This is a genomic window from Arthrobacter pascens (assembly GCF_030815585.1).
Lineage (GTDB): Bacteria > Actinomycetota > Actinomycetes > Actinomycetales > Micrococcaceae > Arthrobacter > Arthrobacter pascens_A.
The window spans coordinates 2,915,906-2,973,576 of record NZ_JAUSWY010000001.1 but is presented as its reverse complement, the minus strand read 5'-3'; the positions used below and the strand labels follow the sequence as shown (position 1 = coordinate 2,973,576).

42 protein-coding genes and 1 riboswitch (2 of these 43 running past the window's edge) are annotated in these 57,671 nt (G+C 66.4%); of the genes, 33 read left to right on the top strand and 9 right to left on the bottom strand.

Going from position 1 to position 57,671, the window contains the following annotated elements:
- From QFZ30_RS13760 to QFZ30_RS13705, 12 genes are all read left to right on the top strand, one after another.
- On the top strand, positions 1 to 5,353 hold the 3' portion of the coding sequence (locus tag QFZ30_RS13760) for an Ig-like domain-containing protein (protein WP_307077084.1). Its footprint begins 818 nt before the window's first position; only the last 5,353 of its 6,171 coding nucleotides appear in the window; its start codon lies beyond the left edge, outside the window; its stop codon occupies positions 5,351 to 5,353.
- 151 nt (positions 5,354 to 5,504) lie between these two features.
- Positions 5,505 to 11,585 (top strand): Ig-like domain-containing protein, encoded by a 6,081-nt coding sequence (locus tag QFZ30_RS13755; RefSeq protein ID WP_307080263.1) that lies wholly within the window; start codon positions 5,505 to 5,507, stop codon positions 11,583 to 11,585.
- Between the two features lie 77 nt (positions 11,586 to 11,662).
- Positions 11,663 to 12,634, top strand: a complete 972-nt coding sequence (locus tag QFZ30_RS13750; RefSeq protein WP_307077082.1) for an AAA family ATPase — start codon at positions 11,663 to 11,665, stop codon at positions 12,632 to 12,634.
- Positions 12,635 to 12,686: 52 nt separating this feature from the next.
- Positions 12,687 to 14,018 (top strand): DUF58 domain-containing protein, encoded by a 1,332-nt coding sequence (locus QFZ30_RS13745; RefSeq protein ID WP_307077080.1) that lies wholly within the window; start codon positions 12,687 to 12,689, stop codon positions 14,016 to 14,018.
- The gene (locus tag QFZ30_RS13740) at positions 14,015 to 16,633 is read left to right on the top strand and encodes a transglutaminase-like domain-containing protein (protein ID WP_307077078.1); all 2,619 of its coding nucleotides are present in this window, start codon (positions 14,015 to 14,017) and stop codon (positions 16,631 to 16,633) included. The genes QFZ30_RS13745 and QFZ30_RS13740 overlap by 4 nt, the downstream gene beginning before the upstream one ends.
- A gap of 299 nt (positions 16,634 to 16,932) precedes the next feature.
- Positions 16,933 to 18,198, top strand: a complete 1,266-nt coding sequence (locus QFZ30_RS13735; RefSeq protein WP_307077077.1) for an RDD family protein — start codon at positions 16,933 to 16,935, stop codon at positions 18,196 to 18,198.
- On the top strand, positions 18,195 to 19,112 hold the full coding sequence (locus QFZ30_RS13730; protein WP_307077076.1) for a PP2C family protein-serine/threonine phosphatase: 918 nt from the start codon (positions 18,195 to 18,197) through the stop codon (positions 19,110 to 19,112). Before QFZ30_RS13735 ends, QFZ30_RS13730 begins: the two co-directional genes overlap by 4 nt.
- The gene (locus tag QFZ30_RS13725) at positions 19,099 to 21,078 is read left to right on the top strand and encodes an FHA domain-containing protein (protein WP_307077074.1); all 1,980 of its coding nucleotides are present in this window, start codon (positions 19,099 to 19,101) and stop codon (positions 21,076 to 21,078) included. Before QFZ30_RS13730 ends, QFZ30_RS13725 begins: the two co-directional genes overlap by 14 nt.
- A complete protein-coding gene (locus QFZ30_RS13720) occupies positions 21,075 to 22,850 on the top strand; it encodes a serine/threonine-protein kinase (protein WP_307077072.1) in 1,776 nt (591 codons plus the stop codon). Before QFZ30_RS13725 ends, QFZ30_RS13720 begins: the two co-directional genes overlap by 4 nt.
- 65 nt (positions 22,851 to 22,915) lie before the next feature.
- The gene (locus QFZ30_RS13715) at positions 22,916 to 23,620 is read left to right on the top strand and encodes a hypothetical protein (protein WP_307077070.1); all 705 of its coding nucleotides are present in this window, start codon (positions 22,916 to 22,918) and stop codon (positions 23,618 to 23,620) included.
- The gene (locus tag QFZ30_RS13710; RefSeq protein ID WP_307077069.1) at positions 23,617 to 28,062 is read left to right on the top strand and encodes an FtsK/SpoIIIE domain-containing protein; all 4,446 of its coding nucleotides are present in this window, start codon (positions 23,617 to 23,619) and stop codon (positions 28,060 to 28,062) included. The genes QFZ30_RS13715 and QFZ30_RS13710 overlap by 4 nt, the downstream gene beginning before the upstream one ends.
- 144 nt (positions 28,063 to 28,206) lie before the next feature.
- Positions 28,207 to 28,776 carry a hypothetical protein gene (locus tag QFZ30_RS13705; protein WP_307077067.1) on the top strand — a complete coding sequence of 190 codons (570 nt, stop codon included), beginning with the start codon at positions 28,207 to 28,209 and terminating at the stop codon, positions 28,774 to 28,776.
- Positions 28,777 to 29,319: 543 nt separating this feature from the next.
- Here the strand turns inward: QFZ30_RS13705 and QFZ30_RS13700 are convergent.
- Positions 29,320 to 29,499, bottom strand: coding sequence for a hypothetical protein (locus tag QFZ30_RS13700; protein WP_307077065.1), 180 nt, complete (start codon positions 29,497 to 29,499; stop codon positions 29,320 to 29,322).
- A gap of 253 nt (positions 29,500 to 29,752) precedes the next feature.
- Here QFZ30_RS13700 and ligA point away from each other — a divergent pair, with 253 nt between their 5' ends.
- The 4 genes from ligA (at position 29,753) to QFZ30_RS13680 (ending at position 33,863) form a co-directional block, all read left to right on the top strand.
- The gene (gene ligA, locus QFZ30_RS13695) at positions 29,753 to 32,002 is read left to right on the top strand and encodes an NAD-dependent DNA ligase LigA (RefSeq protein ID WP_307080261.1); all 2,250 of its coding nucleotides are present in this window, start codon (positions 29,753 to 29,755) and stop codon (positions 32,000 to 32,002) included.
- Positions 32,002 to 32,814, top strand: a complete 813-nt coding sequence (locus tag QFZ30_RS13690) for an inositol monophosphatase family protein (RefSeq protein WP_307080259.1) — start codon at positions 32,002 to 32,004, stop codon at positions 32,812 to 32,814. Before ligA ends, QFZ30_RS13690 begins: the two co-directional genes overlap by 1 nt.
- Positions 32,815 to 32,929: 115 nt before the next feature.
- On the top strand, positions 32,930 to 33,433 hold the full coding sequence (locus QFZ30_RS13685) for a GNAT family N-acetyltransferase (protein ID WP_307077063.1): 504 nt from the start codon (positions 32,930 to 32,932) through the stop codon (positions 33,431 to 33,433).
- Positions 33,434 to 33,479: 46 nt separating this feature from the next.
- Entirely contained in the window at positions 33,480 to 33,863 is a 384-nt protein-coding gene (locus tag QFZ30_RS13680) for a RidA family protein (protein WP_307077061.1), read from the top strand.
- Positions 33,864 to 33,955: 92 nt separating this feature from the next.
- Here QFZ30_RS13680 and QFZ30_RS13675 read toward each other — a convergent pair whose 3' ends face one another.
- Entirely contained in the window at positions 33,956 to 34,618 is a 663-nt protein-coding gene (locus QFZ30_RS13675; protein WP_307077059.1) for a response regulator, read from the bottom strand.
- Complete coding sequence (locus QFZ30_RS13670; RefSeq protein WP_307077058.1) at positions 34,611 to 36,347, bottom strand: sensor histidine kinase; 1,737 nt, start codon at positions 36,345 to 36,347, stop codon at positions 34,611 to 34,613. Before QFZ30_RS13670 ends, QFZ30_RS13675 begins: the two co-directional genes overlap by 8 nt.
- 171 nt (positions 36,348 to 36,518) lie before the next feature.
- Between QFZ30_RS13670 and QFZ30_RS13665 the strand changes: the two genes are divergently transcribed.
- The 5 genes from QFZ30_RS13665 (at position 36,519) to QFZ30_RS13645 (ending at position 42,359) form a co-directional block, all read left to right on the top strand.
- On the top strand, positions 36,519 to 37,988 hold the full coding sequence (locus tag QFZ30_RS13665; RefSeq protein WP_307077056.1) for a CitMHS family transporter: 1,470 nt from the start codon (positions 36,519 to 36,521) through the stop codon (positions 37,986 to 37,988).
- Positions 37,989 to 38,133: 145 nt separating this feature from the next.
- Entirely contained in the window at positions 38,134 to 38,430 is a 297-nt protein-coding gene (gatC, locus tag QFZ30_RS13660; protein ID WP_307077054.1) for an Asp-tRNA(Asn)/Glu-tRNA(Gln) amidotransferase subunit GatC, read from the top strand.
- A 2-nt stretch (positions 38,431 to 38,432) separates the two neighbouring features.
- Complete coding sequence (gene gatA, locus QFZ30_RS13655) at positions 38,433 to 40,043, top strand: Asp-tRNA(Asn)/Glu-tRNA(Gln) amidotransferase subunit GatA (protein WP_307077051.1); 1,611 nt, start codon at positions 38,433 to 38,435, stop codon at positions 40,041 to 40,043.
- A 2-nt stretch (positions 40,044 to 40,045) separates the two neighbouring features.
- Positions 40,046 to 41,554 carry an Asp-tRNA(Asn)/Glu-tRNA(Gln) amidotransferase subunit GatB gene (gene gatB, locus QFZ30_RS13650; RefSeq protein ID WP_307080257.1) on the top strand — a complete coding sequence of 503 codons (1,509 nt, stop codon included), beginning with the start codon at positions 40,046 to 40,048 and terminating at the stop codon, positions 41,552 to 41,554.
- Between the two features lie 193 nt (positions 41,555 to 41,747).
- Entirely contained in the window at positions 41,748 to 42,359 is a 612-nt protein-coding gene (locus QFZ30_RS13645) for a hypothetical protein (protein WP_307077049.1), read from the top strand.
- 57 nt (positions 42,360 to 42,416) lie between these two features.
- Here QFZ30_RS13645 and QFZ30_RS13640 read toward each other — a convergent pair whose 3' ends face one another.
- Positions 42,417 to 43,328 carry a LysR family transcriptional regulator gene (locus QFZ30_RS13640; RefSeq protein ID WP_307077047.1) on the bottom strand — a complete coding sequence of 304 codons (912 nt, stop codon included), beginning with the start codon at positions 43,326 to 43,328 and terminating at the stop codon, positions 42,417 to 42,419.
- Between the two features lie 129 nt (positions 43,329 to 43,457).
- Here QFZ30_RS13640 and tdh point away from each other — a divergent pair, with 129 nt between their 5' ends.
- From tdh to QFZ30_RS13615, 5 genes are all read left to right on the top strand, one after another.
- A complete protein-coding gene (gene tdh, locus QFZ30_RS13635; RefSeq protein ID WP_307077046.1) occupies positions 43,458 to 44,504 on the top strand; it encodes an L-threonine 3-dehydrogenase in 1,047 nt (348 codons plus the stop codon).
- 8 nt (positions 44,505 to 44,512) lie between these two features.
- Positions 44,513 to 45,709 carry a glycine C-acetyltransferase gene (locus QFZ30_RS13630; protein WP_307077044.1) on the top strand — a complete coding sequence of 399 codons (1,197 nt, stop codon included), beginning with the start codon at positions 44,513 to 44,515 and terminating at the stop codon, positions 45,707 to 45,709.
- A gap of 43 nt (positions 45,710 to 45,752) precedes the next feature.
- Positions 45,753 to 46,859 carry an NAD(P)/FAD-dependent oxidoreductase gene (locus QFZ30_RS13625; RefSeq protein WP_307077042.1) on the top strand — a complete coding sequence of 369 codons (1,107 nt, stop codon included), beginning with the start codon at positions 45,753 to 45,755 and terminating at the stop codon, positions 46,857 to 46,859.
- A gap of 11 nt (positions 46,860 to 46,870) precedes the next feature.
- Positions 46,871 to 48,076, top strand: coding sequence for an imidazolonepropionase (hutI, locus tag QFZ30_RS13620; protein ID WP_307077040.1), 1,206 nt, complete (start codon positions 46,871 to 46,873; stop codon positions 48,074 to 48,076).
- 95 nt (positions 48,077 to 48,171) lie between these two features.
- A complete protein-coding gene (locus QFZ30_RS13615; RefSeq protein WP_307077038.1) occupies positions 48,172 to 48,966 on the top strand; it encodes a DeoR/GlpR family DNA-binding transcription regulator in 795 nt (264 codons plus the stop codon).
- 3 nt (positions 48,967 to 48,969) lie between these two features.
- Here the strand turns inward: QFZ30_RS13615 and QFZ30_RS13610 are convergent, their stop codons facing one another.
- On the bottom strand, positions 48,970 to 49,650 hold the full coding sequence (locus QFZ30_RS13610) for a histidine phosphatase family protein (RefSeq protein ID WP_307077037.1): 681 nt from the start codon (positions 49,648 to 49,650) through the stop codon (positions 48,970 to 48,972).
- Here QFZ30_RS13610 and QFZ30_RS22050 point away from each other — a divergent pair.
- Complete coding sequence (locus QFZ30_RS22050; protein WP_373462843.1) at positions 49,583 to 50,026, top strand: GNAT family N-acetyltransferase; 444 nt, start codon at positions 49,583 to 49,585, stop codon at positions 50,024 to 50,026. The two genes, QFZ30_RS13610 and QFZ30_RS22050, sit on opposite strands and share 68 nt — an antisense overlap.
- Before the next feature lie 121 nt (positions 50,027 to 50,147).
- Here QFZ30_RS22050 and QFZ30_RS13605 read toward each other — a convergent pair whose 3' ends face one another.
- Together QFZ30_RS13605 and QFZ30_RS13600 are read right to left on the bottom strand one after the other, a co-directional pair.
- Positions 50,148 to 50,372: a hypothetical protein gene (locus QFZ30_RS13605; protein WP_307077035.1), complete on the bottom strand. Its 225-nt coding sequence runs from the start codon at positions 50,370 to 50,372 to the stop codon at positions 50,148 to 50,150.
- Entirely contained in the window at positions 50,369 to 50,821 is a 453-nt protein-coding gene (locus tag QFZ30_RS13600; RefSeq protein ID WP_307077033.1) for a MarR family winged helix-turn-helix transcriptional regulator, read from the bottom strand. Before QFZ30_RS13600 ends, QFZ30_RS13605 begins: the two co-directional genes overlap by 4 nt.
- Positions 50,822 to 50,932: 111 nt before the next feature.
- Between QFZ30_RS13600 and QFZ30_RS13595 the strand changes: the two genes are divergently transcribed.
- The 4 genes from QFZ30_RS13595 to QFZ30_RS13580 are packed head-to-tail and all read left to right on the top strand — an operon-like array spanning position 50,933 to position 55,030.
- Positions 50,933 to 51,220, top strand: a complete 288-nt coding sequence (locus QFZ30_RS13595; RefSeq protein WP_307077031.1) for a hypothetical protein — start codon at positions 50,933 to 50,935, stop codon at positions 51,218 to 51,220.
- Positions 51,217 to 52,221, top strand: a complete 1,005-nt coding sequence (locus QFZ30_RS13590; RefSeq protein WP_307077029.1) for an NAD-dependent epimerase/dehydratase family protein — start codon at positions 51,217 to 51,219, stop codon at positions 52,219 to 52,221. The genes QFZ30_RS13595 and QFZ30_RS13590 overlap by 4 nt, the downstream gene beginning before the upstream one ends.
- Positions 52,218 to 52,817, top strand: coding sequence for a hypothetical protein (locus tag QFZ30_RS13585; protein ID WP_307077027.1), 600 nt, complete (start codon positions 52,218 to 52,220; stop codon positions 52,815 to 52,817). Before QFZ30_RS13590 ends, QFZ30_RS13585 begins: the two co-directional genes overlap by 4 nt.
- Positions 52,817 to 55,030 (top strand): MMPL family transporter, encoded by a 2,214-nt coding sequence (locus QFZ30_RS13580; RefSeq protein WP_307077025.1) that lies wholly within the window; start codon positions 52,817 to 52,819, stop codon positions 55,028 to 55,030. Before QFZ30_RS13585 ends, QFZ30_RS13580 begins: the two co-directional genes overlap by 1 nt.
- A 73-nt stretch (positions 55,031 to 55,103) precedes the next feature.
- Here the strand turns inward: QFZ30_RS13580 and QFZ30_RS13575 are convergent, their stop codons facing one another.
- Complete coding sequence (locus QFZ30_RS13575) at positions 55,104 to 55,313, bottom strand: hypothetical protein (protein ID WP_307077024.1); 210 nt, start codon at positions 55,311 to 55,313, stop codon at positions 55,104 to 55,106.
- Positions 55,314 to 55,322: 9 nt separating this feature from the next.
- Here QFZ30_RS13575 and QFZ30_RS13570 point away from each other — a divergent pair, with 9 nt between their 5' ends.
- Complete coding sequence (locus QFZ30_RS13570) at positions 55,323 to 56,102, top strand: CPBP family intramembrane glutamic endopeptidase (protein ID WP_307077022.1); 780 nt, start codon at positions 55,323 to 55,325, stop codon at positions 56,100 to 56,102.
- A gap of 142 nt (positions 56,103 to 56,244) precedes the next feature.
- Here QFZ30_RS13570 and QFZ30_RS13565 read toward each other — a convergent pair whose 3' ends face one another.
- On the bottom strand, positions 56,245 to 56,883 hold the full coding sequence (locus tag QFZ30_RS13565) for a VOC family protein (RefSeq protein WP_307077021.1): 639 nt from the start codon (positions 56,881 to 56,883) through the stop codon (positions 56,245 to 56,247).
- 162 nt (positions 56,884 to 57,045) lie between these two features.
- Positions 57,046 to 57,161: riboswitch (SAM riboswitch) on the top strand.
- 12 nt (positions 57,162 to 57,173) lie between these two features.
- Between QFZ30_RS13565 and metX the strand changes: the two genes are divergently transcribed.
- A protein-coding gene (gene metX / locus QFZ30_RS13560) for a homoserine O-acetyltransferase MetX (protein WP_307077019.1) crosses the window boundary here: on the top strand, positions 57,174 to 57,671 show its start. It continues 618 nt past the right edge of the window; the window shows 498 of its 1,116 coding nt (coding positions 1–498); its start codon is at positions 57,174 to 57,176; its stop codon lies beyond the right edge, outside the window.

Sequence of the window (57,671 nt, the reverse complement as noted above, 5' to 3'; positions counted from 1 at the left end):
GGTCGCGACGCCGAAGGCCCTGTTGAAGCAGCCGCTGGACGGCTCCACCGCAAAGACGGTGACGTTCGGCGGCGAGGGCGTGCCGGCGGCGCCTGTGCAGCTCGGCGGCTGCGTGCATGCGGCCTGGTCGGGTGCCAACAAGTACGTGCGTGACTGCACCAATGATGCCAATGACAAGAACGTGGACGTTCCCAAGGCGAGTGCGTCGCCGTCGTACGTTTTCCGGGTCAACCGTGACCTGGTGGTCCTCAATGACGTGAATTCCGGGAACGTGTGGCTGGTGAACCAGAACATGCAGCTCGTGAACAACTGGGACGACGTCATCCCGCCGCAACAGACCTCCGACGACGCGGACAAGGACTCGGCCGACGAGGTCCAGCAGACCGTGCTCCCGGACCGCACCAAGCCCAACAGCCCGCCAGCCGCAAAACCCGACACCTTCGGTGTGCGTGCCGGCAAGACCACCATCCTGCCCGTTTTGGATAACGACACCGACCCCGACGGCGACATCCTCACCGTCCGCGCGCCGGACCCGCTCAAATCCGGGCTGCTCGCGCCCATCTACGGCGCCACCGGCTTCCAGGTCAGCGTGGGCGCGGACAAGACCGGCTCGGAAACGTTCAAATACACGGCCGACGACGGCCGCGGGCTCTCCGCCGCTGCCGATGTCTCGCTGAGCATCGTCCCGCCGGGGGAGAACTCGGCCCCGCGGCAGAAGCCCAACCGCAACACCACGCTGGTGGTCCAGTCCGGCAAAATCGTCAGCCAGAACATCCTCACCGACTGGATCGACCCCGACGGCGACGACCTGTTCGTTGTTGGTGCGGCCAGCAGCGATCCCCGCGACCAGGTCAAGGTCCGGCCGGACGGCCTGCTCAGCTTCCAGGACGCCGGCTCGGAACCCGGACGCAAGACCGTCACGGTTACCGTTTCGGACGGACGATCCTCCGCCGAGGGCAAGGTCACCGTCGACGTCCGGGCACCAGGGGCCCTACCGCCGATCGCCAACGCGGATCACGTGGTCGCCGTCGCCGGGGTGGACACCGTGATCACCCCGCTTAAGAACGACTCAGACCCGCAAGGCGGTGCGCTCAGGCTCGCCCAGGTCACTCCTGACGGCACGTCGACCGCCACGATGGGCGCGGACCAGCAGACCTTCACCTTTAACTCGACCGCCCAGGGCGCACACTACGTGACCTACCTCGTCACCAACGGTCCGGCCAGTGCCCAGCAGCTGGTCCGCGTCGACGTCGTCCCGGGAGGCGGTGACGGCGCCCCCGTGGCGGTCCGCGACACCGCGCTGCTGCCCAGCGGCGGCAGCGTGCTGGTGGACGTCCTCGGCAACGACTCCGATCCCTCCGGCGGAGTGCTCGTGGTGCAGTCCGTGACTGCAGCCGACGGACTGCCGGTGAGCGTCTCCGTGCTGGACCACTCTGTCGTCCGGATCACCGACATCCGCGCCGAAGGCCAGCTCAGCGTGAAGTACACCATTTCCAACGGCAAGTCCTCCGCGAGCGGGGAGATCGCCGTCCTTGTGGTCCCGGCGCCCTCCAAGCTCCAGGCGCCGCAAGCCAAACCGGACGAGGCAACAGTGCGCGCCGGAGACGTCGTCACCATCCCCGTCCTGGAGAACGACACCGACCCCAACGGCGGCAAGCTGACCCTGGAACCCGTCCTGGCCCAGCAGCCGGACCCCGCCGACGGCCGCATCTTCACCTCCGGCGACATGCTGCGCTTCATCGCCGGCGAGATCCCGAAGACCGTATACGCGATCTACAAGGTCACCAATGCGTCCGGCCAGTCGGACTCCCAACAGGTGGCCATCCGCATCCGGGCCCGCGACGACGAGCGCAACACCCGCCCCGAACCCAAAAACCTGACCGCCCGCGTGGTGGCCGGCATGACGGTGCGGATCCCTGTTCCGCTCGACGGCGTGGATACCGACGGCGACTCGGTCCAGCTGACCGGCGTAGACAAGGCCCCGTCGATGGGAACGGCAGTGGTCAAGGACGGTTACCTCGAATACACCGCCGGCGGAAAGGCAGCCGGAACGGACACCTTCAGCTACGGCGTTCAGGACCGCATCGGCGCCGAAAACACCGGCACAGTGATCGTGGGCGTCGCACCCCAGGAAGCCAACAACCAGAAGCCCATCGCCATCGATGACGCCGTGGACGTCCGGCCCGGCCGCAAGATCGCCGTCGACGCCCTGACCAACGACTCGGACCCCGACGGAGACCCGATCAGCCTCGTGTCCAACGGCTTCGAATCCCGGCCGGAACTCGCCGTCGAGGCAGCCGACGGCGGCAAGGTGCTCCTCACCGCCCCGGGAACCGCCGGCAACGAGAGCGTCGCCTACAAGATCCAGGACGACAAAAAGGCCCAGGGCGGCGCCGTGATCCGTGTCCGGGTCAGCCCGGACGCCGCCCTCAAGCTGCCCCTTGCGAAGGACGACGTTGTCACCCCCGCCGAAACCCTGGGCAAGTCCGCCGTGGATGTCCCGGTCCTGAAGAACGATGCCGATCCCGACGGCGTGGCCGCTGAGCTCAAGATCGGCCTGCCGGACGGAAATCCGAACGCCCGTGCCGGCGGCGAGGGAAACGTCGTTGTGACCCTCGCTCCGAAGGACCAGCTGGTCCCGTACACAGTTACCGACGTCGACGGACAAAGAGCGACGGCGGTTATCTGGGTTCCGGGCCAGGGCGAACAGCACCCCACGCTGGCCCGTAACGACGTCGTCGAAGTGATGGCGGGCAAAGAGAGCAACCTGGACCTGAACGAATACGTCCGCGTACGGGAGGGCCGCACCCCACGGATCACCCAGGTGGACAAGGTTCGGGTGCAGGGCGCCGACTCGCAGAACGTCGTGGCCGGCAACGGCAGCGCCCTGCGCTACGCGGCGCTCGAGGATTACGTGGGCCCCGGATCAGTCACCTTCGAAGTGACCGACGGTACCGGCCCCGAGGATCCGGAGGGCCTCAAATCCACCCTCAGCATCATCACCAAGGTCATCCCGGATCCAAACGCCAACCACCCGCCAAGCTTCAGCGGGACCTCCCTCGACGTGCCCAAGGCCGAGTCCGCCAGCCTGGAGCTGGGCAACCTGGCCAAGGACGTGGATCCAGACGACCAGGAGAAACTCAAGTTTGAGCTGGACGGCACGCTGCCGGAAGGCTTCAAGGCCACGCTGGACGGTGCCACCCTCAAAGTCACCGCAGACTCCGGCAGGGGTGCGGGCTGGAAGGGCAGCATTCCGCTCAAGGTCACAGACGGCCGCTCCGAGCCGGCAAGGGCCACCGTCACGGCAACGGTGGTGGCGTCCAACCGGCCACTGCCCGTCGCGAACGAGGACGTGATCGAGAAGGCCAACGCCGGCAAGACCGAGTCCATCAACGTCCTCGCCAACGACTTCAACCCCTTCAGCGAGACCCCGCTGCGGATCGTGGCCGCCACGGTGGAAACCGGCTCCGCGGCCGGACAGCCCATGGTGGCCGGCGACTCCATCACCGTCACCCCGGCCAACGGCTTCAAGGGCGTCATGGTGCTCCGCTACACCGTGATGGACAAGACCGAGGACGTCTCCCGGCAGACCGATGGCCGCGTGCGCATCACGGTCCGGGACGAGCCGGACGCACCCTCGGCGCCCACCGCAACGGACGTGCGCAGCCGCACTGCCGTGCTCAAGTGGACTCCGCCTTCGGACAACGGTGCCACCATCAGCAAGTACACGGTGCGCTCCAGCGGGTTCAGCCAGGAATGTGCCACCACCACCTGCACGCTGAGCGGACTGACCAATGATGTGAAGTACGTCTTCACGGTCACCGCCACCAACGAGGTAGGGGAGTCCGCGCCGTCGCAGGCCTCCAACGAGATCCGGCCGGACGAGAAGCCTTCTCCGCCGGAGGCTCCCGCCGTCAAGGCCGGGGATAAGAACATGGTGATCACCTGGCCCGCGGCGAAGACCGAGGGCTCCGCCGTGAAGAACTACAACCTGGAGATCTCCCCGCCGCCGGCCAGCGGGATTGCGGTGAAGAACGGCGTGGCCGGACTGACCTACACCTGGCCGGGCCTCACCAACGGCGTGCGGTACAAGGTGCGCGCCCAGGCCGTCAACGAGCTGGGGCCCTCCGAATGGGGCATGTACTCGGCCGAGGACAACCCCGCCGGAGTTCCGACTGCCCCGGCAGCTCCGACGACGTCGGTTGCGTCCGCCGTCGGGACGTCCAACCAGCTGAAGGTCAATTGGACCGAACCGAACACCAACGGCGATGCGATCAGCAACTACTACGTGACCATGAGCGGCGGCGGCGGGGCGCCGCAGACCCAGATGGTTGCCGGGACGGTACGGACAGCGAACTTCACCGCCAACAACTCGGAGGCCTCGTATACCTTCACTGTCCAGGCCGAAAACAAGGCAGGCAAGGGTGCGGTCAGCGCGCCCTCCGCTCCGCGCCGCGCCACCGGCAAGCTAAGCCAGGTGTCCGGGGTCAGCGTCACGGAGGCCAACACCGGCGGCGCCGGCCAGCAGGTGACCATCAACTTCAGGGAACTGACCGCGGCGGAACGCAACGGCTCGGCCTATGGCGAGGTCAGCTACACCTACTACGCCACCACCGGCCAGTCCGGGCCCGTCAGGCCCGGCGATACCAAGGGAGGCTTCACAAACGGTGCCGCCACCACTATCACCGTGACCGCCAACTCAAGTGTGGCGCCAAGTTCCGACGCCAGTGCCGGAGCGAGCGCGAGTCCGTACGGCGCGCCCGGAACGCCGTCGGCCGCCGGGCAGAACGGGGCAGAGAACCAAAAGAACCTCAGCTTCAGCTGGAACTCGCCGTCCACCTCGACCAACGATGTCGCCTACACCCAGATCAACATCGACGGCGGGGGCTGGGAGAGAGTGGCCGCCTCGGGAAGCCGGACAGTCAACACCGGCGGCTTCAGCGAGCCGCACTCGATCCAGGTCCAGACCGTCAACTCCCGGGGCACCGGCGGTCCGATCGCCTCGGCGTCCGCCCAGTCCGGAGCCGCGAAGACCCGCTGGACCACAAAGCTTAACAACGGGATGGACCGCAGCTGCACCGATCTGCCCGGACCCACGTCCTATGATCCGAATGCTCGTACCTGTGACGGAAAGTCGGGCTACACCAGACCCTGGATGTCACGGTTCGACGCGTTTGACATCATGTGCTGGAAGCCGCACGGCACCCCGTACAGCGGGGACGGCCAGTGGTACTACATCATGCGTGGTTCGCCGAACGCGACGCGCTGGGTCGATTCCACACACACCTTGATTGGCCCGCCCGGGCAGAGCGGCGTCCCGCGCTGCACCTTCCCGGTAGGGGATACACCATAGCCGGCGTCGCCCGGAAGGCGGGTAGAACTCCCCATCGCCTGCCACGGGAACAATCGGTAGGCTGTCGCGGGAAGTCGGGGCCTCGTCTAAGGCCCGCCGGGGGAAATCGAAATCTTGAAGGAAATCTGAAACTGTGACACGTCTTTTCGCCATGCTGGGGTCCAGGAAGCCGGGTTCAAAAAAACGCCGCGCGCTCTTCAGGGGTACCGCCTTTGGTGCTGCTGTTGTGGTGCTGGTCACCGGTGCGGTCCTGTATCCCGGGTTCAAAACCACCGAAGTGGAACTGAACGACGGCGGCGTGTGGGTTGTCAGCAAGTCCAAGAACGCTGTCGGTAGGCTTAACTATCCGTCGCGTGTCCTTGACGGGGCCGTGACGCCGGCGAGCACAACGTTCGACATCCTCCAAAACGCGGGGGAGGTGTTTGTGGATGATGAGACCGGTTCCACCCTGAACCAGGTTTCTCCTGCGAACATGCGCCTGGGCGGGGACAAGCAGCTGCCGGGTTCCGCCGATGTGAGCTTTGGGTCCGAGGTCATCTCGGTGACCGATCCCGCGTCCGGGAAGGTCTGGGCGGTGTCACCTTCCACCGTCAACGGCTTTGACGAGGAAGCAAGCGAACCGGTGATGGTGGGCTCGGAGGGCCTGGTCTCCGCCGTGGGTGCCGATGACCGGATCTATTCGGCGGATCCGAAGTCCGGCGTGGTTACAGTGACGGCGGTGGATGCCAACGGTGAGGTGACGTCGTCTGAGTCCAGCACCTGGGGTGAGCTGAAAGGCTCAGGGGACCTGCAGCTCGCCGTCGTCGGGGACAAGCCGGTGGTCCTTGACGCCGCCAGCGGAAAGCTGTTCCTGCCCGGCGGAAAGCGCCTGCAGCTCGACAATGCCCGCGATGCGAAGCTGCAGCAGGGCGGACCGGCCAGTGACTTTGTGGCGATATCGACCCAGAAGGCCCTGCTGAAGCAGCCCTTGGACGGCTCAACGGCCAAGACGGTGACCTTCGACGGAGAAGGCATACCGGCAGCGCCGGTGCAGCTGGGCGGGTGTGTCCATGCGGCATGGTCCGGTGCGAACAAGTACGTGCGTGACTGCACTAATGATGCGGACGACAAGAACGTGGCTGTCCCCAAGGCGAGTGCGTCGCCGTCGTACGTTTTCCGGGTCAACCGCGGTCTGGTGGTCCTCAACGACGTGAATTCCGGGAACGTGTGGCTGGTGAACCAGAACATGCAGCTCGTGAACAACTGGGACGACGTCATCCCGCCCAAAAACGAGTCCGATGAGCAGGACCAGGAGTCCGCGGACAACAACACCATCAACGTGCTCCCTGACCGCACCAAACCCAACCGGCCGCCCGAGACCAAACCGGACGCTGTGGGCGTCCGCCCGGGACGCACCACCGTCCTCAGCGTGCTGGACAACGACTCCGATCCCGACGGCGACGTCCTGACGGCCGCCGTCGGAAACTCCGGCCCCAAATCCGGCAGCCTGGAGAACATATATGGTGGCACGGCCTTCCAGGTCTCCGTCCCGGCGGACGCGAAGCCGGGCACGGAAACCTTCGATTACAACGCCGCTGACGGCCGCGGCCTGTCCGCCGGCGGCCAGGTCACGCTCAGTGTGGTGGGCCCGGAGGAAAACCGGCCGCCGCAGTTCAAGCGCGGCGGCGACGCCACCACCATCTTGGTGGAACAGGGCAAGACCGTCAGCCAGAACATCCTCACGGACTGGATGGACCCCGACGGCGACGATCTCGTCCTGATGGACGCCAAAGCGGACAACGACCAGGACCAGGTGAAAGTCCGCCGCGACGGGCTGCTGACCTTCCAGGATTCCGGGGCCACCGCAGGCAAGAAGAACGTCACCGTGACAATCTGGGACGGCCGCGCAACGGTCACGGGAAAAGTGGTGGTGAACGTGCAGCCGCCGGGAGCGTTGGCACCGGTAGTGAATGCAGACCACGTGACTGCGGTGGTGGGCCAGGACCTGGTGATCGCGCCTTTGAAGAACGACGTCGACCCCAACGGCGGCGCCTTGCGCCTGGCACAGGTGGAAGCGAACGGCCCGGCCGAACTGGGGCCCGTTACCGACGGCGGGACCTTCACCTTCCGGAGTACAACTCCGGGGCCCGTCTACCTGACCTACATTGCGAGCAACGGGCCGCAGAGCAGCCAGGGACTGATCCGCGTAGACGTGGAGTCCGGCAAAGACGGCGGCGACCCTGTGGCTGTCCACGATGTCGCCCTGATGCCTGTTGGCGGCAGCGTCCTCCTGGATCCGCTGGCCAACGACTCCGATCCTTCCGGCGGAGTGCTGGTCCTGCAGTCCGTCAAGCTTCCGGACAACATCACCGCGTCCGTCAGCGTGATCGACCACAGCGTCCTGCGCATCACTGACGTGCTGGGCACCAAGGACCCCTTCGTTTTTGAATACACCATGTCCAACGGCAGGAAGTCAGCCACCGGCAGTGTCTCGGTAGTCCCCGTGCCGGCTCCCGCAATTATCGAAGCACCCCAGCCCAAACCGGATGAAGTGAACGTCCGGGTCAACGACGTGGTCACCATTCCGGTGCTGGAGAACGACACGCACCCACAGGGCGAGAAACTCACCGTTGATCCGGTTCTGCCTCAGGGCGTGGACGAGGCCGATGGCAAGAGCTTTGTTTCAGAGAACACGCTGCGTTTCATCGCCGGGGCGCAGCCCAAGACCGTGAGGGCCATCTACAACGCGGTGGACCCGCAGGGGCAGAAGAGCGCCGCTGCCGTTACCATCCACATACTTCCGCTCGAAGGAGCCGAGAACTCCCGTCCGCAGCCGCAGAACCTGACGGCCAGGGTGGTTGCTGCCGGAACAGTCCGGATCCCGGTTCCGCTGGACGGCATTGATCCAGACGGCGACTCCGTGCAGCTTACGGGCATCGACAGCACCCCAGCCATGGGAACGGCCACCGTGGGCAGCAATTTCATCGACTTCACGGCAGCAGGAGACGGCGCCGGAACCGACACCTTCCGCTACAAGGTGGTGGACCGCCAGGGCGCTGTCAACACCGGAACGGTGACTGTGGGCATCGCACCGCGAGGCGAAACCAACCAGAATCCCACTCCCGTGGATGACGAGGTCAAGGTCCGTCCCGGGCGCCAGATCGCCGTTGACTCCACCGGCAACGACACCGATCCCGACGGCGACCTCATCCGCATCCTCACGGACGGCATCGAGGCGGACTCCGCGCTCCAGGCCACCGTCAGCAAAGCCAGCGGCCGCATCATCCTGCTGGCCCCCGGCGCTGTCGGGACGGTCAACGTCCGGTACACCATCGCTGATGACCGCGACGCTTCCGCGCAGGCCGCCATCCGCATGGTGGTGGACAATGAGGTTCCGTTGCAGGCCCCTATTGCCCGTGACGACAGGGTGACCTCGGCCCAAACCCTCGGCAAGACCGCCGTGGATGTTCCTGTCCTGAAGAACGATGAGGATCCTGACGGTGTGGGCGAAAACCTCAAGATCAGGGCCGAGGCCACCACGGCCCGCCCCGGTGCCGACGGGAACATGATCGTGGACCTGACTGAGCAGCCGCAGCTGATCCCGTACACGGTGGAGGACGTGGACGGCCAGAAGTCTACGGCCGTCATCTGGGTACCGGGCATCGGGCAGCAGGTGCCAACCCTGGCCAAGAACGAGGTTGTTGAGGTCATCGCCGGGCAGTCCCTGACTGTGAACCTGAACGAGTGGGTGAAGGTCCGTGAAGGGCGCTCACCACGCCTGACCCAGACGGACCGGATCAAGCTCATCGGCGCTGACGGCGGCGACCCAGTTTCCGGGAATGGCACCGCCCTCAAATACACCGCTGGCACTGACTATGTTGGTCCGGGCTCACTGAGTTTCGAAGTGACCGACGGCACCGGTCCGGATGATCCGGCCGGGCTCAAATCAACGCTGTCCATCCGGACCAAGGTCCTGCCCGATCCCAACCGCAACAACCCGCCGGAACTGCTCGGCGCCAACGTCGACGTGCCCAAGGGGGATTCCGTCAGCACCGACCTGGGCAAGCTGACGGCCGATCCGGACCGCGACGACCTTGAGAAGATGAAGTACGAGCTGGAGGGAGGCGCGCCCGCCGGATTCAGCGCCAACATCGAGGGCAAGTCGTTGAAAGTATCCGCCGCTGATGGCACAGCCTCAGGAACGACGGGGGCGGTCCAGGTTAAGGCGAAGGACTCCCGCGGCCTGGAATCGACGGCGACGTACCAGCTGGCGGTCACGGCCTCCAACCGGCCGAAGCCGGTGGCCAACGATGACCTCGAACCCAACGCGGCCGCAGGCAAGCCCGTCACCGTGAACGTCCTGGCCAACGATGCCAACCCGTTCCCCGAGTCCGCACTGAAAATCATCTCGGCGACCACTGAAACTGGACAGGGGAGTGCAGTAGTGTCCGGTGATTCCGTGACCGTAACGCCTGCAGCCGGGTTCACGGGGACTATGATCGTGGCGTATTCCGTGGCGGACAAGACCGGCGACGACTCCCGTAACGCCACGGCCCGCATCCGGCTGACGGTCAAGGACGAGCCACTGGCGCCCACCACGCCACAGGCTCAGAGCGTGGGGGACCGCACTGCGCTGCTCACCTGGTCCGCCCCGGCAGACCGCGGCTCACCCATCACCAAGTACACGGTGTACGGGGAGGGCGGCTTCCAGCAGGATTGCCCGGCCAACACCTGCACGCTGAACGGGCTGACCAATAACACCAAGTACCACTTCCAGGTGACGGCCACCAACGAATTCGGCGACTCCGAAAAGTCACCGGCCTCCGCGGAAGTCCGGCCGGACGCCAAGCCTGATACCCCACTTCCACCCACCCTGAAGTTCGGCGACAAGGAGCTCGCCGTCAACTGGGCAACACCTGCCACCAGGGGGTCACCGGTCAAGTCCTACGACCTTGAGATCTCTCCCGCTCCCGCCGGTCAGAACGCCCAGATCCAGAACCTGACCGCGGTCAGCTACGTCTGGAAAGGCCTTCAGAACGGTGTGGCCTACAAGGTCCGCGTCCTGGCCCGGAGCGATGCCAAGGACCCGTCGGAATGGAGCGCGTACTCGGCGGCCGAAGTGCCGGCAGGTGCCCCCGCGACACCCGCTGCACCGACGGCCTCACAGGCGGGTTCCGTGGGGGCCCAAAGCCAGCTCAACGTCAGCTGGTCGGCGCCGAACAACAACGGTGACGCCGTTTCCTCGTACACGTTGACTACCCTTCGGGGCGGGGCCCCGGTGACCAGCCAGCAGGTGTCGGGCACCTCCCAGAACGTTACGGTGGATAACTCCGAGTCCAATTACACGTTCACGGTGTCCGCCACCAACAAGGCAGGCACCAGCGGCACCAGCAGCCCGTCCGCCCAGATCCGGGCGGCCGGCAAGCCAGGCCAGGTGAGTAGCGGTACCGTGGCGGATACTGGCAACAGCGGCCAGCTCAAAGTGACATTCACGCCGCTTACCCAGGCCCAGCGCAACGGGTCCACCGAAGGTGAAATCCGGTACACCTACAACGCGGACGGCAAATCGGGAGCTATCCCGGCTGGCGGCGGAAACATCAACGGGCTGACGGACGGCAAGGACATTACCGTCACCATCGTTGCCACCTCCACCAAGAACAACGTCTCCGGTGACGCCAGCAACATCGGCTCCGGCAACCCCTACGGGCCGCCGAATGCTCCAAACGTGGACGGCCGAACGTCAGCCACCGGTGATGGTCAGGTCCATTGGACCTGGAACAACCCGAACACCAACGGACGCCCGCTGGACCACTACGAGGTGAGGGTGGACGATGGCGGGTGGCAGAACGTGGGCAAGGCCAACAGTTTTGACGCACCCGGCGGGGGCTGGGGCAACACCCGTAGGTTGTATGTCAAAGCAGTGACTGTTGTGGACGGTCCTGCAGGATCCGCAACCTCAACCGCTGGCGCCGACCCAACGCCTCCGCCCCCGGCATCCCAGATCCAGGTGGACGCCTCGAGCGTCCGGACCTGCCCAGGCATGCCAAACCGAAGTGATACATATAGCGAGGGTCCACCCAAGACTTGTGGTGCCGGTTGGGTGGAGCGCTCCTGGGGCAAGCTGTCAATTGACTGCACCAAGGACATCTATGGCAACGGAACACCCTGGTACCGGCTGACCGAAGGTAAGGCCGGATGGTACGTAAAGTCCACGACGGTGGACCTGTACGGATCCAGACCCGGCGGGTGCTGACCAAATCAACTAATTAGACTAATCGCCGGGCCCCTGACCGCTCCACTCACCAGCACCAGAAGAAAAGGATCTATCCCATGACCATGACAACTGAGCAGGCCGTATGGTTTGCAGGCACCTTCGACAAGCTCGTTGCTAACGTAGGCCAGGCGGTGCTCGGCAAGGAACACGTCATCCGGCTGACATTCACCGCCATGCTCGCCGAGGGCCACGTGCTGTTCGAGGACGCCCCCGGCACCGGCAAGACCATGTTGGCCCGGGCTATGGCAGCTACCGTGCAGGGCTCCAACAACCGCATCCAGTTCACCCCCGACCTGCTGCCTTCGGACGTCACCGGTGTGACCATCTACGACCAGAAGACGCAGAAGTTCGAGTTCCACAAGGGACCCATCTTCAACAACATCGTCCTCGCCGACGAAATCAACCGCGCTTCGCCCAAGACCCAGTCAGCCCTGCTGGAGGTCATGGAGGAATCCCGCGTGACGGTGGACGGCGTCACCTATGAGGCCGGCAGGCCCTTTATGGTGATGGCCACCCAGAACCCGATTGAGCAGGCCGGCACCTACCGGCTCCCGGAGGCGCAGCTGGACCGGTTCCTGATCAAGACCTCCATCGGCTATCCGGACCATGCCTCAACGGTCAGGCTGCTGGGCGGGGCCAATCTGAAGGACCGTTCCAAGGAAATCTCAGCGGTCATCACCACCCAGGCCGTCGCGGACATGGCTGACCTTGCCGCCACCGCGCACGTTGACACCGCGGTGCTTGAGTACATCTCCCGGCTTTGCGAGGAGACCCGCAACGCACCCGAGACCAGGCTGGGCGTCTCCGTGCGCGGTGCAATCGCCATGGTCCGCGCCGCCAAGGTCTGGGCTGCAGGGCAGGGACGGAACTTCGTCCTGCCGGACGACGTCAAGGAACTCGCCCCCGTGGTGTGGACGCACCGCTTTGTGATGGATCCGGAAGCGGAATTCTCCGGCGCCACGCCGGAGGCCGTCCTGGCACGGGTTCTGTCCGACGTCGCCGCCCCCCAGCAGCGCACCAGCGCCTGACGTTTTCCGTACCACAGGCAGACCACCACCCAGCACAAATGAAGGCACACTTATGTCCAGCGGCACCCCGTTGACCCGGCTTGCAGAACGTCTCCGGCAACGCTTGCGCCGGCCCGGCCGACCCACCAGCTTCCATGTCCCGGCTGTCTGGACCGAAGCCGCCAGCACGGCCGGCCTCGCCCTCGCCCCGGCCTGGCACAGAACCCGCGGCCTCTGGCGGCGTTATGCCTGGCCGGTCCTGTCCGTGGTGAGTATCCTGGGCTGGTCGGTGCTGGCTGCCTCCATCCTGCTGTGGACGGCCGGGCAGGCCTTCGGCTGGCAGGAAGCCCATGCTGCGGCGATTGCCGCCTTTGTGCTCTTTGTCATCGCCATCGGCTTTATCCTGGGCCGATCCTCGTACGGCGTGGTCCTGGACCTCGCCCGGACCCGGGTGGCGGTGGGGGACAGTGCCGTAGGAAGCATCGCGGTCTCCAACACCAGCGCCCGCCCGCTGCTGCCGGCTGCCCTTGAATTGCCGGTTGGCGCGGCCGCCGCCGTCTTCCACCTGCCCAGGATGAAGCCGGGGCAGGTCCATGAGGACCTCTTCACCATTCCCACCGCGCGCCGCGCCGTCATAGTTGTGGGACCCGTCCGTTCCGTGCGGGCCGACCCTTTGCACCTGCTGCGCCGCCAGGTCCTGTGGACCGAGCCCGAGGATCTGTACGTCCATCCGCGCACCGTCGCTCTGGCCGGTTCGGCTGCCGGCTTCATCCGCGACCTTGAAGGCATGCCCACCACGGATCTTTCCAGCGCAGACGTTTCCTTCCACGCCTTGCGCGATTACGTGCCGGGCGATGACCGGCGGCACATCCACTGGAAGACCACGGCCCGGACCAACAAGCTGATGGTCCGCCAGTTCGAGGAGACCCGCCGGGCCCACCTGGCGATCTCGCTGTCCATCAACACAGATGAATACGCCTCAGAGCAGGAATTCGAGATGGCCATCTCGGCGGCCGCCTCGATCGGACGCCAGGCCATCCGGGATCAGCGTGAGCTGGACGTCCTCACCCAAAAGGGTCCCCTGCGCTGTGAAACCGGCCGCAACATGCTCGATGACATGACCCGGATTGTGGGCGCACCCATGCGCCGGACCGCCGTCGACCTGGCCCGGACGCTCACCGACACCGTCCCGAACGCCTCGGTGGTCTTTATTGTGGTGGGCAGCAACGTTACCCCCTCCCAGCTTCGCTCGGCCGCGGCGTCCGTGCCGCTGGGCGTCCGCTGCCTTGCCGTCCGGCTCCAGGCCGGAGCCGCACCGGCCCGGGCGAACATCGCAGACCTGACCGTGCTGACGCTGGGCGATCTTTCCGATCTTGCCATCATCCTGAGAAAGGCGGCCGCATGAGCTCCGCATCCGACTTCCGCCCGCGGAGGCAGCATCGCCCACAGGAAGAATCCGCGTTCGCGGACGGCCAGCCGGTCTGGCATTTTGTGCTCGACGCCGGTGCGCTCACCGTCCTGCTGGGGCTGGGGGTCCTCGGCTTCAGCCTCAGCTTCGGCGGAGATCCCTACTACCTCATCTCCGGTTTCGGCGGCATCTTCCTGGGCCTGGCCATCGCCGCCTGCAATGCCCATTTGCGGCTGGGGCTGCTGATCACCTCGGCCGTCGCCCTGGCGGCCTACCTTGCGTTCGGGACAGCCCTGGCTGTGCCTGATTCCGCCATTGCCGGCTTCGTTCCCAGCCTGGACTCCTTGCAGACGCTGCTCCTGGGCGTGATGTTCGCTTGGAAAGACATGCTCACCGTCGGCGTGCCGGTGGGCACCGCCGGCGGGGTCCTGATTGTCCCGTTCCTGAGTTCACTGCTCACCTCGCTGGCGGCCGGGATCCTGATCTGGCGGCTGAAGGGACCTTACTGGCCGCTGCTTCCGGTGCTGGCGCTTTTTGTCACTGGCATTGCGTTCAGCACGAACGCCGCATTCCTCACGGTTGAGCGCGGCATCGCCCTTACTGTGGTCGCCATCGCCTGGGCCACGTTCCGCCGGGATGCCCTGCGGCGCAGCGACACGCGGAAGGTGTCGGTCAATAGTCCCCAGGGTGACAGCACCTCCGCCCGGCGCGCCAAAATCCGCCGGCTCGGCACTGCAGCGGCCGTCATCGCGGCAAGCGTGGCCATCACCGCGGTGGCAGCGCCCCTGGTCACCGCGAGCGATGACCGCAAAGTCCTTCGTAACGTGGTGGTTCCGCCGTTCGATCCGAAGGACTACATCACGCCACTGGCAAGCTTCCGGACTTTCGTCAAGGACAAAAAGGACGACACCCTCTTTGTGGTCAAGGGCCTGCCCAGGGACGGCCGCGTCCGCCTGGGCGCCCTCGACGCCTTCAACGGCACGAACTACAACATGGACCCGAACGGCTCCGGCAACTTCAGCAAGGTGGGAGACACCAAGTCCATCAACACACTGGCTGATACTTCAAGCGTTGTGCCCACCAACGACTACTCGATGGCCATCACCTTGGAGGACTACCAGGGCTTTTTCGTCCCCGGCGGCCGCAAGACAACAGGCCTCAGTTTTGACCAGAGCGCCTCCGCGGCTGCTTCCGGCCTCTACTTCAATTCGGGCACGGACACTGCGGTCACCACCAAGGGCCTGTCCAAGGGTGATTCCTACGGCGTCCAGGTTTCCGATCCCGTCAAGCTCGAGCACGGCCAGCTGACGCAGTACGACTTCGCGAAGGTCACCCTTCCGGACGCCATTGAAGTTCCCCCGGTAGTGGGCTCCCAGGCGAATGACCTCTCGGCCGATGCGCCGACTGCCATCGACCGGGTCCGCCAGATCGAGGCACACTTCCAGAAAACCGGCGCCTTCAGCAACGGCCTGGTCGCCGAAGGCCAGCTGCCCAGCGTGTCCGGCCATGGTGCGGCCCGGATCAAGAGCCTGCTGACAGCAAAGCAGATGCTCGGCGACGACGAGCAATATGCCGTAGCCATGTCGCTGATGCTCCGCCACCTGGGCATCCCGTCGAGGGTGGTGATGGGGTTCTACCCCGAGCCCACGAGCCCTGAAAACGGTGCAGGCGAAGTAAAGATCACGGGCAAGGACGTTCACGCCTGGGTGGAAGTGGCGTTCGACAGGGTGGGCTGGGTCAGCTTTGATCCCACTCCGCCCAAGGACAACATCCCCATCCCGCCGGACCCGGAAAACAGGTCCAAGCCCAAGCCCCAGGTGCTACAGCCGCCGCCCCCGCCACAGGAACCGGCGGACCTGCCGCCGGATTCATCCCCGGACGCGCTGGACGCCGACCAGAAGAAGAACAATCCCTGGCTTTTCTGGGGCGCGCTCCTTGGTGCCCTGGGGGTTGCCCTCATTCCGCTGTCGATCCTGGCCTTGCCGCTGCTGCTCATCGCCTTCCTCAAAACACGACGCCGGAAGGCGCGCTTCTCCGAAGGGCATCCTGCCCAGCGCGTGGGAGGCGGCTGGAACGAAGTGGTGAGCCTGGCCACCGACATGGGTGCCGGAATCGACACCCGGTCAACCAGGCGCGAAAGCGCAGCGGTGGTTGCTGAAACTTTCCCCACAACAGGAGCCACCACCACCATGCTTGCCCACCGGGCGGATGCCTCGATCTTCGGCGCCGGCCAGCCGAGCGAGGAAGAGGTTCGGGAGTACTGGGCCATCGTGGACGGTTCGCTGAAGGAAATGACTGGGACCGTAGGGTTTTGGCGCAGGCAGCAGGCAAGGTTCTCGCCCCGTTCCCTGCTGGCTGACGGCCGCAACGCCCTCAAACTGCGCGGCGTCCGGCTGGGGCTGCCGCAACTTGGGCTGCCTGCCGGCCCGGGCTCCGCCGCACAACAGCCGGCCGCCGGTAGGGTGGAGTACGGTCCGGACGCTGCAGCACCCATCAGCACCAGGGCCGAAGCAGCACAGGACGCGGGACACGGTTCGACGCCGGGCCCCACTGATCCTGACGAGTCCACTGTTCTGAGGAACCCTGGCAGGAAGAACCACACCGAACCATGATCCACGACGCCGAGCGCTGCCAGCGCTGCCAGCAGCTGATCCGCAGCGGTGCAACGTTCTGCACGGCATGCGGTGCTCCGCTGCCCAACAGGGCCGCACGCAACGTTCGCAACATTGACCAGGCGCAGAGGGCGCTGGTGGACAGCGGGGTTGAGCATGCAGGCCGGATTCCCGGTACTATCCCGGTAGTACAACGGGGCCCGGGCGATGCCGGCCACGGTAACAGGCAAGTCGTTCACGAATCAGCTGGTATCGCTGGTAACGGGCAGGTGGGCCACGGTCGAGGGGGAGGAGCGGGAATGGCAGTGAATCTTGAGCTTGTTCCGGGCTCGGCGGGCAAACGCCTTGGTGCCGCTGTGCTCGATTGGCTTGGTCCCCTCGCAGTCCTCGTGGTGACCTTCGCCATCGGTTTCGCCGGCGTCACGCGCACGCAGAGCAGTGGATTCATCATCTACGACACGGGCTCGCTGGTCCTGTTCGGCAGCATCGGCCTCGGACTGACGCTGGTTTACGTGGTTGTCCTGGCAGCCATTGAAGGCCGCTCCGGTAACACCATCGGCAACCAGCTCATGGGCATCCGAAGTGCAGACAAAGACGGCTACGCGCCAGGAGGGGCCAGCGTTTTCCTCCGCGGGCTGATCACCGGCGCCGGGATACTGCTGGCAGCTCTTGCCGCAATTCTTGTTGTCGCTTTCAAGTGGTTCGACGCAGCCTTTCTGATCCTTGCTCCGCTGGCTGCCATCGGCGCCGCGTGGGCGGTCCTGGTGGTGGTATCCAACACCTGGGACAAGAACAGCCGGCTCCGTGGCTGGCACGACACCGCGGCAAAGACCCTGGTCTTTGACGTCAAGGCTGGACGGAACCCCATCTCCTCGGGTGGAATCCAAGGCCCGTACAGTTTCGCGCCGCTGGACCTGCCGCCGGTCCAGCAGGTGGCTTCGCCCGTGGCCGGTGCCTCCAAAACGCCACAGGTCATTAACGCCCAGGCACCTTTGAAGCCAAACCAGAGTCCGGACCAGTGGCAGCCGGCGGCAGGCCAGGGCACAGGCCTGGGTGGAGTCCAGCCCTACACGGCACCGCAGCCGTTCAATGTGCCGCAGGCTCCGGCAGTGCCCCAGGCTCCCGCAACCCCACAGTCCTTTGGGTCCCCGGCCCCTTCGCCCGCTCCAAGCCATCCTGATGATGATCACGACCGCACGCAGATGCGCGGCGGAGTCCGTGAGGCCGCCCCGGTGGCTGTCCTGCGGATAAGGCTCGACGACGGGCGGGACTTCCAGCTCGACCGCAGCGTTCTGGTGGGCCGGGACCCCGTAGGTCAAGCTGGTGAGCGGCAGGCCCAGTTGCTGGCGGTCACCGACCCCGGCCGCTCGATTTCGAAGACGCACCTGCACCTGCTGACCGACGGCGCAGGGATCTGGGTGACGGACAGGAACTCCACGAACGGGAGTGCCGTCACCACCCCGGACGGCCGGCGCACGCCGCTCCAGCCGGGTGTGCCCGCATTTGTCAGCCCGGGATCCACTGTCCATTTTGGTGACCGCACCTTCCACCTAGGACAGGCATGAACTCACAGCCCGCCAGTGTCCCCCCTGCGGCAGACCATGAACGCGGGCTCAGTCTGAGCTACGGGTACGGCACGGACCGCGGCCTGCGCCGCGAACTCAATGAAGACTCCTTCATCGCCTCCGACCCCATCTTTGCCGTGGCTGACGGAATGGGTGGCCATGAAGCAGGTGAAATTGCCAGCGGCATGTGCGTGCGTGCCCTGGCGGCGATGCCGCAGCTTGCCACCGGCGAGCGTAGCGTCACGGCGGCCGTCCTTCAGCAATACCTGGTCCGCGCTGACAGTTCCATCAGGGACGCCACCGGAGCACGCGCCGGAACCACGCTGACCGGGGCCGTCGTAGTGGAACAGATGGGCATGCCGTACTGGCTGGTCCTGAACATCGGTGATTCCCGCACATACCGGCTGAGCCAGGGAGAGTTCGCCCAGGTCAGCGTGGACCACTCAGAGGTCCAGGAACTTGTTGATGCAGGCGAAATAACGCCGGAGCAGGCTACGGTCCATCCCCGGCGCCACGTGGTCACCAGGGCGCTGGGCACCGGAGACGAGACAGAAGCTGATTATTGGCTGCTTCCCGTCGAAGAGGGTGACCGTATCCTGGTCTGTTCGGACGGACTGAACGGTGAGCTGACGGACGAACACATGTTCCGCATCCTCAGCACGGTGGGACACCCCCAGGACGCCGTGGACGCCCTCATCCAAGCCGCCCTTCGCAATGGCGGCCGGGACAACATCACCGTCATTGTGGTGGACGCCAAGAACGTCATGAACGACGGCGGACTCGCCACCACCGCCCCCCGCACCTCCGCTGAGGCGGAAGACGAAGTCACGTTGCCCCGGGCACAGGTTGTGGACGGGCGCGAGTCATCAGCCGAGAAAGAAGAAAGCGAGGAGCCCGGAGATGGCCGCCAGTAGTTACGCGCCCGGCACCTGGCTGGGCATTGTCCGGTCCCGGACCGTCGTCCTCCTCGGACCCGACGCCCCACCCGCCCTGGTCCACTCACTGTGGGATCTGCTGGAGAACGGGCCGGAAGTGCACGAAGTGCTTCACGCGGTCACGAGCAGCTTCGGCCTTTCGCTGGCGCAGATTCCGTGGTTCGGAATTGTGGGCTTCCGGGACTCGCTCCGGGTCTTCCTCCGCGGGGACCTGGATCTGACCGTCCAGCTGGCCGGTGGTCCCGTAGATCTGAACGGGCGCGATGTGACCACCTGGACCGAACGCAGTTTCGTGGCCCCGGAGTGGTACCGCGTCAGTGTCCCGGGAGGTGGCCCCCAGGGCCAGAAGCTGCCCCTGGGGGAAGGCGTGGTCCTGCTGCAGTCGTTGACTGTGGCAGTGGCCGGCACCCCGATGGCAGACGCCGCCGAGCCGGCTGTGGCCCTGGCTGCGGCCACTCAGGCTGCTGTGCCTGCGCACGCCGTGAATGAAACTGCGGTGAGTGAAACTGCTGTGACTGAAACTGGCGTGGCTGAAACAGCTGTGACTGAGGCCGAAACTGCAGTGCCTGGCGTTGCGTTGGAATCCATGATTGAACCCGAGCCTGTGGTTGGACCCGGGCCTGTGGTTGGACCCGGGCCTGTGGTCGAACCCGAGCCTGTGATTGAACCCGAGCCTGTGGTTGGACCCCAGCCTGTGATTGAACCCGGGCCTGTGGTTGGACCCGGGCCTGTGGTCGAACCCGAGCCTGTGATTGAACCCGAGCCTGTGGTTGGACCCCAGCCTGTGATTGAACCCGAGCCTGGGCTGGAAGCGGTATCGTCAGCCGCTGAACATGGCGCGTCGGCGGACACTGTCATTGGTGTCCTCGACGAGGATCCTGACTCTGCGACGGAAATGCCGGAGTCCTGGCAGGACGTGGAACCCGAGTCTCGGCCGGATGAGGGGCCAGATCAGGTGCCTGCCCACGAACTGACTGGAACATACGACCACCTCTGGGAGCGCACCGTCGTCCGCAGCATCGAAGACGCTGCAGTCCGCGACGATCCGGACATGGACCATGGGGATGCGCAGGTTTTGGCACCGGCGGAGGAGGACGGTGCAGACGGGCAGGCAGCACTGGAGGCGCCGGCCGCTGCGGAGCTCCAAACCGGCAGCGTCCTTCCTGACCCTCCCGCTTCGGAGCCGCAGACTGCCCTGCCGGCACCCGCCGGTGGACTCATCGACTCGGTCCCGTGGCGGACCGGGGGAAACAACGTCCGGAGCCCGCAGGCTTCGCCGTCGTTCAACACTCCCGCCGGCGCCATTCCCGCTGGCGCCCCAGGCCCGGGCCCGGGCAGCCAGCCACCCTCCGTGACCCCGGAGCTGCCAGGCGCGGATCCCCTCGGCTTCGACGGAGACCACGACGGCCACACCGTCATGAAGAGTGATCTCGCAGGGATGGCCGCGCATCCCGCTCCTGCCGTAGCGCCGGACCCGGATGCCGCTGGCCCTCGGGTGCTCGCACGCGTCTGCGGCCAGGGCCACGCCAATCCGCCCACACACTCGCTGTGCGCCGCGTGCGGACTGCCCTTGCCGTCCGACGCCGTCCAGGTGGCGCGGCCGCGGTTGGGCCGGATGCGTGTTTCCACGGGTGAACTGCTGGACCTTGACCAGTCGCTGGTCATCGGACGGCAGCCTTCAGTTTCCCGCGTCCAGGGTGGCGTGATGCCCAGGCTCGTCCAGGTGGCCAGTCCCAGCGGCGACATTTCGCGTTCGCATGTGGAGGTGCGGCTTGAAGGCTGGCATGTGATGCTGTGCGACCTCAAAGCCACAAACGGTACGGTCCTGGTCCGTGAAGGGCAGCAGCCCCGCCGCCTCGCGCAGAATGAAATGGCCATCCTGCTCGACGGAGACATCGCAGAACTGGGTGACGATATCTCATTGCGTTTTGAGGAGATTCTTTGAGCTCCAAACGGCCAGTTGCGCCGCCGCCCCACATCCCGGGGTTCACCTACATCAGCCTGCTGGGCTCCGGCGGATTCTCTGACGTCTACCTCTATGAGCAGGACCGGCCCCGGCGGAAGGTTGCCGTCAAGGTCCTGCTGTCCGACCTGAAGACCGAGGGAGCCCGGCGCAGGTTCGAATCCGAGGCCAACCTGATGGCCCAGCTCTCCTCCCACCCGTACATCGTGACCATCTTCGAGGCGGAGGTGACCGAGGCCGGGCATTCCTACCTGGCCATGGAATACTGCTCCCGGCCCAGCCTGGACGTCCGCTACCGGCGCCAGCGCTTCAGCGTGGACGAAGTCCTGGCGGTCGGCATCCAGGTGGCGTCCGCCGTCGAGACCGCCCACCGGGCCGGCATTGCGCACCGGGACATCAAACCCGCGAACATCCTGGTCACCGACTATAACCGTCCGGCGCTGACGGACTTCGGAATCTCGGGCACGCTGGGGGCCGATGCCGACGACGACGCCGGGATGTCCATCCCGTGGTCCCCGCCGGAACAGTTCACAGACGGCCCCATCGACGGCGTGATGGTGGACGTGTGGGCGCTCGGGGCCACCCTGTACACACTGCTCGCGGGCCGGTCCCCGTTCGTGATTCCCGGCGCCGACAACTCCCAGCGGGAGCTCATTTCGCGCATCAGCACCACGGCGTTGCCCCGCCTTGGCCGTGCCGATGTGCCTGAATCGCTGGAACGGGCGCTGTCCACCGCCATGGCGAAATCCGCAGCGTCCAGGTATTCCTCGGCCCATGCCTTCGCTCTGGCCCTGCAGCGGATCCAGGCTGAGCTGAACCTGTCAGTCACTCCCTTTGAGGTGCTCGAAGAACCTCATCACGAGGAAAACCACCCGGACGACGGCTTCGAAGAGACCCGCGTCCGGAGCATTGCGGCCATCGATCCGGAAAGGACCGGCAGCGCCCCCACCTTCCCGGCAAGGACCAGGCCACAAGTCCCAAACCCTGTCTCTCCGGCAGGAGCGCCGCCCGCGGGTCCCGCCCGGCCGCAGGTCCCGGGTAACCTCTTTACGGGCCAGGAGGCCAACGGAAAACCCTCCCCGGAGTGGGCGCACGCCACCATGCTCCGGGGCAGCACACCGGCTGGCGAATACGGCGTGGCGAAGGATGCGACCATCCCACGGCCCGCCCTCCGGCCCGCTGATGCCGGGCAGCGGGCAGCGGCCGGACTGCCAGCGGGGGAGCGCGGGGCCAAGCGGCCCGGCCCTGGGGAACCGGAACTCGATGCCACAGTCAGCCGGCCGGCCCTTGGCGACGAAGCCCTACCCGAGGCCCCCGCAGCAGACCGCAGCAAGCGGAATCTGTGGCTGGCCATCAGCGGCGGCACACTGCTGGTGCTCGCCGTCATCGTAGGAATCGTGGTGGCATCGTCCGCTCCGCCGCCTAAAGTCCTTCCGACCGATCAGGTCAGCGTGGCACCTCCGGACGCGCTGGACAACGGGACGGTTCCGGATGTGGCAGACCTGGCGGGGAAGCTGGATGCCAGCGGCAAGGTGACGTTCACCTGGACCAATCCGCAGCCGAAGGCAGGTGACGCCTACAAGTGGCGGGTCTACGCGATCGGGGGAAGCGGCGAATACCAGTCCACCGCCCAGCCCACCGCGGAGGTGGCGGTTAATCCCAAGGAACCGACCTGTATCCAGGTGATGATCGTCCGGAGCGACGGACATTCTTCCCCCTTGGAGCAGGACTCGATCGCCTGCGTCCGCAACTGAGAATGACACGGAGCACCGGACACGCTAAACGCCCGCGGGCATTGCCCTACGAGGAGGCACGGAATATGGGGGATCTAGCAATAGATTTCTGTGGTGAGTGGTACGAACCGTCGGACCAGGAGGTTTTCAACATCGGCCGCGAAGGCGACCTCGAAGTGGACGACAACCCGTACCTGCACCGGCAGTTCCTGCAGGTGGCCAACTATGACGGGATCTGGTGGCTCAGCAACGTGGGCAGCATGCTTTCCGCCACCGTAGCGGACGGATCAGGCGGCATGCAGGCCTGGCTGTCGCCCGGCGCCCGCATTCCACTCGTCTTCAGCCACACGAACATCGTCTTCACAGCCGGGCCCACCACCTACGAGTTCGCTGTCCACCTCAAGACGCCGTCGTTCCGCCAGGAGGCGCGCGACGGCGACAGCAACGGGGACACCACCATCGGACCAGTGGTGTTCACCGACTCCCAGAAGGCCCTGATCGTGGCGCTCGCGGAACCCATGCTCCGTCGCGAAGGGACAGGGTTCAGCGCCATCCCTTCGTCGGCCGCTGCGGCCAAGACCCTCGGCTGGGCACTCACGCGCTTCAACCGGAAGCTGGACAACGTCTGCGACAAGCTGGACCGTGTGGGCGTGGTGGGCCTCCGGGGCGGCGGCGGAAAACTGGCCACCAACAGGCGGGCCAGGCTTGTGGAACACGCCGTTACGTCCCACCTGGTCACCCCTGATGACCTGTACCTGCTCGAAAAGATGAGGGAAGTGGACGAAGGATGAGGATCCGGCTGACACTCCGCCGGGACCCGGCGGAAACCAAGGACCTCGCGGTCATCGTGGACGGCCTGGCGACGGTGGCCGACATCGCCACCCAGCTGTGGGCCGCGGACCCGGACCGCAAGGGTACGCCGGCGCCGGAAAATCTCTCCCTGCGTATTGACGAGGCCTTTGTTGCCGGCGGCATGCGCGGAATCGTGCTGACCCGCACGGACAACCTGTTGGAATCGGGCCTCCGCCCCGGCTCTGTGGTCTCGCTGACCCAGGTCAGCGAGCAGTTCGACGTCCCGGGCGCCAACCGCGGCCCCGCCGCCGCCACCTTGCGGATTCTCTCCGGCCCCGACGTCGGCCAGGAGTTCTCCCTTCCTTCCGGCACCAGTTACATCGGCAGGGACAGGGACGTGGACATCCGGCTCACCGATCCCATGACGTCCAAACGCCACGCCCGCATCACCGTCGGTGAGAGCGTGGAGATCGTGGACACCAACTCCGCCAATGGCCTCCTGATGGACGGTCTGCCGGTGACGCGGGCCACGCTGAACTCCTCTGACACGGTGACCCTCGGCGACACCACCGTAACGGTGGTTCCGCTGGGGCGGAACCAGGCGGCAGCACCGACGTCGCCCCTTGTCGATTTCAACCGGTCACCGCGCGTGGTTCCCCGCTTCGATGAACCCAAGCGTGTTCTGCCCGCCGGACCCAAGCGGCCGGACCACCAGCCGTTCCCGTACATCATGCTGATCGCGCCCCTGCTGATGGGCGGCATCATGTTCGCGGTGACCCGGAACATGCTCTCGGTGGTGTTCATGATGATGATGCCGCTTTTCATCATTGGCCACTACGTGGACCACAGAGTGCAGACCAAGCGCCAGCAGAAGGAACAGCTCAAGCATTTCCGTGAATCCATGGCCGCGTTCCGGCAGGACATCACCGAGCTTCAGCATGTGGAACGGGCCGTCCGCCTGCAGGAGGCTCCGTCCGTCAGCGACACCGTTGATTCCATCTATAAGCTGGGGCCGCTGCTCTGGACCCACCGTCCCGAGCACAAAGGCTTTTTGGGCCTGCGGTTCGGGCTGGGCACAGCGCCGTCGCGCATCATCCTTGAGGAGCCGACGAGCAACGATACCGAAGTGGAATACATGCGGGAGATCCAGGAGTGCCTGAAGCAGTTCCAGGTCATCGAGGGCGTGCCTGTGGTCTCACAGCTGCGCACCGCCGGCTCGTTTGGTGTGGCGGGGGCCCGGGGCCTTGTTGAAGACGTTGCCCGTGGCATGGTCCTGCAGCTTGTGGGACTCCATTCCCCGGCCGAAGCCGTGGTCACAGCCATCACGTCCGCCCAGTCCAGGGAGCGGTGGAACTGGCTGCAGTGGCTGCCCCACGTCGGTTCCGGCCACAGCCCGCTCAGCGGTGACCACCTGGCCGCGGGTTCCGCCAGCGGGTCATCCCTCCTGGCCAGACTCGAAGACCTGCTGGACGCCAGGGAGGCGTCAGCCAAGCGCTCCGGACCAGACTTTAGGCCGGAACTGGACCCCGCCAAGAACGAGATCCCGGGACCGGTGCTGCCTGCTGTCCTGGTCATTGTGGAGGACGACGCACCGGTTGACCGTGGCCGCCTGACGCGCCTGGCGGAGCGCGGCCCGGATTCGGGCGTCCACGTGATGTGGGTGGCCACCGACATCCAGGCACTCCCCGCTGCGTGCCGGGACTTCATGGTGGTGGACGGAGACCACGGCACCACCACCGGCCAGGTCCGGCTGGGACGGCACAGCTACCCCGTAAGCTGCGAAAGCCTCGACGCCGAACTCGCCGGGCAGCTGGCCCGGATGCTGGCCCCCGTAGTGGACGTGGGCAAGCCGGTGAGCGACGATTCAGACCTGCCCCGCGCCGTCTCCTACGCAACCCTGATCGGGAAGGACTTCCTGGATAGCCCGCAGGCTGTGGCGGAACGGTGGGAAGAGAACAATTCCGTACACGCCACGGCGGTGGCCAACCGCAAGGATAACGGAACGCTCCGCGCGCTGGTGGGTTCCAAGGGGGTTGAACCTCTGTACCTCGACCTGAAGAATGAGGGACCGCACGCACTGGTGGGCGGCACAACGGGTGCCGGCAAATCAGAGTTCCTGCAGTCCTGGGTCATGGGCATGGCGGCGGCCTACAGCCCGGACCGGGTGAGCTTCCTTTTTGTGGATTACAAAGGCGGCGCGGCATTCGCCGATTGCCTCCACCTGCCGCACACCGTGGGCCTGGTCACCGACCTGTCCCAGCACCTGGTGCGCCGCGCCCTGACCTCGCTCCGGGCGGAGCTCCATTACCGGGAGCACTTGCTGAACCGGAAAAAAGCCAAGGATCTGCTGGCCCTGCAGCGCGAAGCCGATCCTGAAGCGCCGCCGTACCTGATCATCATTGTGGACGAGTTCGCGGCGCTGGCCACCGAAGTTCCGGAATTCGTCGACGGTGTTGTGGATGTGGCTGCCCGGGGACGGTCACTGGGACTTCACCTGATCCTGGCCACGCAACGCCCGGCGGGAGTGATCAAGGACAGCCTCCGCGCCAACACCAACCTCCGCGTTGCCCTGCGCATGGCGGACGAGGATGATGCCACCGACATTCTCGGGGTACCCGACGCCGCCTACTTTGACCCGTCCATCCCGGGCCGCGGCGCAGCCAAGACCGGTCCCGGCCGGATCCAGGGGTTCCAGACCGGTTATGCCGGCGGCTGGACCACGGAGAAACCACAAAGGCCCCAGATCGACATCGTGGAAATGGCCTTTGGATCCGGGCCCAGCTGGGACGCGCCCGCTCCGGAAAAGCCGGTGAAGGAGGCTCCGGCCGGACCAAACGACATCGCCCGGATGACCACCAACATCGTGAGGGCGGCAGAGTCGCTGGCCATTCGGCCGCCGCGGAAACCGTGGCTGGACGAACTCGCCAAGACCTACGACTTCTCAAAGTTGCCCAATCCGCGTACGGACGAGAGGCTGCTGCTGGGCGTGGCGGACGATCCCACGCGCCAGGAGCAGCCCACAGTGTTCTATGAGCCGGACACTGACGGCAACATGGCCATCTACGGAACCGGCGGCTCCGGAAAATCCGCTGCCCTCCGCGGGATTGCGATAGCCGCCGCTGTCACACCCCGCGGCGGCCCTGTGCATGTCTACGGGATCGACTGCGGGTCCTCAGGACTGAAGATGCTCGACGAGCTGCCGCACGTGGGCGAAATCATCAGCGGAGACGACGTGGAACGCGTCGGACGCCTCCTCCGCCTGCTCCGGGACATCGCCGACGAACGATCCGCCCGGTTCGCCGAGGTCCGGGCATCCACGATCGTGGAGTACCGGACGCTGGCGAACCGCCCTGCCGAAAAGCGGATCTTCGTGCTGGTGGACGGCATGTCCGCTTTTCGCGAGACGTACGAGTACAGCCGCCTGTCAGCACTCTGGGACATCTTCCTGCAGCTGGCGACCGACGGCCGTCCCCTTGGCATCCACCTTGTTGTTACCGGGGACCGACCCAACGCAGTGCCGGCGTCGTTGCTTGCGTCCATCCAACGCCGGCTGGTGCTGCGCCTTTCGTCCGAAGACGACTACATGACCTTGGATGTCCCGAGGGACGTCCTCAGCAACACGTCGCCTCCAGGCCGGGGCCTGCTGGCCGGTTTCGAAGTCCAGCTGGCCGTATTGGGAGGCAACTCCAACCTGGCGCTGCAGGCCCGGGAAGTCCACAGGCTCAGCGAAGCGATGCTGCGCCAAGGGTTGGACAGAGCGCCCAAGATCGAACGCCTCCCCGAGCAGGTGGAACTGAATGTGCTGCCCGCAGGCAGCCCGGACCTGCCGGTGATCGGCGTCGACGACGAAACGCTCCGGCCCGCCGAGATCCTGGCCAAGGGCCCGCTGCTCCTGGCCGGCCCGCCGGGTGCGGGACGGACCGTCGCGCTGGTGACCCTGGCGTATGCGCTCCGGCGCTCCAACCCGGAGACCGAGCTGATCTACATTGGCTCGCGGCGCTCCGCGGTCGCCTCGCTGCCCATCTGGAACAGATCCGTGGTGGGGGCTAGTGATCTGTCCGACGTGGTCGAGGACCTGATTGAGCACTCATCCGGAAATCCGGGCATGCTGGGGATCTTCATCGAGGGCCTGACCGAGTTCACGGACACGGTGGCGGAATCCGGCGTGGGGCAACTGGTGACGGCTTCCATCAAGGCCGACCAGTGGGTCATCGGCGAGTCCGAAACGTCCACTTGGTCCTCCGCTTGGTCATTGTCGCAGCCCTTCAAATCCGGGCGCCGCGGCCTGCTGATCAACCCGGGTGATATCGAAGGCGACAGCCTGCTCAACACCTCGCTGGGCCGGGTCAGCCCGGCGTTTATTCCGGGCCGGGGGTACATCGTGGGGCGCGGCAAAGCGCGGAAACTGCAGATCGCGCTGCCTCCGGAAAACAGGGACTAAGGCAGGCTGAGGTGGGGTTACACGAATCCGGGTGATTTGCGGCTGCGCGGCGTGTTCTAGCAGACTGGCTGGAACACTTGTAGCAGACTACCGAAATCATTAGTGCGGCGCGGTTGGGGGCCGCGCGCTGTCGAAAAGGTATCCATGACCAGACACCCCTCTGTGCTCCGCGTCATGTCAGCGACGGCGGCAGTTGCGGTTCTGGCGCTCTCGGTGGGCCTATCCGCAGTGGCGCCTGCGGACGCTGAAACGTCCGAACCTTCACCCACCTGCGGCTTGATCTGCTTTCCGGGCCCGTCGGAACCACGCAGTCCTCGACCGACACCCACCGGGCAACAACCTTCCGCCACGGTGCAACCGCCGGCGCCGACCCAGGCGCCCCCACCGCCGCCGCAGCCGGCAGAGCCAGCCCCTGCACCGGTTTCCACTATTGCCCCGGAGCCGAGCGAAACCGCCGTACAGGAGACGCCGTCCGCCCAGGCTGTCACCAGCACCCCGGGTGCAACTCCGTCCACTGGCCCGTCAACGGATTCGAACTGGAATAAGCCGCTCACCAGGTCCGCAAGCCCTACGCAGGCCGCCGCTGCCCCCAAGGGCGACGGTCCCGGCTTCGGAGACCCGGGGTTGTTGAGTGTCATGGCGGGGGTGCTGCTGGTGGGCATTGGCGGCTTGGCCTTCGCGTGGTGGGGCCGTACCCGCCTCTATACCCACTGAGCGGATCCGGTGGCAACGGTCGCTGATCAAACCCGCTGATACCGAAGGCGAAAGCCTGCTCAACCCCTCGTTTAGACGTGGCGGGCCGTAATTCCGGGATTTGCGGCTCCTCGGCGTGCTGTAGCAGACTTGCTGGAACACTGGTTTGCCGCGGACGGGGCCGCACGCTGTCTAAAAGGTACCTATGAGCCGATCGTCCTCTGTGCTTCGCGCCGTTTCCGTGACGGCGGCTGCTGCGGTTCTGGCTCTGTCAGTGGGCCTGTCCGTGGGGGGTGCGCACGCGGAATCGCCGACAGCTCACCCCACGGCTACTTCCTGTGAAGAGGCCTGCCCGCAGCCCACCACTGATCCTGAACCCGCGGAGGTCCAGCAGAAACCCGAGCCGAAGCCCCCTGCGGAGCCCTCCGGCCCCGGACAGCCGTCAACACCCCCCGGATCGCCAGCACCCCCTGGGTCGCCAGCACCTCCTGCCCGGCCGCTGCCCGAGGCACCAACCCTTGCGCCGGTTCCCACTCTTGCCCCTGAGCCGAGCGAAACCGCCGTTCAGGAGGCGCCGTCTGCCGAGGCGGTCACCAGTGCCCCGGGTGCCATTCTGTCGGCAAGCCCGTCAACGGAGTCGAACTGGAATAGGCCGCTCACCAGGTCCGCAAGCCCCACCCAGGCCGCCGTTCTCTCGAGGGCAGACGGTCCCGGCCTCGGAGGCCCTGGGCTGTTGAGTGTCATGGCGGGGGTGCTGCTGGTGGGCCTGAGCGGCCTGGCCTTCGCCTGGTGGGGACGTAACCGCCTCTCCACCCACTGAGCAGATCCGGGGGCAACGGTCGCTGGCTGTCCCCAGAGCATCGGGGTAGCGAAGCACCGGCAGAATGTCCGGGGTGTAAGGCAAGATAGGTCTGTGAGCACAGCATCAGGCCCCACAGACCGGACAACCACAGACCAGACAACCGCAGACCAGACAACCACCAGGACTGAGCCCGGAATGACGGATCCCGCGGTGATCCCCTCGGAGTCAGTCCGCGAGGAGTATGAGAACCTCGCTGACCTGGTCAGGAAGTACAGGTTTGCCTATTACCAGGAAGACGAGCCACTGGTCTCGGACGCCGAATTCGATAGCCTGTTCCGCCGCCTGGAGGAGATTGAGGCGCTGCATCCGGAATTGGTGGCAAATGATTCACCCACGCAGGAGGTTGGCGGCGAAGTTTCGGCGGCGTTTGCCGCCGTCGAACATCTGCAGCGCATGTACAGCCTGGAGGACGTCTTTTCCCTTGAGGAGCTGGAGGCCTGGCTTGCCAAAGCAGAAGCATCCGTCGCAAAAATCGGGAACGGCACCGCCGGACCTGTCTGGCTGACCGAACTGAAAATCGATGGCCTGGCCGTCAACCTGCTGTACCGCGACGGGAAACTGGTACGCGCGGCCACCCGCGGTGATGGTTTCACGGGGGAGGACATCACCCACAACGTCCTGACCATCAAAGAAATCCCGCAGGAACTCAGCGGGACCGGCTTCCCGGCCGAAATGGAGATCCGCGGTGAGGTTTTCATACCGTCCAAGGCTTTCGCCGACTTCAACGAAGCCCTGATCGAGGCCGGCAAGGCTCCGCTGGCCAATCCACGGAATGCCGCGGCCGGCTCACTCCGGCAAAAGGACCCGGCCGAGACCGCCAAGCGTCCGCTGCGGATGTTCGTCCACGGCATCGGCGCGCGCGAGGGCCTGGGCGCGCTGAGCCAGTCGGAAACATATACCCTCATGGAGAAGTGGGGCCTCCCGGTCAGCCCGTACTTCGAGGTCCTGGGCAGCCTGGAGGAGGTCCTCGGCTTCATCCGGAAGTACGGCGACCAGCGGCACAGCCTCCTGCACGAAATCGACGGCATTGTGGTCAAGGTGGACAACTTCGCCACCCAGCGGGCGCTGGGATACACCACACGGGTGCCGCGCTGGGCAGTGGCTTACAAGTATCCGCCGGAGGAAGTGCACACGAAGCTCCTGGACATCGCCGTCAACGTTGGCCGGACCGGGCGGGTGACGCCGTTCGGCATTATGGAGCCCGTCAAGGTGGCCGGTTCCACGGTGGGAATGGCCACCCTCCACAACCAGGACGTAGTGAAGGCCAAGGGCGTGAAAATCGGCGACATTGTGGTCCTGCGCAAGGCCGGCGACGTCATCCCGGAAATCGTGGGCCCCGTTCTGGCCCTGCGTGACCAGCAGGATCCGCCGGTTCGCGACTTTGTGATGCCCACCGAATGCCCCTCCTGCGGAACGCCGCTTGCCCCCGGCAAGGAAGGGGACGTGGATATCCGCTGCCCCAACGCACGGTCCTGCCCGGCCCAGTTGCGGGAGCGGGTCTTCCATCTGGCCGGCAGGGGCGGGTTCGACATCGAGGCGCTCGGTTGGGAAGCGGCCATCGCCCTGACCCAGCCTGCTGAGCCAGAGGTGCCGCCGCTGACCACCGAAGCCGCCCTCTTCGACCTCACTGCGGAGTCCTTGGCGGATGTGCGCATCAGGCGTGAAAAACGCTCCAAGGGCGTGGCCACCGGCGAGTTTGAGCTGGTGCCGTACTTCTGGAGCAAAGGCACAGCCAAAACTCCCTCAAAGCCGACTGCCACAACTGAGAAACTGTTCCGGGAGCTTGAAAAAGCCAAGGCCCAGCCGCTGTGGCGGTTGCTCGTGGCACTCTCCATCCGGCATGTGGGCCCACGGGCCTCCCGGGCGCTCGCGCAGGCCTTCGGCACCATGGACGCCATCCGGCAGGCCTCCGAGGAAGAACTCGCACATGTGGACGGCGTGGGCCCTACCATTGCCGCTGCGCTCAAGGAATGGTTTGCCGAGGACTGGCACCTCGAAATCATCGACTGCTGGGCAGCTGCGGGGGTCCGGATGGAAGACGAACGTGACGAATCCACGCCGCGGACGCTGGAAGGACTTACCGTGGTGGTCACCGGCTCGCTGCCGAACTTCAGCCGGGACGAGGCCAAGGAAGCGATTCTTACCAGGGGCGGCAAGGCGGCCGGTTCGGTGTCCAAAAACACCAGCTACGTGGTGGCAGGAGAGAACGCTGGCACCAAGCTGGACAAAGCCGAGCAGCTCGGCGTACCCGTGTTGGACGAGGACGGGTTCCGTGAACTGCTCGCCAACGGTCCCATCACCAACGGTCCCATCATCAACAGTGCCGGCGCCGGTTCCGGTGAGGACGCGGAAGCTGGCTCCGATGCCGGGGAGGGCCCCGAATGATGCCGGATCCGTTGGAGCTGCTTGATGTGGCCAAGGCGGCGGCTGCTGCCGGGGCCGCAGTGCTGTCCGGCCGGAACAGCGCCACGCTTGACGTCAGTAACAAGGGCGAAGCAGGCGACTGGGTCACAGCCTTCGACCTCGCCGCCGAGAACGCCGTACGGGATGTCATCGCCGCCGCCCGGCCGCGGGACACCATCACCGGCGAGGAAAACGGCACCACCCTCCCGGAGGACCCCAGCGGCTGCCGCTGGTCCATCGATCCGCTGGACGGCACCACCAACTTCATCCGCAACATCGTCTACTACGCCACCTCGGTAGCCGTCGTCGATTCCGACGGCGCCTGGCTGGCCGGCGTCGTCAACGCACCTGCACTTGGACGCGTGTACTACGCGGCCAGGGGACACGGGGCCTGGCTGGAACAGCAGGGCAACCTGACACGGCTCAGCGGACCGGTCACCGGGCGCACCGGGCAAATCCTGGCCACCGGCTTCAGCTACGATCCGGACGTCCGCGCCGAGCAGGCGCTGCTGCTCGGCGGCCTGATGGACGGGTTCGCCGATGTCCGCCGCCTGGGCTCCGCCGCGCTCGACCTGTGCATGGTGGCCGATGGCACCCACGACGCCTTTGGCGAGCGGGGACTTAACGAACACGACTTTTCCGCTGGCGCCCTGATCGCTGAAGAGGCCGGCTGCTGGGTCCGCAGGCCGAGGCTGACCAGCCCCCTCGACGGCGGGCCGTCGGATGACGAACGGCTGGCAGCCTGGACCTGTGCCGGAAGCATCGAGTTCTCCGGCCGCTTTCCGCTGGACTGATCGCTCGGGACTGATCCCACCTTTGGGCGGGGCGTTGCCGGCGCCTAGTGATAGTTCAATCGCGTGAACGACTGTTTCGCGTCGAGCATCACCGGGCCGCCACTAGCATGGTGAGGTGCAGCCGCAGATAACCATCCGTCCCGCCGTTGAGGCAGATTTCGACGCCGTTGCGCGGATCACACGGGACTCGTACCTGGCCGCGGGCTACTTCGACAGCCCCGACCACCCCTACATGCGGCAGGTCCAGGACGTTGCGGAGCGTGCAGCGAAGGCCACCATCTGGGTGGCGGAGCGCGACGGGGAGGTCGTGGGTTCGGTGACGCTGGCCGTCGCCGGTGAGCCGTATGCGGACATCGCGCTGGCGGATGAACTGGAGTTCCGGATGCTGGTGGTGGACCCCGCAGTGCAGCGCAGCGGAGCCGGCAAGGCCATGGTGGAAGCCATCATTGAACTGGCCCGGTCACTGGACGGCATCAAAGCGGTGGCGCTCACCACCGGCAAGACCTGGGAAAGTGCCCACGGGCTTTACCGGAAGACCGGGTTCCGGCGCGTCCCGGAGCGTGACTGGTTTGTTCCGGGCACTGACATAAAGCTGCTTGTTTACCGGCTGGACGTCTAGCCGCCCTAGAGTGGTGCCGACTCATTTCAGGACTGAAAGGCCCACCATGCGCAAAACATTCGGCACCGGCTCTGTCTGGGAACAGACCCTCGGCTACTCCCGCGCCGTCCGGGTGGACAACATGCTCTTCATCTCCGCCACGGCTGCCAGCGGCGAGGACGGCATCGTGGGCGATGACTTCTACACGCAGACCCAGTACATCCTGCAGAAGCTCGGGGCGGTCCTGGCTGATGCCGGGTTCGACTTTGCCGACGTCGTGCAGTCCAAGCTGTACCTGACGGATATCAGCAAATGGGAAGACGCCGGCCGTGCCCACGGTGAGGTCTTCGGCGACATCCGCCCCACGCTGTCCCTGGTCCACGTGCTGCCGTTCCTTGATCCGAAAATGCTGGTGGAGATCGAACTCGTAGCCCAGAAGAGCGCCAGCTAGTTCCCTCCCATCCCGGCGCGAACTGGCAGCTAATGACCTCAAATCCCTATTTTGCGGGCATTACCTGCCAGTTCGCGCCGGAGGGGGAGGAGCTATTGGCCCGGCAGGCCGTAGCGGTGTTCGGGGCGGCCGGTTGTTCCGTAGCGCAGTTGGATGTCGACGGCGCCGTCATCGGCCAGCGAGGACAGGTACCGTTGCGCCGTGGCCCGGGAAACGCCCACACGCATGGCGACTTCCGCCGCCGAGTACTGCTCGCCGGGGACCAGCGATTCCAGCACCGCGGCCTCGGTGGCGGAGCGGGGCTTGGCCGAGGGCGTGACGTCGCCGGGAATCAGCGCCCGCTTGGCGCGCTCCACCGATTCCTGGTCCAGCACCCCCGCCTGGCCAAGGATGCGGCGGTACCGGGCGTAGGACCGCAGCTGCTGCGAGAGGGAATCGGCCGTGAACGGCTTCAGGAGGTATCCCAGGGCACCCCTGCGGAACGCCGTCCGGAGCGACGCTGCGTCAGACGCCGCGCTGAGGATCATCGTGTCAACGTCCAGCTGCTGCAGCAGGTCCAGCCCCGACGCGTCCGGCAGATACACGTCAAGCAGCACCAGGTCAGGGCGCAGGCTGTGGATGGCCTGAAGCGCCAGCGACGCCGAACCCACCGGCGCCAGGGACAGGAACCCCGCCACCGAATCCACGTAGGCGGCGTGGAGCTTGGCCACGTGGAAGTCGTCGTCCACGATCAGCACCCGGTAATCCTCAGGCATTGTTGTCCTTTCCAGCCAGGTCCTTGACGCCATTTCCCGGACTCCCGGCCGTTGTTCGCGGAAGCGAGGCCATGAACACAGCCCCCGGCCCGCCCTCGGAGCCCGGCTCCAATACCCTGACGTCGCCGCCGCGGCGGCGTGCCAGCTGCCGGGCCAGTGCCAGCCCCAGTCCCTGGCCGCCACTGGCCCGGAGGGGACCTGGGTTCACCGGACCTGCGGCCGTGGTGAATCCTTCCGCAAATACGGCTTCCGGATCCGTTCCGGGCCCCAGCCCGTCGCCGGAGTCGGCGACGACAATGTGCAGGGTCCCGCCGCCGTCGTCCGGTTCATGAAGCACCTCCAGCTCCACCCACCGGTCCGCGGCGGAGCCGGCGACGGCGGCGTTCACCGCGTTGTCGATCAGGTTGCCCAGCACTGTGGTCACGTCCTGCGGCTCGGTGACCTGGCCGCGTACCAGGGTCTCCGGTCCGATCCGCAGGGTGACACCGCGTTCGTCGGCTTCCACCCCCTTCGCACCCACAAAGGCCTGCAGGTAGGGGTCCTGGAGCAGCTCCGCCTGGTCCACCGGGAATTTCAGCGGGCCCGTGGCGGCCAGCCGTGCCAGATACTCCCGTGCCTGCTGGTGCTGCCCCATTCCCATGAAGCCGGCGATGGTGTGCAGCTGGTTGGCGAACTCGTGGCGCTGGGCCCGCAGGGCCGTGGACATGGTGCCTACGGCGTCCAGTTGCCGGGTCAGCTGCTGCAGTTCGGTGCGGTCACGGAGCATCACTACCCAGCCCAGGTCCTCGTTGCGGTGCAGGGCCTTCCGTGCGCTGGCCACAAGCACGCGCCCGGCAGACACCAGTTCCAGCGCGTCCGCCTCCTCCGCGTCCGGCCGCGTCAGCGACCTCAGCCGGTCCGGCACCGGCGCGTCAGCCCACAGGGTCCCGGCGAGGTCCGGCAGCCCCAGGAGGCGCTGTGCGGCAGCGTTGAACACGCTGATCCGGCCATCCGCGGAAACGCCGACGACGCCGTCGTCCACGCCCTGGAGGACGGCCACCTGGTCATGGACCAGGGTGCTGATTTCCTCCGGTTCCAGGCCGAGCGTGAGCCGCTGCAGCCGGCGACGCAGCAGGAAGGATGCCAGCACGCCGGCGAGCAGCGCCCCCGCAGCGGTGAGGGCCACCGGTCCGATGTCCCGGGCCACGCTCTGGCCAACGGTCTCCATGGAGTAGCCGACGCTCACTTCTCCCACCACAGTGCTGGTGCCCGGTGCGTAGACGGGCACCTTGGCACCTGCGGAGGGGCCCAGGGTTCCGGTGTTCCGGGTGGTGATTTCCTTGCCGGACAGGGCGTCGGAGGGATCGGTGCTGACTTTCTCGCCCAGGCGCTCTGGATCGGGGTGCGCCAGCCGCAGGCCGGTTTCGTCGGTGATCACCACAAAAAGGGCCCCAGTCCGGATCCGTGCGCTTTCTGCCTCGGCCATCAGCGGCCCTGACCGGAGTTCCGCGGCCGGGGGAGTGCCGGGCTGTTCGCTGATGGCCAGCACATCGGTCCGGACGGACGGGTCCGAGGCGACGGTCCGGGCCAGTGTCAGGGCCTGGTTTTCGGCTTCGGTGCCGAGCCTGTCATACGTCAGCCAGGCGTGGACGGCCGCGCTGAGCAGAACCACCAGCAGGACAACCCCCAGCTGCAGGAGCAGGGTCTGGGTGGAGAACCGCAACGGCGGCCGTGGCCCGGAACGCTGCATGATCCTCCTCGATTCAGGGCGCATTGGCCAGCGTGAGCACAATGCGCAAAATGCTCCCAATAAGCAGTATGCCAATCAATTGAGCCAAAGGCACAGCCGTGACGGCCGCCACTATAACGTCTGTAGCACGCGTCACACCGGTGTGCCGCTGTTCACAAGAAGGAGCCGGCCGTGCTGGTATTACTTGGATTCGCCATGATCGCGGTATTCATGGTCCTGATCATGACGAAGAAGTTGACGCCAGTGCTGGCGCTGATCATTGTCCCAACTGTTTTTGGCCTTTTTGCCGGGGCTGGACTGGGTATCGGGGACATGGTCATGGACTCGATGAAGTCCATGACCTCCACCGCAGCCCTGCTGATGTTCGCCATCATCTATTTCGGCCTGATGATCGACGTCGGGCTGTTTGATCCGCTGGTGAAGTTCATTCTCCGCAAGCTGGGCAATGACCCTGCGAAAGTGGTGCTGGGCACTGCCATCCTTGCTGCGGCCGTGTCACTGGACGGAGACGGCTCCACCACCTTCATCCTCACCACCGCGGCCATGCTGCCCGTATACCTCCGCCTTAAAATGAGCCCCGTGGTTCTCACCTGCGTGGCCGGGCTGGCCAACGGCACCATGAACATCCTGCCGTGGGGCGGTCCCACCGCCCGTGCCGCCACTGCGCTGAAGATCGACGTCAACGACGTTTTTGTTCCCATGATCCCCTCCCTCATTGCCGGCCTGGTTGTGGTGTTCGTCTTCGCCTGGCTGCTGGGCCTGCAGGAACGCAACCGCCTCCGCGCCATCGCTCCCGAGATCTGGGGAGCGCCGGATTCTCCGGAGGCGTTCGACGGCGGCACCGCCGCCGCCACGGCCGGTACCGGCCGCAACGGGTCACCTGCCCCCGGAACCGGAAGCCCCGCCGTCGGCGGTTCCGTTGCCGGTCCATCAATCGCTGTGCTCGATCGTACGGAAATGCTTGTTGACGAGCGCGACTCCGCCATGGCGGACACCGCACTGGATCCCAACCGCTCCACCCTCCGGCCCAAGCTGCTCTGGTTCAACCTTGGGCTGACGGTCGCCGTGATGACGGTGCTCGTTGCCGACGTCGTACCCCTGCCGTATGTCTTTATGGTGGGCTCCGCCATCGCCCTTCTCGTGAACTTCCCCAAGGTCAAGGACCAGGGCGCACAGCTGCTCGCCCACGCACCGTCCATTGTGGCCGTGGTCAGCATGGTCATGGCCGCTGCAGTCCTGACCGGTGTGCTTACCGGAACCGGAATGGTGGAGGCCATGTCCGCCTGGCTGGTCCAGATCATCCCGTCCAGCATGGGCCCGTTCATGGCTGTCATCACCGGTGTGCTCAGCATCCCCATGACGTTCTTCATGAGCAACGATGCCTTCTACTTCGGTGTGCTGCCCGTCCTGAGCGAAACTGCCGCACACTACGGCGTCAGCGCCGCGGACATGGCCCGCGCCTCGATCACCGGCCAGCCGTTCCACCTGCAGAGCCCGCTGGTTCCGGCCATCCTGCTGCTGGTTTCTCTCGCCAAGGTGGACCTCGGCGACCACCACAAGAAGGTCCTCTGGCGCACCGCGGTAATTTCCCTGGTCATGCTTGGCGTGGGGATGCTGACCGGAGCTATCGGTATCGGCTAGTCTGATGTTGCCTGTGGCTGGCCCTCGTGGCCGGGACCACGGCACCGACGTGCCCGTCTGACGCCCGCTGGGGGTCGTCAGACGGGCACCGACGTTTCCCCACTAGACTGGTCCGGAAAACAATTCGAACTTGCAGGGGAGATCCATGGCTGCGATCAACCGTGACGACGTCGCGCATCTCGCGCGGCTCGCTCACATCGAGATGAGTGCTGAAGAGCTGGACAGGATGGCCGGCGAACTCGCCGTCATCGTTGATTCGGTCAAATCCGTGAGTGAAGCCGCCGGGGACGACGTCCCGGCAACCTCCCACCCGATCCCGCTGAGCAATGTGTTCCGCGACGACGTTGTGGGCCACACCTTCACCGCGGACCAGGCACTGTCGGGAGCTCCGGATTCCGATGAGAACCGTTTCAAGGTCCCGGCAATCCTGGATGAGGCATAACCATGACTGAACTGAACTCCAGCGACTCCAACGGCAACAACAGCCTGATCCGCTCCTCCGCCGCGCAACTGGCCGGAATGCTTGCCTCCCGCGAGGTCTCCGCCGTCGAAGTCACCCAGGCGCACCTGGACAGAATTGCTTCCGTGGACGGCGGCGAACGGGGCGTTCACGCCTTCCTGCACGTCAACACCGAGGAAGCCCTCTCCGTAGCTGCCGAAGTTGACTCCATCCGGGCCGCCGCCGGCGGCGCCGCCGCCGAAGAACTCCACGCGCTCGCCGGCGTACCCATCGCCGTCAAGGACCTGATCGTCACCATTGGCCAGCCCACCACGGCCGGATCCAAGATCCTTGAGGGCTGGCACAGCCCCTACGACGCCACGGTGGTCAAGCGGCTCCGCGCCGCCAAAATGCCCATCCTGGGCAAGACCAACCTGGATGAATTCGCCATGGGCTCCTCCACCGAGCACTCCGCGTACGGACCCACCCGGAACCCTTGGGACCTTGACCGGATCCCGGGCGGGTCCGGCGGCGGTTCCGCAGCCGCAGTGGCCGCCTTTGAGGCCCCGCTGGCCCTGGGCACCGACACAGGCGGCTCCATCCGCCAGCCTGGCGCCGTCACCGGCACCGTTGGCGTCAAACCCACGTACGGCAGCGTGTCCCGGTACGGCGCCATTGCCATGGCCTCCTCCCTGGACCAGATCGGGCCGGTAACGCGTACTGTGCTGGACTCCGCGTTGCTGCACCAGGTCATCGGCGGGCACGATCCCTTCGACTCCACCTCCCTGCCCGACCCCCTGGCAGACCTCGTGGCCGCCGCCGGCGTGGGCCACGTTGAGGGCATGCGGATCGGCATCATCAAGGAGCTTCACGGCGAGGGCTACCAGGCCGGCGTCGAGAGCCGCTTCAAGGAGTCCCTGGATCTCCTGAGGCAGGCCGGTGCCCAGATCGTTGAGGTTTCCTGCCCTAACTTCCAGTACGCCCTGGGCGCCTATTACCTGATCATGCCGTCTGAGGCCTCCTCCAACCTGGCCAAGTTCGACGGGGTCCGGTACGGCCTGCGCGTCCTGCCCGAGGACGGACCGATGACCATCGAACGCGTCATGGGAGCCACCCGCGCGGCTGGCTTCGGCGACGAGGTCAAACGCCGCATCATCCTGGGCACGTACGCCTTGAGCGCCGGCTACTATGACGCCTACTACGGCTCGGCCCAGAAGGTGCGCACCCTCGTGCAGCGCGACTTCGACGCCGCTTTCACTGTGGCCGACGTCCTGATCTCGCCGACGGCGCCCACCACGGCCTTCAAACTGGGGGAGAAGCTGGACGATCCGCTGGCGATGTACCTCAACGACGTCGCCACCATCCCGGCCAACCTGGCAGGTGTCCCCGGGCTGTCCCTCCCGGGCGGCCTGGCGGATGAGGACGGGCTGCCGGTTGGCATCCAACTGCTGGCTCCGGCCCGCGAGGACGCACGCCTGTACCGGGTGGGTGCCGTCCTGGAGTCCCTGCTCGAGGCCACGTGGGGCGGCCCGTTGCTGGACAGAGCCCCTGACCTGACCGCACTGACTGGTCCTTCGCCTGCCGGCGCCGTTCCGAGCCACGGAGGTTCACACTGATGATGACGACTGAAACAATCCTGAGCTTCGAAGAGGCCATGGAGAAGTACGACCCCGTCCTGGGGTTCGAGGTCCACGTGGAGCTCAACACCAAGACCAAAATGTTCTCGTCCGCGCCCAACGTCTTCGGCGATGAGCCCAACACGAACGTCAACGAGGTGGACCTTGGCATGCCCGGTGTCCTGCCCGTGCTGAATAAGACCGCCGTGGAATCGTCCATCAAAATCGGCCTGGCGCTGAACTGCAAGATCGCCGAAGCCTGCCGCTTTGCCCGGAAGAACTACTTCTACCCGGACACCCCCAAGAATTTCCAAACGTCCCAGTATGACGAACCCATTGCCTACGACGGCTACCTGGACATCGAACTTTCGGACGGCACGGTCTTCCGCGTGGAGATCGAACGCGCCCACATGGAAGAGGACGCCGGCAAGCTGACCCACATGGGCGGGGCCACGGGCCGCATCCAGGGTGCCGACTTCTCGCTGGTTGACTACAACCGTGCGGGGGTTCCGCTGGTGGAAATCGTCACCAAGCCCATCGAGGGCGCCGGTTCCCGGGCTCCGGAACTGGCCAAGGCCTACGTGGCCGCTGTCCGGGAGATCGTCAAGAACCTTGGCGTGTCCGACGCGAAGATGGAGCGCGGCAACGTCCGCTGCGACGCCAACGTCTCGCTCCGCCCGCACGGCCGCGAACGCTTCGGCATCCGCTCCGAAACCAAAAACGTGAACTCCCTTCGCGCCGTCGAACACGCTGTCCGCTACGAAATCCAGCGGCACGCCGCCGTCCTGGACTCCGGCCAGCCTGTGGTCCAGGAGACCCGCCACTGGCACGAGGACACCCGCACCACCACCTCGGGACGTCCCAAGTCCGACGCCGACGACTACCGTTACTTCCCCGAGCCTGACCTCGTTCCCGTGGTTGCGTCGCGCGAATGGGTTGAGGAACTCCGCGCCACCCTGCCCGAGCCGCCCGCTGCCCGCCGCAAGCGGCTGCAGGCGGACTGGGGCTACTCCGACCTCGAATTCCGCGACGTGGTCAACGCCGGCGTCATGGACGAGATCGAGGAAACCATCGCCGCCGGTGCTTCCGCCTCCGTCGCCCGCAAATGGTGGATGGGCGAGATCGTGGGCCGCGCCAAGAACGCGGACGTGGACCCGGGCCAACTCGGCGTCCAGCCGGCCACCATCGTCGAGCTCAGCAAGATGGTGGCAGAGGGAAAGATCAACAACAAGATGGCCACCGAAGTGCTGGACGGCGTGCTCGCCGGTGAAGGCACCCCCGCGGAGATCGTGGAAAAGCGCGGCCTGGCCGTGGTTTCCGACGACGGTCCCCTGCTGGAGGCCATTGATGCTGCGCTGGCTGCACAGCCGGGCGTTGCGGACAAAATCCGCGGCGGCAAGATCCAGGCCGTCGGGGCGATCGTGGGTGCCGTGATGAAGGCCACCCGCGGGCAGGCCGACGCCGGACGCGTCAAAGAACTGATCCTGGCAAAACTCGGCGTCGAGGGCTGAGTACTCGGTTTTAACCCAACTGGGTCGCAGTTAACGTCGTTTTGAGCTCTCATAACGACCTTAATTGCGACCCAGTTGGGCTTTAAGTATTCATTTCCGGCCCCGAAAAGTACTCGTGTTCAGCGTCGGCTCCCGGCCGTACACTGAAATCCCAGGGCGCCGAGGTCCTGCAGGTGCTGCGAGAGGGATCGCCATGACAGTCCGAGAGCCGCTGAGAATTCGCAAGGCACTGCTGGCCGGGGTGGTGGCACTGGCGCTGACCGGCACCGGCACCGCCATCACGTGGGCAGCCACAGACACGCCATCACCATCGCCGTCGGACTCCGCCCCCGGAAAGGGCAATGGGCAGCAAAAGCCTGCCAAGGACAAGGCCGCCAAAGCCCAGCATCTGCACAGCGAGAGCGTAGTGAAGAAGAGCGACGGGACCTTCGAGACGGTGCTGAGCCAGCGCGGAACCGTTGACGCCGTGAGTGAATCCTCCGTCACCGTCAAAAGCGAGGACGGGTTTACCCAGAGCTACGCCGTGAACGCCGAAACCAGGATCGTCAAGTTCCCGGCCCCCGCGGCGGACGGCACCCCGGCAAAGGGCGACGACGGTAAGCGACTGAAGCCATCAGACGTCACCATCGCGGAAATCGCCACGGGTGACGCAGTGGGCGTTTCAGGAGTCAAGAACGGCAGCGACGTCACGGCCCGCAAGCTGGTGGAAGGCGCGGGATCCGGCCCGGGACTGGGTCTCGGGAAAGGCCTGGGCAAGGGACTGGGCAAGGAGCACGGCCACGGTAAGCCAATTCCCGCAAAGTAGGTGCAGCAGGCGTCGTTTTGAGCCCTCATAACGACATTTACTGCTACCCAGTTGGGACTAGGCCTGGTCCACCAGCCCGGTCATAATGGCCTGCAGCGCCTCGCAGACGATCATCACCGAACGTCGCTTCAGGTTCTCGGGGCGGGCCAGGATGTCGATCCGCCGCCGGGTGCTGATGCCCTCCAGCGGCCGCAGCACGATGTCCGGGCTGAGCACCGGCCGCGCCGTAAGCCGCGGCAGCAGTCCCACCACGCCGCCGGCTGCCACCAGCGCGGCCACGGTGGAGTAGTCGTTGATCCGGTGGACAATGTTCAGTTCCTTGCTGGAAACCGCGGCGACGGCGGACAGCACGTCCGCGGGGGAGTAGCCGGTGTGGCTGGTCACCCAAGGTTCGCCGACGACGTCGTCCGCTGTGACCGCGGCCTGGCCCGCCAGCCGGTGTCCGGCCGGAAGCGCGACATCCAGCGGCTCGTGGGCCAGCGGGATCACTGCCACCCTTTCCTCCGGCCAGCGTGGGCTGTGGTCCATGCGGTGCGCCAGTACCAGATCGTACCGGGCCGTCAGGGCGGGGAAGTCGTGCTGTGCCACGTCCTCGTCGGAGAGCAGGATCCGCGGCTGGCCGGGCGCGTCGAGCATTCTGGCGAGCGGAGCAAAAAGAGCCTGCCCGGCGCTGTGGAATCCGCTGAGTGTCACGGCGGCCACCGGGGAGCCGTGATACGCGCCGATCGCCGTCCTGGCGTCCGCCATGGCGCTGACGACGGCGGCGCCGGCGTCTGCGAGCACCTGGCCGGCTTCGGTCAGCACCAGGCTCCGCCCGTCCTTCCTGGTCAGTGGGACGTCGACGGTCCGCTGCAGCAGGGACAGCTGCTGCGACACGGCCGAAGGCGTGACCATCAGTGTCTCCGCCACGGCTTTGACACTGCCCAGGGCCCCAAGTTCGCGGAGGATCTCCAGCTGATGAATTTCCATCTGTCCATCCTATGCTTTAGCCGCGCCTACATCGTCGATTGAGAATTTTTCTGTTGTGCTAATGCGTTTTCCCCGTTGTAATGGGGTGGGCAGCGTCATGCCGAAGAGTTTCTAGAGTGAGGAAAGCCGATGAAGGCTCTGTACAAGGCCGGGCCGCAGGCCGGATTTGAACTGGTGGACCGTCCGGAGCCGCAGGCAGGGCCTGCCGAGGTCAAAATCCGGGTGATGACCACTGGCATCTGCGGGACGGACCTCCATATCCAGGCCTGGGACGCCTGGGCGCAGGGCATCATCGAGGCTCCGCTCATCGCTGGCCACGAGTTCTACGGCGAGGTGGTGGAGGTCGGCGTGGATGTCCGTGACGTCAAAGTGGGCGACAGGGTCTCCGGCGAGGGCCACGTGGTTTGCGGAATCTGCCGCAACTGCCGCGCGGGCCGCCGGCAGATGTGCATCCACACGGTCAGTGTGGGCGTCCAGCGTGACGGCGCCTTCGCAGAGTTCGTGGTCATCCCCGAAACCAACGTCTGGGTCCATCACGGCCAGTCGGTCACGCCGGAGCTCGGTGCCATCTTCGATCCCTTCGGCAACGCCGTCCACACCGCCCTCAGCTTCCCGCTCGTGGGCGAGGACGTCCTCATCACCGGCGCGGGCCCCATCGGCCTGATGGCCATTGCCGTGGCCCGCCATGCCGGTGCCCGCAAGATCGCCATCACCGACGTTTCGCAGCCCCGCCTGGACCTGGCACGCCGCCTGGGCGCGGACCTGGCCATCGACGTCTCCACCACGCGGGTCCGGGATGCGCAGCGGGAGCTGGGCATGCGCGAGGGCTTTGACATCGGCATGGAAATGTCCGGCCACCCCACGGCATTGCCTGAGATGATCGACAACATGAACCACGGCGGCCGCATTGCCATGCTTGGCCTGCCCACCCAGTCCATCACCATCGACTGGGGCAAGGTGGTCACGCACATGCTGACGTTGAAGGGCATCTACGGCCGGGAAATGTACGAGACCTGGTACGCCATGAGTGCCATGCTGTCCTCCAACCCGGTGCTGCACGCCGGAATCTCCGCGGTGGTGACGGACAAGCTTCCCGCAGCGGAATGGGAAAAAGGCTTTGACATTGCCCGGGCCGGCCTGGGCGGCAAAGTTGTTCTCGACTGGACCGAACTCTAAGGAGCGCCATGTACACCTCGATCAAGGACCAGCTGCAGGATGAGCTGGAGGAGATCCGCACCGCCGGACTCTTCAAGACCGAACGAAGCATCAATTCACCGCAGTCCAGCCATGTCACGGCAGGGCAGATCGGCCAGCCGGGGGCCAACGTCCTGAACTTCTGCGCCAACAACTACCTGGGCCTGGCCGACCACCCGGACATCATCGCGGCCGCCAAGACAGCCATGGACGCCCGCGGCTTCGGCATGGCAAGTGTCCGTTTCATCTGCGGCACCCAGGACCTGCACCTGGAACTGGAAGCCCGCGTCTCCAGCTTCCTGGGCACGGAGGACACCATCCTCTTCTCCAGCTGCTTCGACGCCAACGGCGGCGTCTTCGAGTCGCTGTTCGGGCCTGAGGACGCCGTCATCTCCGACGCCCTGAACCACGCCTCCATCATCGACGGCATCCGGCTGTGCAAGGCGCAGCGGTTCCGCTATGCGAACCAGGACATGGCCGACCTGGAAGCGAAGCTTATTGAGGCGAAGGACTCCCGGCGCAAAATCATCGTCACGGACGGTGTTTTCTCGATGGACGGCTACCTCGCACCGCTGGAAGCCATCTGCGGCCTCGCTGAGCAGCACGATGCGCTGGTCATGGTGGACGATTCCCATGCAGTGGGCTTTATGGGCGCCACGGGTGCCGGGACGCCCGAGCACGCCGGCGTGTCCCACCGGGTGGACATCTACACCGGAACGTTCGGCAAAGCGCTGGGCGGCGCCTCCGGCGGATACGTCTCCGGCCGCAGCGAGGTGGTGGCAATGCTCCGCCAGAAGGCCCGCCCCTACCTCTTCTCCAACTCCCTGGCCCCCGCCATCGTGGCGGCCACCATCAAAGCGTTAGACCTGGTGCAAAGTTCCGGCGAGCTGCGAACCCGGCTTTTCGAGAATGCACAGCTGTTCCGGCGCCGGATGACGGAGGAGGGCTTCGAGCTCCTGGACGGCGAGCACGCGATCGTTCCGGTGATGTTCGGCGACGCCGTGCTGGCTGCCAAAGTGGCGGACCAGATGCTCCGGCATGGCGTCTTCGTCACCGCCTTCAGCTTTCCCGTAGTCCCGCGCGGCGCCGCCCGGATCCGGGTGCAGCTTTCGGCGTCACACTCAGCGGACGACGTCGAGGCTTGCGTGAGTGCCTTCGTCGCCAGCCGTGCCGCAGTAGCCGCGTAGGACTGCCGGCCCGGCCACACGGCAACTCTGCAAGGATGGACGCATGACAGCACACTACGACGTCCTGATTGTGGGCGGCGGCATAGCCGGCCTGTCCCTGGCCTCGGTGCTTGCGGGCAGCTGCAGCGTGGCGCTGGTGGAAGCGGAGCAGGAGCTGGCATACCACACGTCCTCCCGCTCCGCCCGGAACCTGATTCCCAGCTACGGCCCCGCGGTTGTCCAGGAACTGACGGTCCGCACACTGGAGCTCATGGCCGCCAGGGACGCAAAACTGCCCGAGCCCGTCCTGTCGCCACGCAGCTTTATGCTCATCGGCACGGAGGAAGCGGTGCGGGCAGAGAGCAGCGGGCATATGCGCCCCATCTCCCACGCGGAGGCCCTTGATCTGTGCCCGGCCCTGGTCCCGGAGTCTTTCTCTGCCGCAGGCCTGGACACGGGATCCTTCGGCTGTAACGCGCCCCTGCTGCTGGCGGACTACAGGCTGCGGGCGGAGGCCGCCGGAGCCGACATCATCACCGGTGCGCGGGTGCATTCCGCCCAGCGCCTGGGTTCCGGTTGGGAGATCGGGGCGGGGCAGGAAGCATTCCAGGCCGGGGTGATGGTTAACGCCGCCGGCGCCTGGGCGGACGAACTGGCAGTCATCAGCGGAGTGGAGAAGCTCGGCCTGCAGCCGTACCGGCGCACCGCGGCGATTGTCGACGTCGAACATCCGCTGCCTGAGTACAGCCCCATGGTGGCCGCCGCGGACGACTCCTTCTACTTCCGCCGCGACGGCAACGATGTGCTGATATCGCCGTCGGAGACGGTTCCCAGCGGGCCGGAGGATGCGCGGCCGCGCCCCGGGGATGTGGAGCGGCTGGTGACGAAACTCAACCGGGTGACCACGCTCGGGATCCGCGGCGTCCGGACTGCGTGGACCGGCCTCCGGACCGAGGCGGCCGACGGCATCCCGGTGGCAGGCTTCGACGCCGAGGCTCCCGGTTTCTACTGGCTGGCCGGGCAAGGAGGCTACGGCTTCCAGACGTCGGCGGCCATGGCGGAGCTGGCCGCCGCCCAGATCCTGGCAGGTCAGGGCCAGGATTCCGGCACGCATCCGGTATCCCGGACAGCGCAGGCGCTCGCCGCAAGCCGCTGGTCCATCCGGGGCTGAAGAATGGACTCATGAGCACGCTGATCACCAACATTGCCGAACTGATGACCCAGGACATGGAGCATCGGGTCCTGAAGGACGCCGCCGTCGTGATCGACGGTGAGCGGATTGAATGGATCGGGGCGGCCAGCGATGCCCCCGCGGCTGATGACGCGATGGACGCCGGTGGCCGCGCCGTGCTGCCTGGCTGGGTGGATTCCCATACGCACTTGGTCTTCGCGGGCGACCGTTCCGCGGAGTTCGAGGCCAGGATGGCAGGGGAATCATATTCAGCGGGAGGCATCGCCGTGACCATGGACGCCACGCGCCGCACGTCCGACTATGACCTCACGCGGCTGGCGATGGGGCGGGTGGCTGAGGCCGTATCGCAAGGCACCACCTACCTCGAAACCAAAACAGGGTACGGGCTGGACACCGAGCACGAAGCCCGGAGCGCCCGGATCGCTTCCACCGTGGCGGATGAAGTGACCTACCTCGGTGCCCATCTGGTCCCCGCAGGGGCTGACGCGGACGCGTACACCGAGCTGGTCTGTGGACCCATGCTTGACGCCGTCCGCCCCTATGTGCGGTGGGCGGACGTGTTCTGCGAAGAGGGTGCCTTCACCGCCGAGCAGGCCCGCCACGTACTCCAGGCCTGCCGGGACGCCGGGCTGGGCATCCGTGTACACGGCAACCAGCTGGGCGAGGGTCCCGGCGTGCAGCTTGCAGTGGAGCTGGGGGCGGCCAGTGTTGACCATGTGAACTACCTGTCGGACGGTGACGTGGCAGCGCTGGCCGGAAGCTGGTCCGGCTGGGAGTCCGGCGCCGGCGCACGCGGTACCGTGGCCACCTGCCTACCGGCGTGCGACCTCTCCACCAGGCAGCCGCTCGCCCCGGGACGTAAGCTCCTGGATGCGGGGGTGCAGCTGGCCCTCGCCTCCAACTGCAACCCGGGAACCTCCTACACCAGCTCCATGGCCTTCTGCGTTGCCACGGCAGTGCTGCAGATGCAGCTCACCGTCCATGAGGCTGTCCGGGCGGCGACGTACGGCGGGGCGCTGGCGCTGCACCGGGAGGCCGGTAACGACGCCGACGGCCAACGGGCGGTGGGATCCCTCGCCGTCGGACACCGGGCGGACCTGCACGTCCTGAATGCGCCGTCGGCAAGCCACCTCGCCTACCGCCCGGGCATGCCGCTCACGTACGCTGTATGGCGGGCGGGGGTCCGGGCGCGGTAGCCGCAGAGGGCCTGTGTGACGTTACATGATCATTTGGTGTCTGTTATGATCAGAAAACGTCACTTATCGGTGACTGTTTCACTCCGAGAGGCACCATGACCCGCACCGACCGACTCACGGCCATCCTGGACCTCCTCGCCAAAACCGGCCAGGTGGAGGTGGAGGAGATCGTCGGCCGGCTTGGCGTCTCACCGGCCACGGCCCGGCGCGATCTGGACAGCCTCGCCAAGCGGCGGCTGCTGACCCGGACCCGGGGCGGCGCCACCACGGGCGCCCTCGCCTATGACCTCCCAGGCCGGTACAACCGTGACGACCATGCTGTGGCCAAGGAAGAGATTGCCCAGGCGGCGTCTGCGCTCATTGCCCCCGGTGCGGTGATCGGGCTCTGCGGAGGCACTACCAGCACCGCCCTGGCCCAGATCCTGGCAACCCGCGAAGACCTCAACGCGCCGTCAAACCAGTCCACGCTGACAGTGGTCACCAACGCCATTAACATCGCCTCGCAGCTGGCCGTCCGGCCCAACATTAAAGTCATGGTGACCGGCGGCATCCTCAATCCACGCTCCTATGAACTGGTGGGGCCATACACCGACATCATCATGCAGAAGGTGGTCCTGGACATCGCGTTCATCGGCGTGAACGGCATTGACCCTGAGGTGGGACCGACCAACACCGGGGAGGGTGAGGCATCAGTAAATGCCCTGCTGGCCAGCAGGGCCCGTATCTCGTACGTGCTGGCGGATTCATCCAAGGTGGGCGTCCGGGCCTTCGCCACCATGGACGGCTACGAGTTCACACGCCTTATCACCGATGCCGGGATTTCGGCCAAGGACAAGGCAGCGTTCGAGGCCACGGGCACGGAAGTCATCGTTGCTCCCCACATCGCCTGAAGGCTAAAAGACCACGGGCGGCGCGTCCAAGACAGTCTCATCCACCCTGCGGTCCACCCATTGGCTGAACGGAATGTCGAGTTCGTACTTGTGCTGGTCGCTGCGGACCAGGGTCCGCACTGCAGCGTTGTCCGGATTGTTGAGCGATTCGAAGTACTCCACAGACCAGTGGAACCAGCGCATGCAGAACAGCCGCATGGTGAGTCCGTGGGTCACCAGCAGGGTGTTGGGTGCGTAGTCCGGCTTGGACCAATGCCGGTAGAGCGTCTCCATGAACGAGGAGATGCGGTCGTAGACGTCGGAGCCGGACTCGCCTTCGCGGAAGCGGTAGAAGAAGTGGCCGTAGGCGTTGCGGAGTTCCTTCTGGTCCTCGATCTCGCCGCTGATCTGGAAGTTGGCCCAGTCCTGCTCGCGGAGCCGCGGCTCCTCGATCACCCTTTCCGTGAGGCTTCCAAGGTTGAGGGCTTCGAGGGTCTGGTGGGCCCTCAGGTAGGGCGACACGTAGACACAGACCTGACGGCCGTCCAGCTCCCTCCGGATGCGTTCGCCGGCCGCCCTGGCCTGTTCCACACCCAGGGGAGTGAGGGGTATCCGGTAATCTGGGACGCGGTTGTAGATGGAGGTATCGGCGTTGGCTGCGGACTGGCCGTGCCGGATCATGATGATTTTCCCGGGCGCACTCATAAGCCCCAAGCATAAGGGCAGCTCCCGGGGCAGTGTCCTTCAGCGGCTGGCCTTCCGGGAAGAAAAGGATGGGCCAGCGCAGCGCAGTTTCCATGCTGATTCAGATCGCGGCCCAGCGTGGAGGGCAGGAATACGCCCGCGGTTTGGCCCGCGTTCGCCCGTACTCGGCTCGATAGCGGTCCGCGAGGACATGCGCGGCCAAGGCGTCGGTCGAGCCCTGCTTGCAGCCGTTGAAGCCAACGCCCGCAGCGAAGGTGTCTCGCACATGACCGGTTTCATGGATGAGCGCAACGGGGTGCCGTCGTTCTATGAGCGAACGGATATCGGATCATGCCCTTGCAAGAGCCGGTGCCACTCCTGGGGCCCTACCCGGTAACTGAATCGCACCCGGAGCCCACCTTGCTCGGGCACTGGTTCTACAAGATGGTGTAGACGGAAGCAGTCAGAAAACGACTTCTGCGGCTGCGAAGAGCATTGACCCGCTCTGATCGTCAGCCTTACAGCCGGCCCGAACTCCTGGCACCCGGGACACGGCAGCGGGCGTCCGCGTGAATGCCCTCGTTCTCGTCCTCGAACCCTCCGCCGCAGTCGGTGCATTGGAACCGGAACCCGTTCGCGATGCCGGTGTAGCGGGGGTTCTCGCTGATGGCGCGCTTCCGCGTTCCCTTGGCATCCTTCGCAGCCAGGCGTGCCGCGAGCTCTGCCGCGGGCGGGGTGCTCATCCCGCCCGCGGCACCGGGGCCAGGCCCAGGAGTACGCCGGCGGCCTCGAAGAGGACCTGACGCTGGTCCGAGGTCAGCACGCCGAGGACCCGTTCCTCGGCTTCGTTGACCGCGGCCTGGGCCTTCGTGAGCACCGCCTTCCCCTTCGGGGTGACCACCACGATGTGGCGACGGCGGTCGACCGGGCTCCGCTCACGTCGGGCGAAGCCCTGTCGCTCGAGCTCGTCGATGAGGTCGACCATCACGTTCGGGTCGATCCCCAGCGCCGTGCTCAGCTCGCGCTGGGACAGGGTCGCGTCGACCGAGAGGGTGGAGAGCACGTTGAAGTGCCTCGGCTTGATCCCTGTCGGTGCCAGTACCTGCTCGGCCGTCTCCATGACCATCTCGCCCACCTTGATCAGGCGGTATCCGATGGTCTGTGACAGCGGCGTTTGTTCTGAGATTCCCACTGCCAGCTCCTTTCTGATGGCGTTGATGACCGCTGCCGTGAACGTTGCGGACATCCATACGCCAGGCCTATCATCGATACAATCTACTATTGGCGCACACGGAGGCCTTCGATGTTCAACAATATCGGTGCCCTAGCAACACGGCGCCCCCGCCTGCTCCTCCTCGCGGCGGTGGTGTTCATCGCCCCGGGCAGCGTGCGTGGCAGCGGCGTGGAGAGCCGGCTGGGCGCGGGTGGCGTGACCGACCCCGAGGCGGAGTCGTCGCTGGTCGCCGCGGCGGTCGAGGAGCATGTCCCGCAGGCGGCCCCCGACGTCGTGCTGCTGGTCACCGCGCCGGAGGACGTGGCGGCCCCCGGCGTCGCCGTGCCCGTGCCCGCCACCACCGCGGAGGAAAGATGAATGACCCCGTCCTCGTCACCGGGGCCACCGGCCTCCTCGGCTCGTCGGTGGTGCGCCGGCTCGTCGAGCACGGCCGGCCCGTCACCGTGCTTACCCGGGACGGCGAGCGCGCCGCCCGCCTCCTGCCGCCCGAGGTGCGGGTCGTCGTCGGCGACACCGTCGACCCGGACGTGTGGGACAAGGTCCTGCCCGACGTTAGGTCGGTGGTGCACGCCGCCGCGTACTTCCGGGAGTTCTACCTGCCGGGCGCCGACCCGCGGCTCCTGTACGAGACCAACGTGACGGCGCTCGGGCGCCTCCTGGCCGTGGCCGAGCGGCACGACATCCGCACCGTCGTGCACGTGAGCTCCACCGCGGCGCTCGCCAAGGGCGAGGTGTCGGCACCCGCCGATGAGCAGTCGCCCCCGCCCGCCGACGCCGTGAACGGGTACGCGGCCAGCAAGGTCGCCGCCGAGGCGGTCGTCCAGGCGCACGTGGCGCACGGGCGCGGCCCCTCGGTCCCGCTCGTCCTCCCCGGCTGGATGTGGGGCCCCGGCGACAGCGGCCCGACGTCGTCGGGCCGGCTCTTCCTGTCGATCGCCCGAGGTGAGCTGCCCGTCCTGCCCGACGTCGGCAACAGCATGGTCGACGCACGCGACGTCGCCGAGATCTGCGTCCGTGTGCTCGACATGGGGGTCAGCGGCCGTCGGTACGTCGCCGCCGGCAGGTGGGAGCGCCTGCGCGACCTCGCCGCAGTGATCGCGAGCGAGACGGGGCGCCGCGCCCCGCACGCCCTGCCCGGCGGGCTCACGCTCGCCCTCGCGACCTCCCTCGGCACCCTCAACCGCCTGACGGGCCGCGAGGACGTCGCAAACCGGGCCGGAGCCGAGGTCCTCGTGCAGGGCGACAAGGCGCGCGTCAGCTCCGACCGGGCGCGGCGGGAGCTGGGCGTCGAGTTCCGGCCGGCTGCTGACACCCTCCACGACGAGGCCGCCTGGTACCGGGCGGAGGGGCTCCTGTGAGCCGCTCCGACGGCATCCGCACGACGATGCCGGCGAACCCGCCGGCGGACCGTACCCGAGAGGTGAAGGAACCAGCACTGATGAGCACACCACATCGCGGCAGGACCCAGGGCTTCGCCCTCGTAGACGCCGCCCTCGTCGTCCCAGCGGGGGTCGGAAGGGAAGGGCCCGCCGTGGCCGCCCCCTTGGCAGAACAGGCTCCCTGCACGGAGCTGGCGACCGCGGCAGACGAGCCCGTTCTGGACGTCCCGCCGGGCGTCGTCGACGAGCGCGGCGACATGGTCTCCCAGCTCGCGGGCGTGATGGTCGACGCCGAGCGGCTGCGGGAGATCGACGTGCCCGTCCTGTTCCCCTACGGGGAGCAAGGCGCGCGCGTGCAGCTCGTCTACGGGGAGCAAGGCGCGCGCGTGCAGCTCGTCTACGGGGAGCAAGGCGCGCGCGTGCAGCTCGGCGGCGTGCACAAGACACTGCTCGTCGGCGCACCGCCGACCACACTGGTCGAGGTGCCCGACGCCGGCCACTACTTCGACCCTGCCCGCCAGCACGAGGCAGCCCTCGACGGGCTCGCCTCCCGGCTCGACAAAGAGAGGCTCTGATGGAACGGAACGACACGCTCGGCAGGCTCGGCGAGGCCGTCACCCGGCGACCGAAGCGGGTTCTGCTCATCGGCGCCCTCTTCCTCGTGGTCGCCGGGGTCCTCGCCGCGGGCACCCTCCCGCAGCTCCAGCTCGCCCGCTTCGAGACCCCCGGGTCGCCCGCGGTGCTCGCCCAGGAAGAGCTCGCGGGCCTCGGCAGCGGCCCGCCCAACGTCACCGTGCTGGTCACGGCACGCGACGGCGACGTCGACCAGGCCGAGGTCGCCGAGGCGGCCGGCGAGGTCGAGGCGGCGCTCGCCGCCGAGCCGGGCATCGAGGACGTCTTCTCTTACTGGTCGGCCGACGACTGGGAGGTGCTCCGCAGTGGCGACGGGAGTCAGGCGCTGATCGTCGCGCGGGCCGCAGGCGACCCCACCGAGGCGCGCGCGCTCGTGGGCGAACTGTCCGCGGAGTGGTCCGGTGACCGCGGACCCGTCACAGTCGCGTTCGGCGGGCAGGAAGAGGTGTTCCGCCAGGTCTCGGACGAGGCGCGACGGGGCTTCGGCCTCGCCGAGGCGATTGTGCTGCCCGGCGTGTTCCTGCTGCTTGTCCTCGTGTTCCGTCGGGTCGTCCCCGCGGCGCTGATCCTCGCCCTGGGCATCGTCACGATCATCGGGTCGATGGGTGCGCTACGGGTGGTCGCCGCGCTGACGGACGTCTCGACGTTCGCGGCGAACCTCGTGCTCGTCATGGCGATAGCCCTGGGCGTCGACTACGGCCTGTTCGTCATCGCCCGGCACGCGGAGGGACGCGCGGCGGGCCTTTCGCCCGCGCGGGCCGCGGCCGACGCGGTGCGGGGCGCCGGTATGACGGTGCTCGTGAGCGGCGCCGCGGTGTCCGCGTCGCTGCTCGGACTCCTGCTCCTCCCGTTCCCGTTCCTGCGCTCGTTCGCGTACGCCGGCGTGGCCGTCGTCGCGACGGCGACCCTCGGCGCCGTCGTCGTCCTGCCTGCCGTGCTGGCGCTGATGGGGGAGCGGCTCGACCTGTCGCGCGCTGCCCTGCCGACCACGCCGACCGGCTGGTTCGAGCGCGTCGCGCGGCGGACCATGCGGCGCCCCGTCGTGTACACGGCGCTGGCCGGCGTGTTCGTCCTCGCGCTGGGGGCGCCGCTGCTCGGGCTGCGGGTCGGCCCGCCGGACGACCGGATCCTGCCCGCTGAGACGACCAGCCGGCAGGTCCAGGACACCATCCGGGCCGACTTCGACAGCGAGGTGGCCGACAGCCTCTTTGCCCTCCCGAGCTCGGGTGTCGCCTGGACGGCGGAGCAGTCAGCCGGGTTCGCTAAGGCGCTCTCCGCGGTCGACGGCGTCGCCGAGGCTCACGGCGGGGGCGAGCGGTACGTCGACGGCGCTGCGGCAGGTCCGTCGCCCGAGACGTTCGCGGCGCCGATCGTCGTCGTCCCGACGTCGGACCGCCTGGACGCCGATCCGTACGGGCTGGTCTCCGACGTGCGCACCGCGGCCGACGCCTGGGGTGCGGGTGCCGGCCAGGGCGCCCAGGCCGTCGTCGGCGGGTATCCCGCCGTGCTCGACGACTACCGCTCGGCGCTCGTCGAGCGGCTGCCGTGGGTGTTCCTCGTCGTCCTACTAGTGAGCACGCTCGTGCTCATGCTGTCGGTGCGCAGCATCGTGCTGCCGCTCAAGGCGGCGGTGCTCAACCTGCTCAGCCTGTCGGTCCTCGGCGGGGTGCTCGTCTGGGTCTTCCAGCAGGGGAACCTGAGCACTCTGCTCGGGTTCACCGCGACAGGAACCCTCGACCTGTCCATCCCGATCCTCATGTTCTGCGTGACGTTCGGGCTCTCCATGGACTACGAAGTGCTGCTGCTGTCGCGCATCCTCCAGGAGCACGACGCCGGCCGCCGGCTCGAGGACGCCGTCGCGCGCGGCCTGCAGATGTCGGCCCCGCTCGTTACGACGGCCGCGGGCATCCTCGGCCTGTCGTTCCTCGTGTACCTCACGTCGGGGGTCGTCTACCTCAAGATGGTCGGCCTCGGCATGGCGCTCGTGGTCCTCGTCGACGCGACGATCGTCCGGCTCGTGCTGCTCCCGGCGAGCGTGAAGCTCCTAGGCGAGGCGAACTGGTGGGCGCCGCGCTGGCTGCGGGCGCCGGAGGGGCGCCAGAGGGCGCGACGGCAGGTGGCGCCCGTGACGGTGCCGGAGCAGACGCCCGTGTAGGCGCCCGTTCAGAGCGCCGCCGAACCGCACGGGCTCGCGTGTGTGCCGGACCCAGTAGTCGCTGGTGGCCACCTCAGGTGCCGACGGGTTCGCCGGTCGCGTCGGAGACCATCGGGACGGGGGGAAGCCGGAGCTGCATCCCCTCGAAGGCCGCCCGGAGACCGTCCAGCACCGGGTCCATGTGATGCGAGTGGAACGCACGGTTCACCCCGAGCCGGACGCCCCGCACGTCGCGGCGCGCCATCGTGTCCGTCACCAGCGAAGATCCAGAAACTGCAGGCAAGATGGGAACATGTTGGTTCCCTCACGCCGTCGCCTGCGGATTGAAGTCTGGATTGTGCTGGGACTGTCCCTGGGGCAGTCCGCGGTCTACTCGGTGGTGCAGCTGCTGGATAAGATGACCCGCGCCCCGCTGGCGGAGGGCACGTCCACCCTCAACCGCTCGCAGAGCACCCGCGAATATTTTGACCTCACCTACCAGTTGCTGGACATCGTCTTCGCCCTGGTGCCGGTGCTGCTGGTGATCTACTTCCTCACGGACCAGCGGCAGTCGAGCACCGGAGCCGGGCTCCACGGCGGCTCGGCCTTCCGGAAGCTGGGGTTCGACTTCGCCCGGCCCGGCCGGGACCTGTTGCAGGGCCTCGGCCTCGCAGCGGTGATCGGGATTCCGTCCCTGGGCCTGTACGCGGCCGGCCGGGCCTTGGGAATCACCACCGCCATTATCCCCAGCGCACTCGATGCCTACTGGTGGACCGTTCCTGTGCTGATCCTGTCCGCAGTGCGTCACGCCGTGGTGGAGGAGGTCATTGTGGTGGGCTACCTCCTGGACCGCTTCGGGAAGTTCGGCTGGAGCATGCCCCTGGCCATCTTCATCAGCTCGATGCTGCGGGGCAGCTACCACCTCTACCAAGGATTCGGACCATTCATCGGCAATGCCGTGATGGGCGTGGTTTTCGCCTGGCTCTACACCAGGACCAAGCGGGTGATGCCGCTGGTCATTGCCCATGCCCTGCTGGACATCGTGGCCTTCGTCGGCTTCAGCCTCTTCGGCAAGGCTGTGGGCCTGGGCTGACTTTTGAGAACCCGGCCTTAAAGAATTCGGCCGCCATCGGTGGGTGACATCGTTGGCACCCGCTGATGGCGGCCGAAGATTGGCCGGGCATCTATCTGGTGGTGTTCTGCCCGGATGGCCGGAATCCGGCCGGAGGGAGCAATCAGATGGTGACTGCTCCGGTAGCGGTTTCGAAGGTGACGGACAGGATGCCGGGGGTTCCGTGCGGAGCCACCCAGTCAACTGCCACATCCTCGAGGGGTTTCTCGACGGGCTCGCCGAGCCACTCGGTGACCCGCTCCGCCGAACCTGCAATGGTCAGGCAGGACATCTTGACGTTGCTTTCATAGGCGTTGGACGGGTGGAGGGCGGGATCGCCTTCCCACTTGAGCATGTACGGAACCTGGGGGTCGGCGATGAGGCCCAGGATGCCGATCTGCTTCCAGACCAGTTCGCGGCCGTCCGGGAATTTGCGGTTGCCATTGACGGCGGCCCGTCCCAGTCGCTGTTCGAAGGGGGCGAGGTCCTCCACTTCGACGCACCAGCCCATCCAGCCTCCGCCGGCCGCGGACCGTGCCCGGACAGCCTGTCCGAACGGGGCCTTGTCCGATGCGGGGTGGTCAAGCACCTCCACTACTTCAAGATATTTGTGGCCGGCGAGCGGGATGATCATGTTCCGGGTTCCGAAACGGGGGTGCACTCCGCCCTTCACGGCTTCAACGCCGAGGGCGGACGAAATACGTTCGGTCGTGGCTGCCAGGCCATCGTGTTCACAGGCGTAAGAGACGTGATCCATGCGCATGCCATCATCTTGGCACTTTGTGATCCGGCTCTCAGCTAAGGGTAGCCTTACCGACTTTGACCTTGTGTCATGAGTGGACATTGCGCCGGAACCTGGACTCCGAAAGTCATAACCGGTCACACTCTTAGCCATAAGCCGCAGCTGTTTCGTACACTCGAACCAGGTCATGAGTGCCAGTGACAGCCCCGGCTTGCTGGCCGGCAACCCTCCTTCCGCGGTGGGGTGCCCCGGGTGAAGACCTGGCCTGCCGGTCACTTGACGGCGGGCAAGCGCGTAGAAAAGGTCCTCACATGACAATTACTGTCTCCCGCACAGCCGTACCTGAAAACGGAGTGGTCCGGTTCGCCTCCATCGGCGGACTGCAGCTCGAAGCCGGCGGTTTCCTGCCGGAAGTCACGCTGGCCTATGAAACGTGGGGCACGCTCAACGCGGACCGTTCCAATGCCGTCCTCATTGAGCACGCCCTGACGGGCAGCACCCACGTGACGCGGGGAGACAGCGACGAACCCGGGTGGTGGGAACAGCTGGTCGGACCCGGTGCGCCCGTGGACACCGACAAGTTCTTTGTGGTTTCCGTTAACATGGTGGGCGGCTGCTACGGCTCCACCGGACCTTCGTCACCAGCCCCGGACGGAAAGCCGTGGGGCTCCCGCTTTCCACTCGTTACCCTCCGTGACAGTGCGGCCGCGGAGGCCAGGCTCGCCGACCAGCTCGGCATCCACAGCTGGTTCGCCGTCCTTGGCGGCTCCATGGGAGGGGCGCGTGCCCTGGAATGGGCTGTCACCTAT

Bases quoted from the DNA above. Each gene is read 5' to 3' on its own strand.
- QFZ30_RS13745 (WP_307077080.1), top strand. From the start codon at position 12,687: ATGTCCAGCGGCACCCCGTTGACCCGGCTTGCAGAACGTCTCCGGCAA.
- QFZ30_RS13630 (WP_307077044.1), top strand. From the start codon at position 44,513: ATGTACACCTCGATCAAGGACCAGCTGCAGGATGAGCTGGAGGAGATC.
- QFZ30_RS13740 (WP_307077078.1), top strand. From the start codon at position 14,015: ATGAGCTCCGCATCCGACTTCCGCCCGCGGAGGCAGCATCGCCCACAG.
- QFZ30_RS22050 (WP_373462843.1), top strand. From the start codon at position 49,583: ATGGAGGTATCGGCGTTGGCTGCGGACTGGCCGTGCCGGATCATGATG.
- QFZ30_RS13645 (WP_307077049.1), top strand. From the start codon at position 41,748: ATGACAGTCCGAGAGCCGCTGAGAATTCGCAAGGCACTGCTGGCCGGG.
- QFZ30_RS13735 (WP_307077077.1), top strand. From the start codon at position 16,933: ATGGCAGTGAATCTTGAGCTTGTTCCGGGCTCGGCGGGCAAACGCCTT.
- QFZ30_RS13675 (WP_307077059.1), bottom strand. From the start codon at position 34,618: ATGCCTGAGGATTACCGGGTGCTGATCGTGGACGACGACTTCCACGTG.
- QFZ30_RS13715 (WP_307077070.1), top strand. From the start codon at position 22,916: ATGGGGGATCTAGCAATAGATTTCTGTGGTGAGTGGTACGAACCGTCG.
- gatC (WP_307077054.1), top strand. From the start codon at position 38,134: ATGGCTGCGATCAACCGTGACGACGTCGCGCATCTCGCGCGGCTCGCT.
- QFZ30_RS13565 (WP_307077021.1), bottom strand. From the start codon at position 56,883: ATGCGCATGGATCACGTCTCTTACGCCTGTGAACACGATGGCCTGGCA.
- QFZ30_RS13570 (WP_307077022.1), top strand. From the start codon at position 55,323: ATGTTGGTTCCCTCACGCCGTCGCCTGCGGATTGAAGTCTGGATTGTG.
- QFZ30_RS13700 (WP_307077065.1), bottom strand. From the start codon at position 29,499: ATGACACTCAACAGCCCAGGGCCTCCGAGGCCGGGACCGTCTGCCCTC.
- QFZ30_RS13755 (WP_307080263.1), top strand. From the start codon at position 5,505: ATGCTGGGGTCCAGGAAGCCGGGTTCAAAAAAACGCCGCGCGCTCTTC.
- tdh (WP_307077046.1), top strand. From the start codon at position 43,458: ATGAAGGCTCTGTACAAGGCCGGGCCGCAGGCCGGATTTGAACTGGTG.
- QFZ30_RS13605 (WP_307077035.1), bottom strand. From the start codon at position 50,372: ATGAGCACCCCGCCCGCGGCAGAGCTCGCGGCACGCCTGGCTGCGAAG.
- gatA (WP_307077051.1), top strand. From the start codon at position 38,433: ATGACTGAACTGAACTCCAGCGACTCCAACGGCAACAACAGCCTGATC.
- QFZ30_RS13725 (WP_307077074.1), top strand. From the start codon at position 19,099: ATGGCCGCCAGTAGTTACGCGCCCGGCACCTGGCTGGGCATTGTCCGG.
- QFZ30_RS13615 (WP_307077038.1), top strand. From the start codon at position 48,172: ATGACCCGCACCGACCGACTCACGGCCATCCTGGACCTCCTCGCCAAA.
- QFZ30_RS13710 (WP_307077069.1), top strand. From the start codon at position 23,617: ATGAGGATCCGGCTGACACTCCGCCGGGACCCGGCGGAAACCAAGGAC.
- QFZ30_RS13705 (WP_307077067.1), top strand. From the start codon at position 28,207: ATGACCAGACACCCCTCTGTGCTCCGCGTCATGTCAGCGACGGCGGCA.
- ligA (WP_307080261.1), top strand. From the start codon at position 29,753: ATGACGGATCCCGCGGTGATCCCCTCGGAGTCAGTCCGCGAGGAGTAT.
- QFZ30_RS13670 (WP_307077058.1), bottom strand. From the start codon at position 36,347: ATGCAGCGTTCCGGGCCACGGCCGCCGTTGCGGTTCTCCACCCAGACC.
- QFZ30_RS13690 (WP_307080259.1), top strand. From the start codon at position 32,002: ATGCCGGATCCGTTGGAGCTGCTTGATGTGGCCAAGGCGGCGGCTGCT.
- QFZ30_RS13610 (WP_307077037.1), bottom strand. From the start codon at position 49,650: ATGAGTGCGCCCGGGAAAATCATCATGATCCGGCACGGCCAGTCCGCA.
- QFZ30_RS13595 (WP_307077031.1), top strand. From the start codon at position 50,933: ATGTTCAACAATATCGGTGCCCTAGCAACACGGCGCCCCCGCCTGCTC.
- QFZ30_RS13590 (WP_307077029.1), top strand. From the start codon at position 51,217: ATGAATGACCCCGTCCTCGTCACCGGGGCCACCGGCCTCCTCGGCTCG.
- QFZ30_RS13680 (WP_307077061.1), top strand. From the start codon at position 33,480: ATGCGCAAAACATTCGGCACCGGCTCTGTCTGGGAACAGACCCTCGGC.
- QFZ30_RS13625 (WP_307077042.1), top strand. From the start codon at position 45,753: ATGACAGCACACTACGACGTCCTGATTGTGGGCGGCGGCATAGCCGGC.
- QFZ30_RS13640 (WP_307077047.1), bottom strand. From the start codon at position 43,328: ATGGAAATTCATCAGCTGGAGATCCTCCGCGAACTTGGGGCCCTGGGC.
- QFZ30_RS13730 (WP_307077076.1), top strand. From the start codon at position 18,195: ATGAACTCACAGCCCGCCAGTGTCCCCCCTGCGGCAGACCATGAACGC.
- QFZ30_RS13580 (WP_307077025.1), top strand. From the start codon at position 52,817: ATGGAACGGAACGACACGCTCGGCAGGCTCGGCGAGGCCGTCACCCGG.
- hutI (WP_307077040.1), top strand. From the start codon at position 46,871: ATGAGCACGCTGATCACCAACATTGCCGAACTGATGACCCAGGACATG.
- QFZ30_RS13750 (WP_307077082.1), top strand. From the start codon at position 11,663: ATGACCATGACAACTGAGCAGGCCGTATGGTTTGCAGGCACCTTCGAC.
- gatB (WP_307080257.1), top strand. From the start codon at position 40,046: ATGACGACTGAAACAATCCTGAGCTTCGAAGAGGCCATGGAGAAGTAC.